Below are 56,784 nucleotides of genomic sequence, written 5' to 3'. Positions count from 1 at the left end.
GCCTCTTCATTGGATCCTCGCGGTGCCGGACGTGATGGAGAGGGGCGGCTTCGACGCGATCATCGGCAACCCGCCGTTCCTGGGCGGGCCGAAGCTTACAGGCGCTATGGGGACCAATGTGCGCGACTGGTTCGTCACCATCTTGGCGTCCGGACGGCGAGGCACTGCAGATGGCGTTGCATATTTCTTCCTCCGTGCCATGCAGTTGCTCACAAGAAAGGGAAATATCGGCCTAATCGCCACAAACAGCATCGCCCAGGGCGCCACCCGAGAGGTGGGGCTGGACCGAATGGTTGCCGATGGATTCTGCATTACCAGGTCCATTCAGAGCCGAACATGGCCGGCCGCTGGTGCAAATTTGCAGTATGCCGCAGTCTGGGGCACACGCGGCACCGTTGCACCTGGAGCGCCCAGGGTTTCCGACGGCGTCGGGACGGAGAGAATTTCAACGCTCTTGGAGCCCGCCGGTCGAATCGATGGAATTCCCATTCAGCTAGCCGAAAACAGTGGCATCGCTTTCATCGGCTGCTACGCGCTCGGCATGGGATTCGTTATCGACCCAGAAGAGGCTGCAGACTGGATTGACGTTGACTCAAAGAATGCCGAGGTACTCTTCCCGTATCTAAATGGAGAGGATCTCAACTCCCGACCTGACGCCTCGCCGTCTCGCTGGATCATCGACTTCAATGGTCACCTAGAGATGCAGGCCAAGAGGTATGAACTGCCATACGGCAGATTGGCTGAACGCGTAAAGCCCGAGCGGGCGAAGAAGGCGAAGGCAGTTCGGGAGGCTCCATGGTGGCTCTTTCTGCGGTCCCGCCCTGCGATGCGAAAGGCAATTGCGGACCTGAATGAATTTCTTGTCATGACGCGACACTCGGTGACAGTGATGCCTTACCGGATCAGCAAAGGGCTCATTCCAAGCGAGGCCACTGTAGTTTTTGCCACAGACTCATTTGTAGACCAGGCGGTACTGTCATCCAGTCTGCACCAGATGTGGGCAATCAAGTACGGGTCAGGATTGCGAAATGACCCACGCTACACGCCTTCCGGCGTGTTCGCTACATTCCCTCGCCCGAAAACAAACAACCGGCTGGCCGAGATTGGCAAGGAGTTGCACACGGAGCGGCACGAGATCATGCTCAGGCGTGATCTCGGCCTGACGAAGCTCTATCACCTCGTCAATGATCAAGAAATCGCCGATTCTTTCGATCGCGACGTTGCGCGCCTCCGGCAACTCCATGTCGCGCTCGACGAGGCTGTCATGGACGCCTACGGCTGGGGTGATGTCCCGCTGGAGCATGGGTTCCACACCTACCGGCAGATGCAGCGGTGGACGGTCAGTCCGGGGGCGCGCGTCGAGATCCTGGACCGGTTGCTGGAAGAGAATCACCGCCGTGCCGCTGTCCAGGGGGAGGCATCGGCCCCGATCGATGCCGATGAAGAGATCGAGGGTGAGGACGAGTGAGCAAGCCCAGCTCGAAGCCGGCCGCGGCGTCACCCGCCGCCAAGGCCGAGGACCAGGCGGACTACCGGCTCGTGCGTGAGCCTGACGGACGGTCGTGGACGGCGCGGGAGAACTTGGTCGACATCCTCGAACGGGAGCTACTCGGCCCGGCGGGCGGTCCGGAAGAGGTGCTGGACGCGGCTCCGGACGCCGCGTACCTGATCGGCCGGATCGCCCCGTTCAAGCTGACCGTCAGCCGCGACGACCCGCAGGAGGCCGACGCCGCCGATGCTGCCACTGATGTCGGTGACGCCGTGGATGCGGACGAGAGCCGGGGCGTGCCTGTCACCGCTGTCGATGAGAGCACCACAGGCGCGGACGAGGACGCCGGGGTGGAGGATCAGCCGCAGCAGCGCGGGCTGATGATCCCCGCGTCGATGGGTCTGCGCTGCCAGGTCCCGTCCGATCTCGACTCGTTCACGGTCACCGCCTCCTGGGGGCTGTACGAGCCGGTCAAGGTGGAGTCCGAGGCCACTGATGGTGGGCGCGTCCGCCGTTACAAGCGCACGCCCATCGAGATCGTCACGAAGGTCGCTGTCGCCGACCTCAAGGCAGGGGCCACGGCGGAGTTCCCGCTGAAGGACAAGGTCGTGCTGCGCGTCGACCGGCACGCTGACGAGGCGCGTGGCTGCTTGATCGTTGAGGTGGCGTTGTGCAACGACAGGGAGACGCCGCGCAAGATTCCGGTCGAGGCGTGGCTGTACCAGACAAGGCTGACCGTGGACGCCGGGGGCGCCGAGGTGTTCCTCCCCGTCGCGGATCCGGTGGAGGACACCCGCTATGAGCGGGACGACGAGCTGCGGCGGTTGAATCTGCAGTACCGGGACCGTCTGGAGTTCGCCGTCGGGCGCACGTGCTCGGTGGACTGGCAGGTGGCGGCAGGTGCGCGCCGGGCCAGCGAGGTGTGGACGACTTGGCTTCCGACCTGTCAGACGCCGCAGACCACGGCGGAGGAGATCGGTGAGGCGCTGCTGGACATGACCGTGCTCGCCTCGGCTAGCCGGGAGGAGCTGCGGGCCGGCCTGGAGCCGATCGTCCGCGAGTACGCGGCCTGGCTCAACGGCGAAGGGCGTCGTGCCGAGGCCCTGCCGGAGCACCTGCGAGGCGAGGGGCTGGACGCAGTCAGCGAGGCGCGCAAGGTCCAGCGTCAGCTCGCCAAGGGCTTGGAGCACCTGCTTGCCGACGACGAGGCGTTGCGCTGCTTCCAGTTCATGAACAGAGTGATGGCGGACCAGCGCATCCACACCCAGGTGGCCGAGCACCGGGCCAAGCACCCGCAGGTGAGCATCGAGCAGGCCCGCGCCGCCGTGCTCGCTGACAAGGGCGCGAAAGCGCACTCGTGGCGCACCTTCCAGTTGGCCTTCATTCTCATGCAGCTGCCGCTGCTCACCGATCCGGCGGCAGAGAAGCGCTCCGGCGATCTGGCGAAGGCGCAGCTGCTGTTCTTCCCGACCGGTGGTGGCAAGACGGAGGCGTATCTGGGTCTGGCCGCTTACACGTTCGCGATCCGGCGGCGCCAGGGCGTCGTCGTGACTCCGGATGGCGCGCTGGACGGTGGCGCGGGCGTGGCTGTGCTGATGCGTTACACGCTGCGGCTGCTTACGGCGCAGCAGTTCCAGCGGGCGACGGCGCTCGTCTGCGCGGCCGAGCTGGCGCGCAGGACGGACCCGAAGACGTGGGGCGAGGAGCCGTTCCGGATCGGGCTGTGGGTGGGCACGGATGTGAGCCCGAAGCGGTTCGAGGAAGCGGCAACGCAGCTGGAGAAGGCCAACAACCGCTCCGGTTACCGGCTGACGGTGCTGCAGATCCAGCGGTGTCCGTGGTGCGGCAGCAAGATCGGTGCCCGGGAGGTCAGGGCGGTCAAGGCGTCCCGTCGGGTGCACGTGTATTGCGGGGACGAACTTGCGGGCTGCCCGTTCGCGGAGGGCGGTGAGGTGGCCGAGGGGCTGCCGGTGCTGACGGTGGATGAGGAGATCTACCGGCTCACCCCGGCGTTCGTCATCGCCACCGTGGACAAGTTCGCCCGCCTAGCGCGGGAAGGGGAGGCCGCCTCCCTGTTCGGCTACGTGTCCCGGTTCTGCGGGCGGCATGGTTACGTGCACCCAGACTCCCGGTACTGCGAGCTGACCGACAACGGCAGGCATCCGGCCAAGGATGGTCTACCTGCCGCAGGACTCCGGCCGGCCGGGCGGCTGCGTCCGCCGGACCTGATCATCCAGGACGAGCTGCACCTGATCACCGGGGCGCTCGGTACGACGGTGGGCCTGTTCGAGGTGGCGATCGACGTGATGGCGGGCTGGCGCGACGCGCAGGGCCGGGCGGTCCGGCCGCTGTTGGTCGCCTCCACCGCCACTGCCCGCAACGCGGATGATCAGGTGCGCGCCCTCTACGGGCGGTATGTGACGATCTTCCCGCCGCAGGTGCTCGACGCCGGGAAGACGTTCTTCTCCAGGGAGGAGCCCGTATCGGAGCACTTCCCCGGTCGGCGCTACGTGGGGATCAGCACCACGGGGGTCCGGTTGACCACAGCGGAGATCCGGGTCGCCGAGGTCCTCATGGCCGGCGCGCAGTTGCTGCTCGACCGGTCCGGCACGGCCGCTGACCCCTACATGACCCTGGTCAGCTACTTCAGCGCCACACGCGAACTGGCCGGTATGGCCCGCTACATGGGCGACGACATCCAGACCGCTCTCTTCAAGCGGCGACCGTGGTCGAAGCTGCCCCGCCGCACCGGCACGGACTACGGGACGCTCAACACCGCGGAGCTCACCTCCCGTGTGGCCAGTGCCGACATCACCACCACGCTGGACCAGATGGCAGTGCCGTTCGACCCAGCCTTCGACTCCGTCTCTGGTAAGCGGGAGTTGCGCGCGCTGCGCGAGGCGGGCAAGCCGATACCCACCCGCGAGGTAAGCCCGTACGACGCGATCCTGGCCACCTCGATGCTGCAGGTGGGCGTGGACGTGACCCGGCTCGGGCTGATGCTCGTGGTCGGGCAGCCGAAGAACACGGCGGAGTACATCCAGGCGTCCTCGCGCGTGGGACGTTCCGGGGAGAAGCCCGGACTGGTGGTCACGCTGGGAAACTGGGCCCGGCCACGCGACCTCGCACACTTCGAGCAGTTCCGGCACTACCACGAGACCTTCTACGCCCGGGTGGAGGCGCTGTCGGTAACGCCGTTCTCGGTCACCTCCCTGGAGCGCGGGCTGGACGGCGTGCTGGTCAGCGCGGCCCGGGTGCTCGACGCCGTCCGTCCCGACGGCTTGTCGCCCGAACAGCACGCGGGCCGGATCGCGGCCGAGCGCGACTTCGCGGAGGCGCTGATCGACGGGCTCGTGGCGCGGGTGCAGCGGGCATCCGACGAGGATGCGGCTGACCGGGCACGTCAGCGTCTGCGCAACCGGCTCGACCAGTGGGAGAAGCGGCGCACGCATCTTGCGCGCCTGCGCAAGGGCCTGGTCTACGAGCGAACGTCGGACGAGGCGCACTTCGGCCCGCTCATGATCAGCGCCGAAAACGCCCGCTCCGCGGCGGACAGCAAGGACGCTCCACCGTTCGTCGTGGCCAACTCGATGCGCGAGGTGCAACCGGAGATCAACCTCCTGGTGAGCCCGATCAAGGAGAACCTGATCTTCGTGGAACCGCCCGGCACCCCGAGCTGGGACTTCGCTCCACCCAAGGAGGACTCGTGACAGCCGAACCCCTCGCTGAGACCCGGTTCCTCTACGACGCGTCCAACGCCGTCGATCCGCTGGGCGACGCCGAGCGGGAGTCGGACGAGGGCCGCAAGCACAACCGGGCCAAGGTCGGCTCGGGGCGCCCGTCCTCCCTGCTGTACACCTACGGTCCGGGCGCGATCATGGACCTTCCGCAGTTCACGGTCATGCCGTCCGGCCTCGACGACTGGGACCGGATCTGGCGTCGGCGCGACGGCATTCCGCAGATCCGGGCGCCACGGCTGCGTCAGGCCGTCGCCATGCTGCTGCGTTCGCGGGACATCCAGCTGCGGCCCTTCCCCTGGCAGGCGAAGAAGATGAGCCTGTCCACCGAGGGCAACGACCTTGGCGTGCCCGCCCGCGTGTTCCCGCAGTGGCTGCGGTGCACCGGCTGCGACATGCTCGGCGCCCTCGCGCAGTTCGACTATCGCAACACCCACCCCTACCGCACCGACCTAGCCTGCTTCGAGCACGCCCGGTGCACCGGCCGAGCCGGTGACCGCACGCGCAGGCCGACCCGCCGCCCGGCGGTGCCGGCCCGCTACCTGCTGGCCTGCGTCGACGGTCACCTCGACGAGTTCCCCTACGAGCGGTGGGTCCACCAGGGCCAGCAATGCGACAAGGCAGAGTTCCCGGCGCTGAAGATGGTCGACCGCACGGCTGGCAAGGGTGCATCGGCCGTGATCCGCTGCGAGTCCTGCGGCGCGCGGCGGCCGATGAACGAGGCACAGGGCGAAGCCGGACGGTCCAAGCTGCCGCGCTGCCGCGGGCGTCACCCGCACCTGGACGCGTTCGAGCCGGGCGGCTGCGGCAACGAGACCCGGCTGATGCTCGTCGGTGCCTCCAACCTGTGGTTCCCGGCGACGCACTCGATCATCGTGATGCCGGAGTCCTCGGAGGAGCGCAAGAGCGACCTCGCCGACCAGATCCGAACCGCCCTGGGCGAGAAGCTCGCGAAGTACCGGGATGACCTGGAGACCCTGCGGGACGTGCTGGACGGCAAGGTCGACGTCACCGACCTGTCGGACGCAGAACTGACGGAGGCGGTGGCAGCGGCCGGTGCGCCTCCGGCCTCCGAGGCGGAGCAGGAAGAGCGCATCCGCACCTGGGATCCCGTCGACCTTCTCGTTCCCGAATGGCTATACCTGCAAAAGGACGTGCTCGGCCCCAGGGTTGAGGACCCGTCCAGCGGGCTGACGCTCTCGAAACGAGAGCGCGATCCCGGCCTGCCGACGCAGATCACCCGGGTGCTCGCAGTCGAGAAGCTGCGCAAGGTCAACGCCCTGATCGGCTTCACCCGGATCGACGCTATGGACCGCGTAGGGGACTTGCCGCGCCGACTCGCCCCGCTGACCCGTAGTGCCCGCCCAGCCTGGACCGTCGCCACCGAGGACCGCGGGGAGGGCATCTTCCTACAGCTGGACGACCAGGCGGTCGCCGCGTGGGAGGAGCGGATCTCCACCAGCGACATCTGGCGGGCGCACCGCGACGCCCATCGGCGCAACTTCCACCGCCGCTTCTCCGAAACGGCCGTCCAGGTCGACCCCGACACTCGGCTGAGGCCGCCGCGCTACTGGCTCGTCCACACCCTCGCCCATGTGCTGATCCGCGAACTGGCCATGACCTGCGGCTACTCCGCGGCTAGCCTGAGCGAGCGCCTGTACGCCTGGCCAGAATCGGAGGGACGGTCTGCCGCCGCCGGCCTTCTGATCTGCACCACCGCCTCGGACAGCGATGGCACGCTCGGCGGCCTGGTGCAGCTGAGCGAGCCCACGCGCCTGCAGGGGGTTGTCTCCCGCGCCCTCTATCGAGCCACCCGGTGCTCCTCGGACCCGATCTGCGCCACGCGCACGCCGCAGGACCCCGAGGACTTCCTCCACGGCGCCGCCTGCCACTGCTGCGTCATGGCCTCCGAGACCTCCTGCGAACGGGCCAACCGCTTCCTCGACCGCCGCTTCCTCGTCGACCTACCCGGGAGCAACCTTGGCTTCTTCGACCACGCCGATTGACCCGGCGGCGGCGAGGCAGCTCGGGCAGCTCCTTACCGGCACCGAAGCCCGAGAGATCGCCGACCGGCTCACCGACGGCGACACCCTGACGGCTGCCCTCAAGGTGGTCGCTGCCGGATGCAGAGCCGAGGTGCGAGCGCTGCTGGAACGGGGTTCTGGACCAGGATCGCCCGGCACAGGCCAGGTCGTGGCCGTGCTCCGAGCCGTGGAAGGAGCGCGGTCGATCACTACTGCCCTCGACCCGCTCTGGACCATGCCCGGCCACCTGGCCCAGTCTGGCCCGCTGACCAGCTCTGTCGCCCACCTCGTCGACAGCGCCCGCCAGTCCGTCACCTGTTCGACCTTCAACTTCCAACGTTCGTCAGGGCTCTGGGGAGCGCTAAGCCGAGCGGCCAGCCGTCCAGAGATCGACGTGCGGATCTATCTCGATTCCCAAGCAGCCGACCGGCACTCCAAGCCCGGGTCGCCGACCACAGCAGAGGTGGCCGCGCACCTTCGCCCAGGGATCGTCCTACGCACGAGGGAGTTCGATGGAGGACCAGTGCGCAACCACGCTAAGTTCCTCGCCATCGATCACCGGTTCCTCCTGGTCACCAGCGCCAACTTCTCCTGGAGCGCGGAGTACGGCAACGTCGAGTTCGGAGTCCTCATCGACAACCCCAATCTGACCGAGTCCGTCGAGCGAGAGATCCATCAGGTCGAAGACCAGCTCTACGAGCGCGTTCCCGGTCTTGGGGTGACGTGAACCGCCGGAGTCACCGGCAGCGCCATCAGACGGCCCGCCACTCACTCTCGCTGACGAGACCACCGGCCGACGGTTCCACGCTCTCGTCTCCGTTGCTGAACGATCCGTCGGTCTCGCCGAGTCGTCCACGTCACAGGTCCTTGGCCCTGAGTTACACAGGGACCGGGGTACCCAAAACACCATGCAGGACAGCGCCTGCAGCAGACGATGCTTCCACCATCTGCCGGAGCGACTCACCGTGGAGGTAGCGGTAGCTCTGCGGTGGGTGGAACGGGCCGGCGGCCCGAAGCGCGCTGAGCGGAACCGGTTCCTCGAAGGTAACCGGTTCCGTAAGTGTGAGACCGCTTGCCTGCGAAGCGCCGCTCATGTATTCGTCGAACTCGCGCCTGCTGATGCCCGTTTGCGCCCGATGTGCTGACCAGACTTCCCGAGGAGAGCCGACGTGGACGGCAGCGACCAGAGCCGCTCCGACGAGGGCCATGGTGGGAGCAGTGGCGTAGAGCACGACGGGCGTGCCCGGCGGGACGGCGACGCGCTGTCGACGCACCTCCACGGTCTTACTGCCGGCGAGAATCGCGGTGGCGAAACGGGGGTGGACAGACAGCAGCATCGCGCGCTCCGGCTCGTTCACGTCCTTCGATGCCCTTCTTCGTAGATCGCTTGGAACAGCCTGTTGTCGATCTTCGTCAGCGATATCAGGGACAACGGTAGCCCCAGGTCACCGGCAAACGACTTCAGCTGTCGCAGCGTCACCGGTTTGGGGAAGATCTCGGTGTCCGAGAACCGCAAGGCCATCGCTCGACCTGAGCCCTCGTGGGCGATCTCGCGGACCTCGGCCCGACCATATACGCCCAGGTGTTCGAATCTGGCGAACAGGGTGTCAGCTGTGTCGATCACCACCTCGTCCAAGCGCGAACAACCGATCACCATCTGCCCGTCCTGGCCCGGCAAGCCCTCGCTGACGTACCAGAGCAGGCGGCCCGGGACGCTCTCGTTCCGGTGCCCGGGTGACCGGTAGTAGACGTGCTCGCGACTGATTCCCAGCTCGCTGCTCCGCGGCAGCAGCATCGCGGGGACGTTGAACAGCTCCGTGGACCACCGCGGCTTGATGGGCGCCATGAAGGAGGGCATCAGCGAGTCCATGACCTTGGCCGGCCACCAGGCCCGCTCCACGGCTCCCGTCACCTCGGCCGGCAGCCCTGTCTGGAGGACTGTCGCCGTACGCCCCAAGGCACGAGCGGCCTCCGCAGCGGACTGCGTGACTGCATCGGCCGTCCCGATCACGTTGACGAGCAAGGCCGCTTGACCGCCTTGGTGCTCGAAGAATCCATCACTGCCGGCAGCTGCCCTTGCGACGGGCGACATGAATGCGTCCGAGATATGCACTACTCGAGCGCCCCGCTCACGCCCCAGGCGCTTCAACCCGAAGAGCAACTGCCGGGCCAGGGTCTGCTCCAACCGGTGCGAAGCCGTCCGCAGGAGGGGCACGGTCAACGTCCGGCCATCCATTGCCCATACGTACAGAGCGACCGGTCGGCCGTCTCCGTCGCGGAGGAGCTCCCGACGCCACACGACGGCATCCTCCGCAAGCGCCCGGAGGCGCCGTGCGAACGCCGAGCCGTTGTCGCTGCTCGATTGGTCAAAGAAGGCGACGAGTTCGCCCTCGGTGCCCGGGGTGACCTCCCCGACCCGAAACTCGGTACCCATGAGATCGGCCGGCCTGTAGACCTGGGCTTGGTGCAGTTCGTCCACGTGAAGGGTGACGACCGACGGATGGACGACCCGTACTCCGGCGACGTCCCATGCCACGTCCGCCAACCCGGTGAGCAGCGGATCACGTGTGACGAGCACCTGGAGCCCAGCACACGAAGTCTCGGCCACGTACCTTACGCGCCGCTCCAGTTCAGACCCTTCGGACAGGTCGGCCCCGACGCCGCTGGCCGCCTCGAGCAACTCGCGGCTTCTGGCCGCCACCGGTGCCGAAGCAGGCGTGATCTGCCGCATCCCAGAGAGGGCAGCCCGCTGATGCTTGCGCTCCGCCGCGTCAGTGATCTCGCGGACGTCACGGAACAGTTGAGGAGTGAAGGCCAACTCCACGAGGTCGGCCAGCCAGCCGGCCTCCAGAGCCTCTGACTCCAGTGCTCCGGGCGAAGGAGTCAGCCCGCGCAGGTCCGTGAATACTCCGTGGTCGACGACGACGGTCAGCGCATCGCTCTCGACGTCGGTGAAGAGGTCCGGATGACTGTGATCAAGCCACCAGCCGTCAAGGTCATCGCCATTCTTGCTGCGGCCCCGCACCTCGCCACGCGGGACGAAGCCGAGACTCGTCCACATCCCCGTGAGCCCGTAGTCGCGCCGGCACTTGACCTTGATCCCGAGCCGCTGCGAGTACCTGGTCCGGATGGTCTCGACCAGTAGGCGGGCAACGCCTTCACCCCGGCGCTCCTCGGCGACACACAGGTGGGTCAACCGGACATGTGGGCTCCGCTTGGGAAGTCCGCAGAGCGCGTAGCCGATCACCTCGTCACCGTCGACAGCGATCAGCAGGCCGCCCTCGTCCGCGGCGTTCTGGTAGACGGGTGGAGTCAACAGGCCCAGTGTCTTGGTGTAACGATTCCCCAGCACGATCGCCGCTTCGATCAGTTCCTCCTGCGTACCGGACGCCGGCACGATCTTGATCCCCATCAGTCCCCTCCCGAGAGATGCACACCCAGTCTCGCCTCTTCAGCGGTACCGACACGGAGAATCGTGTGAATCAAGGAGCGGTCTGTTACCTGGTGGCGCTTCCAGCCCGCCCCGGTTGACGCCAACGGTGACGCCAACCGTCCCGAACGATGGCGTCCGACGGCGGCCTTCCACGGACGGCAGATTCGCCCAAACTGGGGCATCTCGCCACACTGGCTTGGCCTGAAAAGCGGAAGGTCGCCGGTTCGACCCCGGCCCTGGCCACCACAGGAAGGCCCCGCAGAGATCACTCTGCGGGGCCTTTCGCGTTCCCCCAAGACCCCCGAACCGCCCATATGATCTGGTGATCATCCATATGGGTGCTTAACGCCGCCGTCCCGGCCTGCCGTCCGACCGGGCCGCGCGCACGCACCAGCCGATTCGGGGGAATCACCATGGCCGACCAGGTCACCGTCGATCCACAGGCGCTCACCGCCTCCTCAGGGGTGGCGAAGACCCTCGCCGAGGAGGTCGTCCAACCGGTGAAGGACGCGCTGACCTCGGCCACCACCGCCGCCGGCCAACTCACCGGCTGGTCGATCGCCGCGGGCCTGGGCAAGCTCGGCACCGACTGGGCGGCGCCGCTCGACGCGCTCAAGAAGCGGCTCACCGACACCGGCACCAACCTGCAGGCCAGCGCCACCGCCCACGCGCACAACGAACAGGCGACCGCGGACGCCTGGAAGCAGCCGCAGAAGGCGGCGCAGTGAGCAGCGCCTACGAGCTACTGGTCGCCTTCGACCCGCACGGGCTGCGCGACGCCGCGAAGGCGTGGAAGGCGCTCGCCCACACCATGGAGAGCACGGCCACCCGGCACCGCAGCCAGGTGAACGGCCCGCTGCGCCGGGGCTGGAAGGGCGCGGACGCCGAGGCCGCCTTCCCGTTCATGGACCTGACCGAGCAGCGGCTCGGCATCGTCCGGGTGGAGGCGGAGGCCGCCGCGCTGGCCCTGAACACCGTCGCGGACCGGATCTACCAGGCGCAGACCAATCTGACGAACGCCGTGCACCGCGCCCAGGACGCCAAGCTGACGGTGTCCGCCGAGGGGATCGTCGACCTCCCGCCGGAGGGCCCGGGCGAGCACAACGACCCCGACGCGCAGGCCGCGCGCCGCAGCCTCGCCGAGCTGAAGACCGGCTTCCAGCAGCGGATCGACACTGCCATCAAGGACGCCCGAACGGCCAGCGACCAGGGCAACAAGGCGCTCGGCCACCTGGGCGCCGACATCCTCGGCGAGCAGCGGGGGAAGGGCGCCATGGCCGAGACCCGCACCGACGTCGCCGACGTCATGAAGGACCTCGGGCTGATCGACCCGTACGTCCCGGACGGCAAGGACCCGCAGAAGAACGCCGACTGGTGGAAGAGCCTGACCCCCGACCAGCAGGAGAGCTACCTCGCCCTGGACGCGGCGAAGATCGGGAACCTGGACGGCATCCCGGCGACCGTCCGCGACGAGGCCAACCGCCTCGTCCTCGACCAGAAGCTCGACGCCCTGGAAGCCGGGACGCCCGCCTCCTTCGGCCTCGACCAGGGCGCCTTCGACAAGCGCAAGGCCGCGCTGACCGAGATCCGGAAGAAGCTGGAGGAGAACGCCGACGCGAAGGACGAGCAGCACCAGCTGTTCCTGCTCGCGCTCGAACCGGAGGCGTTCGGGGGCGACGGGCGCGCGATCGTGGCGACCGGCAACCCCGACAAGGCGACCCACACCTCGGTGTTCGTGCCCGGGACGAACACCGACTTCAACGGCGTGCCGGGCCAGATCGACCGCATCCGGCAGCTGCAGGGCTACGGCAAGCAGTACGCCAAGGAGGGCGAGACCGTGTCGGTCGTCTCCTACCTCGGCTACGACGCCCCGGAGAGCCTGCCGGGGGCGTCCAACCCGATGCGCGGGCTCGACGGCGCCGAGGACATGCGCCGCTTCTCCAACGGCCTGCGGGTGGCGCACGGCGATCCGCGGACCCACCTCAGCTACATCGCGCACAGCTACGGCAGCTTCGCCGTGGGCGTCGCCGACAGCGGCGGGAGCCACGGCCTGGACGCCGACGACATCGTCACCCTCGGCAGCCCGGGCATGGGCGTGCTCTACGCCGGGCAGCTGAACGTCAACCCCGACCACCTGTGGATCGGCGAGGCCAGCGACGACCCCACCCGCCTGGTCGGCGGCTTCTCGCTCGGCCCCAGCCCGCACGTCGCGGGGTTCGGCGGGAACAACATCCACATCGACACGTCCGGGCACGGCGGCTACTGGGACGAGGGCTCGGACAGCCTGAAGAACCAGGGCAAGATCATCGCCGGGAAGCCTCCCCGCACCACCTGGAAGGAGGACCCGCTCTGGGGTTCGATCCCCCACTGACCCGCCGGCCGGAAAGAACCCCCATGCGCAACCCGACCACCCGTCCACCGCTCACCGGCACCCGGCTGAAGCAGCTCCTGGCAACGGCGCTGCTGGCCACGACCCTCGGAGCCTGCATGTCCAGCACCAGCCCCACCACCGGCCCCGGCACCGGGAAGGACGACCCGCTGCCCGTCAAGTCCCGCCAGGAGACGCTGGACTGGGCGAAGCAGCTCACCGAGCACCTGGCCCAGTCCGCCGGGATCCGGATCAACGCCGAGCCCGCCGACCCGGTCTTCACCTCCTGCGTCGGCCGCAACGGAGAGTCCGCGCCCGACGACCGCTACCAGCTGATCTACGGCGTCCACAGCACCGTCCCGGACGCCCAGCACGACGACGTCGTCCGCAAGGTCCGCGACCGGCTCACCGCCGAGGGCCTCACGATCACCGAGTACCAGGAGTCCCACGGCGCGGAGCCGGACGCCACCGTCAGCGCGCGCCACCCCAGCAGCCGGTACGTCGTCGACGTCGCCAGCACCGCGGGCCACGACCGCATGGTCCTGAGCGTCACCACGCCGTGCCTGATGCCGCCGTCCGCCCCGCCCGCCCCCACGCCCACGTCCACGCCCTGACCGCCGGGGGCGGGCGCGGCGGTCAGGCGGCGGTGAGCAGCTTGCGGACGTGGTCCGCGGCCTCGGCGAGCGGGACGGCCCGGGTCTCGCCGGTGGCGCGGGCGGTGATCTCGACGGTGCCCCCGGCGAGGCCGCGGGCCCCGACCGTGATCCGGTACGGAATGCCGATCAGCTCGGCGTCGCGGAACTTCACGCCGGGGCGCTCGTCCCGGTCGTCCAGCAGGGCGTCGACCCGCTCGGCCCGCAGCTGCCGGTAGAGGGCCTCGGCGGTCTCGGCCACGGTCGCGTCCGTGCTGCCGAGGACGGTGACGACGGCCTCGAAGGGGGCGACCGCGACCGGCCAGACGATGCCCTTGTCGTCGTGGTGGGTCTCCACGACGGCGGCCAGCGCCCGTTCGACGCCGATGCCGTAGCTGCCCATGACCGGGGCGACGCGCTCGCCGTCCGGGCCGAGCACCGAGACGCCCAGCGCCTCGGCAGGCAGCGGGACGACGCGGCCGCACCCGCCCCGGCCGCGCGTCGGGAGCCGCAGTCTAGTGACACGGCCCGGCCCGGCTCCTGCGCTTTTCCGCAGGCCCCCGCCGCGCTCCGGCGGGGGCCTGACCACCCCTCAGGGGGTCTGGACGTACCCGGTGCCGGTGCTCCCCGTCACCTCGCCGTTCGCGGAGTAGTAGGTGACGGTCGTGGCGTCGGTGCCGGGCTTCTTGGCGAGGACGCACCAGCGGGTCGGGGAGTTCGCGACCGCGACCGGGGTCGCCTCGGTGCTGCCGCCCGTCCCCCAGTCGACCGCGACCCTGGTGGCACCGAACGGGACCGAGACGATCACCGCGGGTGAGTCGCCCATCGCGCCGCCCTTGACGCCGAGGATCGCGAGGGTGCTGGCAACGGGGTCGCCGGTCGGGTGCGCGGGCGGCGGGGCGACCGGTGTGACCGAGTCGTCGGCCTGCCGCTTGCCGTCCAGGGTGAGGTAGACGTCGACCAGGTCCAGATCCTTCGTCCAGGGGCGCTCGGCCTCCGGGGCGGTCGGCTGCTGCGGCCGCGGGTCCGCGGCGCTCCGGTCCGCCCGGATCAGCCGGGCCTGCCGGCGGCCGTCCTCCTCGGTGGCGGTGCCGGGCCAGAGGGCGGCCCAGGCCTGCCAGGTGTGGCCGTCCGAGGTGCCCTCGCCGATCTTGACCCGGACCGGGGTGAACGGGTCCCGCCCGTCCGTGCCCGGGGCGGCCGCCGCGGTGATCGGCGCGCCCGACCCCCGTACGGGCGCGCCGATCACCGCGCCCGCCCCGCAGACCGCCACGACCAGCGCCGCGGCCGCCCCGGCGACCGCCGTCCGCCGGCGCCGCAGCCGGCGCCGCCCGCCGGCGATCAGCCGGTCGTACGGCACCGCCCCGGGGTCGACGCCACCGGCCAGTTCGCCCAGCTCGCGCACGGCGGCCGCCTCGTCCGGCCCGCTCTCCAATGCCTTGCTCATCTCTCGCCTCCGATACCGATCAGTCCGTTGTGCGAGGAGGCCTCGCGGAGTTTGGCCAGGCCGCGTGCCGCCTGGCTCTTGACCGTCCCGACCGAGCAGCCCATGGCCTCGGCGGCCTGGGTCTCGCTGAGGTCCTCCCAGTAGCGCAGGACGACGGCCTGGCGCTGGCGCGGCGGCAGGCCGGCGAGCGCGCCGAGCAGCACGGCCCGGGCGTCCGGGTCGCTGCCGGCCGGCGCGGGCCGGTCGGGGACGGCGGTGACCAGCTGTTCGCGCGGTCTGCGCCGGAACCGCCGGGCGTGCTCGTTGATCAGGACGCGGCGTACGTAGGCGTACGGATCCGCGGCCGAACGCACCCGTCCCCAGGCGGTGTACCCCCGTTCCATCGCCTGCTGGACCAGGTCCTCGGCGCCGTGCCGGTCCCCCGCGAGCAGGTAGGCCGTCCGGAACAGCCGCGACCACGTCGCGGCGGCGAACGCCCGGAACTCCTCGTCCCGGGCGGTCTTCTGGGCTCCCATGAGCACCTCCTCAACCCCCCAGAGCCCAGCGGGGCCGCGGACCGTTGCCTGCCGTTCGCGATTCGCCTCCCCCGGCTGTGACACTGGAGGGGCTCGAAAACCGAGGTGCGCGCCGCCGTGCCTCCTTGCGAACCTAGAGGGATGCCCGCAGTGAGTTCTCCCGCAGTCCAGTCCGCCGACGTCCCCGCCGCCGGGCCCGGCATCGGTGAGCTGGCCGCCCGCCTGCCCGACCTGACCCTGCGCGACCAGGTGCGGATCGGGCGCCGGCTGGAGGGTGCCCGCAAGGTCCGCAAGCCGGAGGCCCGGCAGAAGGTCGCCGCCGAGATCGCCGCCGACATCGAGCGCGCCGAGCTGCTGGTCGAGCGTCGCCGCGCCGCCGTCCCGAAGATCGGCTATCCCGCCGAGCTGCCGGTCAGCCAGAAGAAGGACGAGATCCTGGCGGCGATCCGGGACCACCAGGTGGTGATCGTCGCGGGCGAGACCGGTTCCGGCAAGACCACCCAGATCCCGAAGATCTGTCTGGAGCTGGGCCGCGGCGTGCGCGGCCTGGTCGGCCACACCCAGCCGCGCCGGATCGCCGCCCGCACGGTGGCGGACCGGGTCGCGGAGGAGCTGAACACCCCGCTCGGCGAGGCGGTCGGCTGGAAGGTCCGGTTCACCGACCAGGTCGGCCCGGACACCCTGGTCAAGCTGATGACGGACGGCATCCTGCTCGCGGAGATCCAGACGGACCGCGAGCTGCGCCAGTACGACACCCTGATCATCGACGAGGCGCACGAGCGCAGCCTCAACATCGACTTCCTGCTCGGCTACCTCAAGCAGCTGCTCCCCCGCCGCCCCGACCTCAAGGTCGTGATCACCTCCGCGACCATCGACCCGGAGCGCTTCGCCGAGCACTTCGGCGACGCCCCGATCGTCGAGGTCTCCGGCCGGACGTACCCGGTGGAGGTCCGGTACCGGCCCATCGTCGACGACACCGCCGACGAGGACGACGATCCCGCGGACCGCGACCGCGACCAGGTCCAGGCGATCTGCGACGCGGCCGAGGAGCTGCAGGCCGAGGGCCCGGGCGACATCCTGGTCTTCCTCTCCGGCGAGCGGGAGATCCGCGACACCGCCGACGCGCTCGGCCGGCTGAAGCTGAAGAACACCGAGGTCCTGCCGCTGTACGCCCGGCTCAGCTCGGCCGAGCAGCACAAGGTGTTCCAGCGCTCCCACTCGCGCCGGATCGTGCTGGCCACCAACGTGGCCGAGACTTCGCTCACCGTCCCCGGCATCAAGTACGTGATCGACCCGGGCACCGCCCGGATCTCCCGCTACAGCCACCGCACCAAGGTGCAGCGGCTGCCGATCGAGGCGATCAGCCAGGCCAGCGCCAACCAGCGCAAGGGCCGCTGCGGCCGCACCTCGGACGGCATCTGCATCCGGCTGTACTCGGAGGAGGACTTCCTCGCCCGCCCCGAGTTCACCGACGCCGAGATCCTGCGCACCAACCTGGCCTCGGTGATCCTGCAGATGACCGCGGCTGGCCTCGGCGACATCGCCGCCTTCCCGTTCCTGGACCCGCCGGACTCGCGCAACATCAAGGACGGCGTCCACCTGCTGCACGAGCTGGGCGCCCTCGACCCGGAGGAGAAGGACCCGCGCAAGCGGCTGACGCCGCTCGGCCGCAAACTGGCCCAGCTCCCGGTGGACCCGCGGATGGCCCGCATGGTGCTGGAGGCGGACCGGAACGGCTGCGTGCGCGACGTGATGGTGATCGCCGCCGCGCTCTCCATCCAGGACCCGCGCGAGCGCCCGGCCGAGAAGCGCCAGGCCGCCGACGAGCGGCACAAGCGCTTCAACTCGGAGACCTCGGACTTCCTCTCCTTCCTGGCGATGTGGCGCTACGTCCGGGAGCAGCAGAAGGAGCTCTCCTCCTCGGCGTTCCGCCGGATGTGCAAGACGGAGTTCCTGAACTACCTGCGGATACGGGAGTGGCAGGACATCTACACCCAACTCCGCACGGTGGCGAAGCAGTTGGGCGTCACCATCGAGGAGCCTCATCCTGACGCCGAGCCGGACGCGGACCGGATCCACCAGTCCCTGCTGGCCGGACTGCTGTCCCACATCGGCCTGTTCGACGCGGAGAAGCGCGAGTACGGCGGCGCGCGCGGCGCCCGCTTCGCGGTCTTCCCCGGCTCCGGCCTGTTCAAGAAGCCGCCGCGCTGGGTGATGTCGGCCGAGCTGGTGGAGACGTCCCGGCTCTGGGCCCGGATCAACGCGAAGATCGAGCCCGAGTGGGTGGAGCCGCTGGCCGGCCACCTGATCAAGCGCAGCTACAGCGAGCCGCACTGGGAGAAGAAGGCCGGCGCCGTGCTGGCCTACGAGAAGGTGACCCTGTACGGGATGCCGGTCGTCGCCCAGCGCAAGGTCAACTACGGGAGGATCGACGCGGAGCTCTGCCGCGAGCTGTTCATCCGCAACGCGCTGGTCGAGGGCGACTGGGAGACCCACCACCGGTTCTTCGCCGAGAACCGCCGGCTGCTCGGCGAGGTCGAGGAGTTGGAGAACAGGGCCCGCCGCCGGGACATCATGGTCGACGACCAGACCCTGTTCGACTTCTACGACGCCCGGCTGCCCGACGAGATCGTCTCCACCCGGCACTTCGACGCGTGGTGGAAGAAGGCCCGGCACGACCAGCCGGACCTGCTGAACTTCGAGAAGTCGATGCTGATGAACGACGCCGCGGACGGCGTCACCGAGGCCGACTACCCGGACCACTGGCAGCAGGGCAAGCTGCGCTTCAAGCTGACCTACCAGTTCGAGCCGGGCAGCGACGCGGACGGCGTGACCGTCCACATCCCGCTGCCGGTGCTCAACCAGGTGACCTCGGAGGGCTTCGACTGGCAGATCCCCGGCCTGCGGGAGGAGCTGGTCACGGCGTACCTCAAGTCGCTGCCGAAGGCGATCCGCCGCAACTTCGTGCCGGCGCCGGACTTCGCCAAGGCCGCGCTGCGCGCGGTGAAGGACCGCCAAGAGCCGCTGCTGCCGGCCCTGGAGCACGCGCTGAAGCGCCTGACGGCCGTCACCGTGCCGCCGGAGGCCTGGGACGACGAGCGGGTCCCCGAGCACCTGAAGGTGACCTTCCGGGTGGTGGACGGGCGCCGCAAGCTCGCCGAGTCCAAGGACCTGGAGGAGCTGCGGCTGAGGCTCAAGCCGAAGCTGAAGGAGACGCTCTCCTCGGCGGCCTCCGGCCGGGGCATCGAGCAGAGCGGGCTGACCGCCTGGCCGGCCTCGCTGCCGGTGCTGCAGCGCACCTTCGAGCAGCGGTCGCGCGGCCACTCGCTGCGCGCCTACCCGGCGCTGGTGGACGAGGGCGCCGCGGTCGGCGTCAAGCTGTTCGACACCGCGCAGGCCCAGGAGCGGGCGATGTGGGAGGGGACGCGCCGGCTGCTGATGCTGACCACCACCTCCCCCGCCAAGTCGATCCAGGGGCGGCTGGGCAACCAGGCGAAGCTGGCGCTCTCGCACAGCCCGCACGGCTCGATCGCGGCCCTGTTCGAGGACGTCGTCTCGGCCGCGACGGACCGGCTGATGGCGCTGAACGGCGGCCCGGCCTGGGACGCGGAGGCCTTCGGCAAGCTGCACGACAAGGTGCGCGCGGACCTGTACGACCTGTCCGCGGACACCACGCTGAAGACGGCCACCGCGCTGATCGCCTTCCACAAGGCGTCGACCCGGTTGAAGTCGGTGAGCAGCCCGGTGCTGCTGAACGCGGTGAACGACGTCCGGCTGCACCTGGCCTCGCTGGTGCACCCGGGCTTCGTGACGGCCACCGGCTGGCAGCGGCTGCCGGACCTCAAGCGCTACCTGCTGGCGGTGGACCGCCGGCTGGAGGCGCTGCCCAACCACCCGCAGCGGGACGCCCAGCAGCTGCTGAAGGTCCAGCAGGTTCAGCAGGCGTACGGGGAGCTGCTGGCGGCGGTGCCGGCCGGGCAGCAGCCGTCCGAGGAGGTGCTGGCGATCCGCTGGATGATCGAGGAGCTGCGGGTCAGCTTCTTCGCCCAGGGGCTGGGCACGCCGAGCCCGGTCTCGGAGAAGCGGATCACGAAGGCGATGGAGGCCGCCCGGGCCTCGCTGTGACCCGGGCGGCGCCCTGAGCTGCGGGGCGGCGTGGTGGGCCTTCAGGAGCCAGTTCGACCTGGAGGCCCACCATGGGCTACAGTCTGTCTTGTTCGCAGCGCGGCAAGCGAGTGAACGAGATCAGAACAATCTGGTCCCGTGGAGCAGTTGGTTAGCTCGCCACCCTGTCAAGGTGGAGGTCGCGGGTTCAAGTCCCGTCGGGATCGCCGCAAGGCGAGAGGCCCGGAACCGTCAAGGTTCCGGGCCTCTCGCGTTTCACCGGCCGACCCCTTTACCCCGAACCAGGTCCGGACCACAAGCGATCTTGCATGTGACGGTCGTCACCCGCACTCCCCTGAAAACCGGCCCTTCACACCCTCCTCATGAGCCGGTTAATTTAATATGTAAAATTGCACTGCTATTCACTGTAAATCCCCCCCGCATCATGGATGTCGAACCGTTATCCGGAGTTCAGCATTCCGACAACTTAGGCAAGCCTTAAAGGTATGACAAAAGGGGCCGCTTACCGGACCCGGCGGAGTCCGGTAAGCGGCCCCTTTTCAGAGCCTTTGGCCGATCAGGCCTCGGTGCGCTGGGCGGGAATCCCGGCCAGCAGAGCGCGCACCTCCGCCTCGCGGTAGCGGCGGTGGCCGCCGAGCGTGCGGATCGACGTCAGCTTGCCCGCCTTGGCCCAGCGGGTGACCGTCTTCGGGTCCACGCGGAACATGGTGGCAACCTCTGCCGGCGTCAGCAGGGGCTCGGCATCAGGGGTACGAGCGGTCATGAGCGGCCTCCTCGGGAGAACCGAACCAGGGCGGTTCTATCCTTCAAATTCTGCACCTTGGCCCGCGATGCCCGAAATGGCATAGACGGGCCGAGTCGGTTATAGGACGAACGGCTTGTCCTGGTGTCTACAACTACACCATCCGTCCAGCCCTATCGACCAAACCGCCAAAATTGACCCCTCACGGGTTCAAGGCAGACGGATGGCGATGGACCACCCCATAACGGACAGTCACACGGCAGTGACGTCCGGTTACAAGGGGACCAGACCCTCCGTTTCCCCGCAAAGCACGCATCGACTCCAGAACCACCCAAAAGTGGGCACGCTCACGTGAAGTTGGGCTGGTTGTCCCATTTTTGCACATAGGGGTAAGTTCGCGTCAACGGTGAGTAGTGTCACGTTCGACAGCTATTGACCCGAACCGGGACCTTGGTCAGCCGGGCCGGAGGACGTAGGGCCCTTACAGTCATACACGGCTGTTCGGACGTCAGTTCGCGTGCCGCAGCGCCAGCACCCGCCGCCAGCGCACCGTCAGTTCCCCGTACACGCGCAGCGCCTCCGCCGTGTCCCCCGCCCGCAGGGCGCGCAGCCCCTCCTCCAGCTCCCCCGCCGAGCGGTCCGCCGACAGCCGCTCCGGCCCCAGCAGGTGCACCAGCCCCCCGTAGTCCAGTTCCACCAGCGAGCGCGGATGGAACTCCTCCAGCCACCGCCCGACCTGCTCCGCCCCCTGCACCAGCTCCCCGTCCGGCACCTCCTCGCGCAGCGCCCGGTACGCCCGCGCCACCCGCCGACGGGCCTGCGCCATCGGCACCAGGTAGAACAGCGCCGCCGCCCCGGCCTGTTCCCCATCCTGCCCGCTCCCGCGGCCCGCCTCCCGGACGGGTTCCTGCCCGGCCTCCGGTCCGGCCGGGACGAAGCAGCGGTCCTCGTCGCCGAACGGCAGGAACCAGCGCACCGGCACCTCCCACCGGCTGGTCAGGATCCACGGCCGGGCGTCCGGGTGCTCGGCCCGCCAGCGCTCCCGGTCCGCCTCGGCGGCCGCCCGGGCCGCCGGCGGCAGCGCGGTGTCCAGCAGCGCCACCGGCGCCCCGGCCCGCAACTCGTCCAGCGCCTGCCAGCTGCGCAGCCTGGTGGCCCACGGGCAGACGTAGAGGACGCCGTCCACCACCCGCAGGTACGCGCGGCCGCTCTCCCGCTCCGGCAGCGCCCGCGGCGTGCGCGCGGCCAGCTCCGCCAGCGCCTCCCGCTGCTCCTCCAGCACCGCCGCCGCCACCGGCCGCTCCGCCGCCCCGGCGTCCGGCCCGTGCTCCGCGGCGTACGCCTGCCAGTGCCCGCGCTCGGGCTCCGGGTAGGCGGCCAACGGCTCGTAGACCCGCAGGTGGGCGGCGTAGGGCGGCTGTACGGAAGTGCGTACGACGGTCACGTCCTGCATGGTCGCACGGGTCGCGCGGGCCCGGGAGGGCGCGCCCCGGACCGTTGGCGCCCGCACCCTCCGCACCCCTCCCGTCTCAGCACTCGGACAACCGGCCCAAGCTCGGACAAGAGGGCCGATCCGAGGCCCGTGCGCGACTACTCTTCGCCTTAGGCGCCCGCACCACAGCAGCGGGCCTTCGATACTGGAGTCACCACAGTGACCGACGTACAGACCCCCGCCACGCACTCCGCATCCGGCGTGCTCAGCAGGATCTTCCGTACCGAGCAGGACGGCGCCCTCGGCGACGGCCACGAGCAGGTCGTCCTCTGCCACGACCGCACCTCGGGGCTCAAGGCGATCATCGCCATCCACTCCACCGCCCTGGGCCCGGCCCTCGGCGGCACCCGCTTCTTCCCGTACGCCTCCGAGGAGGCGGCGCTGGAGGACGCGCTGAACCTGTCCCGCGGGATGTCCTACAAGAACGCGCTGGCCGGGCTCGACCTCGGCGGCGGCAAGGCCGTCATCATCGGCGACCCGAACAAGGTCAAGAACGAGGCGATGCTCCGGGCCTACGGCCGCTTCGTCGAGTCCCTGCGCGGCCGCTACATCACCGCCTGCGACGTGGGCACCTACGTCCAGGACATGGACGTCATCGCGCGCGAGACCTCGTTCGTGACCGGCCGCTCGCCCGAGCACGGCGGCGCCGGCGACTCGTCCATCCTGACCGCCTTCGGCGTCTTCCAGGGCATGCGCGCCAGCGCCCAGGCCCGCTGGGGCCAGCCGACCCTGCGCGGCAAGCGGGTCGGCGTCGCGGGCGTCGGCAAGGTCGGCCACTACCTGGTCGGCCACCTGGTCGCGGACGGCGCCACCGTCGTCGTCACCGACCCCTTCGAGGCCGCCGTCAACCGGGTGCGCGCCGCCCACCCGGAGGTGGAGGTCGTCGCCGACACCGCCGCGCTGCTCCAGGCCAAGCTGGACGTCTACGCCCCCTGCGCCCTCGGCGGCGCGCTGACCGACGACACCGTCGCCGCGCTGGGCGAGTTCGGCACCTCCGTCGTCTGCGGCGCGGCCAACAACCAGCTGGCCCACCCGGGCGTCGAGAAGGACCTCGCCGACCGCGGCATCCTCTACGCGCCGGACTACCTGGTGAACTCCGGCGGCGTGATCCAGGTCGCCGACGAGATCGACGGCTTCAACTTCGAGCGGGCCAAGAACAAGGCCACCAAGATCTTCGACACCACCCTGGAGATCTTCACCCGGGCCGCCGCCGACGACGTCCCGCCGGCCGTCGCCGCCGACCGCCTGGCCGAGAAGCGGATGCGCGAGATCAGCGCGCTGCGCACCGTCCTGCTGCCGGGCGCCCGCCGGGGCTGACCGAGCGGCCGTGATGCGCGGGAGGCCCCCCAATGGCCTCCCGCGCATCACGATGTGGAACCGGATTCTCACTTCTCCGCCCGAACGGGTGATCCGAGGTCCCCCCAGGGGGGATAATCAGTCCTGGAACGACGGACCTCAGATACCTCTGGACAGCGCGCAAACTGCCGCAAAACCTCCCCTGACCTGGGAAGACCTGGTCGCGGGTGCGGTCGGTGCGCGCCACGTCACACCGACGACGTACCGTCCAGCGGCGGAAACAGGTACCGTTAATGCTCCAAGGGACGGCTTCTCCACTTCGGGCAGGCCGGTCCTGATCATGAACACGTGTCAGACTCGGGGCCGTGAGCCCCATCGTTGAGGGGGTCGACCCATGGGGCGCGGCCGGGCCAAGGCCAAGCAGACGAAGGTCGCCCGCGAGCTGAAGTACAACAGCGGCGGGTTTGACGCTAACCGTCTGTCCAACGAGCTGGGCGTATCGCCGTCCACCGCTTCGATCGAGCCTGAGCCGATCGAGGAGGAGGAGGACGACGACCCGTACGCGGAGTACGCCGCCCGCTACGGCGCCCTCGACGACGAGGACGACAACGAGCCGGGCGCCGGGTCCTCGCAGGCCTCCCGCCGCTCGTAACCCGCAGCTTCACCGGACCGGTCCGGGCGCCCTGGGCGCCGGGCCGGTCTTCGGCGTTCTCGTGATTCGCCCGCTCGCCTCCCCCGACGTGCACGAGGGCCCCTCCGGCAGGCCGGAGGGGCCCTCGCGTCGTCCTCGGCGGATCAGCCCGCCGTGAAGCCCTCGTAGGCGTTGTAGAGCGCCGCGCCGCCCTCGTGCTCGTCCGTGCGCTCGACGATGTCGCCGAGCAGCCAGGCCTCGACGCCGCGGTCCTCCAGGATCGCCAGCACGACGTCCACCGAGTGCGGCGGGACGACGGCGACCATGCCGACGCCCATGTTGAGCGTCTTCTCGATCTCCAGGGTGGCCACCTTGCCGACCTCGGCGACGGTCCGGAAGACCGGCAGCGGGGTCCAGGTGCCGCGGTCCAGGCGGGCGTGCAGGCCGTCCGGGATGACCCGGGCCAGGTTGGCCGCCAGGCCGCCACCGGTGACGTGCGAGAAGGCGTGCACCTCGGTGGCGCGGGTGAGCGCCAGGCAGTCCAGCGAGTAGATCCGGGTCGGCTCCAGCAGCTCCTCGCCGAGGGTGCGGCCGAACTCCTCGACCTTGCGGTCCAGCGACCAGCCGGCCTGGTTCAGCAGCACGTGGCGGACCAGCGAGTAGCCGTTGGAGTGCAGGCCGGAGGCGGCCATCGCGATGACCACGTCGCCCGCCCGCACGCGGTCGGCGCCGAGCAGCGCGTCGGCCTCCACCACGCCGGTGCCGGCGCCCGCGACATCGTACTCGTCCGGGCCCAGCAGGCCGGGGTGCTCGGCGGTCTCGCCGCCGACCAGGGCGCAGCCGGCCAGCGCGCAGCCCTCGGCGATGCCCTTGACGATCGCGGCGACGCGCTCCGGGACGACCTTGCCGACGCAGATGTAGTCGGTCATGAACAGCGGCTCGGCGCCGCACACCACGAGGTCGTCGACGACCATGCCGACCAGGTCGTGGCCGATGGTGTCGTGCTTGTCCATGGCGGCCGCGATGGCCACCTTGGTCCCCACGCCGTCGGTGGCCGAGGCCAGCAGCGGCCGCTCGTAGTTCTTGAACGCGGACGCGTCGAAGAGGCCGGCGAAGCCGCCGAGACCGCCGACCACCTCGGGGCGGTTGGCCTTCTTCACCCACTGCTTCATGAGCTCGACGGCGCGGTCGCCCGCCTCGATGTCGACACCGGCGGCGGCGTAGGTGGCGCCGTTCTGGTTGCTGGTCACTGCGTGCGGCCCTTTCGGGTCAGGTGGGGGTGGTTCTTGAACAACCGGGGGGTGGAACGGCGGTGGGGCCCCGGTTCGCGGGACCCCACCTGCGTTCGTTACGGGCGGCGCAGCGCGTCGGCCGCGCCCGCCCCGCCGAGCAGCGACTGGACGCCGTCCAGGTCGCTGCCGCTGGTCGGCTTGCCGCGGACGGCCGGGGCCTGCTGGCCGCCCTTGATCTCCGCCTCCAGCAGGAGCTTGCCGAGCAGCGCCGGATCCGGCAGCTCCATCGGGTACTCGCCGTCGAAGCAGGCCCGGCAGAGCTTGTCCTTGGGCTGCTTGGTGGCCTCGATCATGCCGTCGATCGAGATGTAGGAGAGCGAGTCCGCGCCGAGGGTGCGGCCGATCTCCTCGATGGTCATGCCGTTGGCGATCAGCTCCGCGCGGGTGGCGAAGTCGATCCCGAAGAAGCAGGGCCACTTCACCGGCGGCGAGGAGATCCGGATGTGCACCTCGGCGGCGCCCGCCTCGCGCAGCATCTTCACCAGCGCGCGCTGGGTGTTGCCGCGCACGATCGAGTCGTCCACGACCACCAGGCGCTTGCCGGCGATGACCTCGCGCAGCGGGTTGAGCTTGAGCCGGATGCCGAGCTGGCGGATGGTCTGGCTGGGCTGGATGAAGGTGCGGCCCACGTAGGCGTTCTTCACCAGGCCGGAGCCGTACGGGATGCCGCTGGCCTCGGCGTAGCCGATCGCGGCGGGGGTGCCGGACTCGGGCGTGGCTATCACCAGGTCGGCCTCGACCGGGGCCTCCTCGGCCAGCCGGCGGCCCATCTCCACGCGGGAGAGGTGCACGTTGCGGCCGGCGATGGAGGTGTCGGGGCGGGCCAGGTAGACGTACTCGAAGACGCAGCCCTTGGGCTTGGCCTCGGCGAAGCGCGAGGTGCGCAGGCCGTTCTCGTCGATGGCGATGAGCTCGCCGGGCTCGACCTCGCGGATGAAGGAGGCGCCGACGATGTCCAGCGCCGCCGTCTCGGAGGCGACCACCCAGCCGCGCTCCAGCCGGCCGAGCACCAGCGGGCGGATGCCCTGCGGGTCGCGGGCGGCGTAGAGGGTGTGCTCGTCCATGAAGACGAGCGAGAAGGCGCCCTTGACCTTGGGCAGCACGACCTTGGCCGTCTCCTCGATGGAGAGGTCCGGGTGGCCGGCCAGCAGGGCGGTCACCAGGTCGGTGTCGTTGGTCGCGGCCGTCCGGCCGGAGCGGGAGACGTGCTCCTCGCCCGGGAGTTCGGCGACCATGGCCGCCAGTTCGGCGGTGTTCACCAGGTTTCCGTTGTGCCCGAGGGCCAGCGAACCGTGCACGGTCGCGCGGAAGGTCGGCTGGGCGTTCTCCCAGACCGAGGACCCGGTGGTCGAGTAGCGGGCGTGTCCGACGGCGATATGCCCGTGCAACGACCCCAGCGAGGCCTCGTCGAAGACCTGGGAGACGAGCCCCATGTCCTTGAAGACGAGAATCTGGGAGCCGTTGCTCACTGCGATGCCCGCGGATTCCTGACCGCGGTGCTGCAGGGCGTAAAGGCCGAAGAACGTGAGCTTGGCGACCTCCTCGCCGGGAGCCCAGACACCGAAGACGCCGCAAGCGTCCTGGGGGCCCTTCTCGCCGGGAAGAAGATCGTGGTTGAGTCTTCCGTCACCACGTGGCACGTCTTCGAGTCTAGGGCAGTCGAAACGGGCTTTCGGAACGCGGGAGGGCCGGTCAGGGGCGTGATCGTCGGGTAACGCGCGTAGACAAAACCCCTTACCGGGCCGGGAATTCGGGTGGGGGGAATTCCCGCGGGCGGCGGTTGGCCTTGCGGTTCGCGCCTGTTGGGGATTCGGGGGCGATCGGGCCCGCCCGGCGCCGCGATCGCGAAAGTGAGCCTGCTCACCCGGGGTTCACCCGGCGGTCATCCGGCGGCGGCCGAGCCGCCCGGGGCCGTCCGGCGCGCTACCCGACCGGCCGTGCGGGCAGCAGCAGGCCCCAGGCGCCCGGGTGGGCCGTCCAGGTGCGGGCGCGGACCGGGCCCACCGGGTGGCCGTCCGCTTCGTAGTCGAAGCCCCGGCCGACCACCGAGACGCTCGCCGCCCGGGCCCGGACCAGCCCGCCGGGCGCGCGGACCACGACCTCCAGCAGGCCGTCCGCCGTCCCGTTCACCGCCCCGTCCGCCGTCCCGTCCGCCGTCCCGTTCACCGCCGCGGCCTCCGGTTCGGCGCCCGGCAGGGTCACCTGGACCAGCCGGACCGGCCGGTGGACGTCCGCGAGCAGCCGGCCGTCCGCCTCGACCCGGACCCGGGAGCCGGACTCGACGGCCTCGGCGGTGAGTGTCGTCCCCTGCTCGGCCGCAGCCAGTTTCGCCCATAGCGAACGCCAGCCACCCGGACGGCCCACCATCCTGCGGGCTCCGCCGCAGGTGATCCGCACCCCGCCCAGGGCCACCCCGCCGCCGTCGTCCACCAGCAGGTCCAGCCGGCGCGGCACGCCCGACAGCACCGCCCGCGCGGCCCGCACCGGCTCCCCCGGCACGCCGAGCGCGCGGGCCGCCGCCGACTCCTCGGCACGGCCGACCGGAATCATCCCCACCGGATCGACGCCCAGCTCACACTGGCGGTGCAGGGCCTGCAGCACCCTCCGCAGCGCCAGGTCGGAACCGATCACCACCGGTCGCCGCCGGCCCCGGTGCGAAAGCATCCGGTCGAGTTCGGACGGGCCCTCCGGGCAGGCCAGCTTGACGTCCGTACCTCCGCACAGCACGTCCTTCGCGATCCGCACGGACTCGCCGTCCGCCCGCCGGGCCGCCGGGTCGAGGAGCAGCAGGATCGGTTCGGGGCCGCCGTTCGCGGGCGTGGACAGGGACGACACGACCGGTCCTTCCTCAGGTAATCTCTCGGTGCAAGAGCCCCTTGCGCTACTGCGCCAGGGGCTTCGTCTATCTCGGGGCAGACTGCGGCCTACGCAGGATGCCCCAACCGGAAGGGGTGTACGCCTGTGCCGGCACTCGTGCTCGTTGGCGCTCAGTGGGGGGACGAGGGCAAGGGGAAGGCCACCGACCTCCTCGGCGGCTCCGTCGACTACGTCGTCCGCTACCAGGGCGGCAACAACGCCGGTCACACGGTGGTCATCGGCGACCAGAAGTACGCCCTGCACCTGCTCCCCTCCGGCATCCTCAGCCCGAACGTGACGCCGGTGATCGGCAACGGCGTCGTGATCGACCCGGGCGTGCTGCTCTCCGAGCTCAACGGCCTGAACGAGCGCGGCATCGACACCTCCAAGCTGCTGATCTCGGGCAACGCCCACCTGATCACGCCGTACCACCGCACCCTGGACAAGGTCACCGAGCGCTTCCTCGGCAAGCGCAAGATCGGCACCACCGGCCGCGGCATCGGCCCCGCCTACGCGGACAAGATCAACCGCATCGGCATCCGGGTCCAGGACCTGTTCGACGAGTCGATCCTGCGCCAGAAGATCGAGGCGGCGCTGCACGACAAGAACCAGATCCTGGTCAAGCTGTTCAATCGCCGCGCGATGCCGGCCGAGCTGGTGGTCGAGGAGTACCTGGGCTACGCGGAGAAGATCAGGCCCTTCCTCGCCGACACCACCCTCGTCCTGGACGAGGCGCTGAAGGCCGACAAGGTCGTCCTGCTGGAGGGCGGCCAGGGCACCCTGCTCGACGTCGACCACGGCACGTACCCCTTCGTGACCTCGTCGAACCCGACCTCGGGCGGCGCCTGCACCGGCGCCGGCATCGGCCCCACCAAGATCGACCGGGTCATCGGCATCCTGAAGGCCTACACCACCCGCGTCGGCTCCGGCCCGTTCCCGACCGAGCTGCTCGACGAGGACGGTGAGGCGCTGCGCCGGATCGGCGGCGAGCGCGGTGTCACCACCGGCCGCGACCGCCGCTGCGGCTGGTTCGACGCCGTGATCGCGCGCTACGCGACCCGGGTCAACGGCCTCACCGACTTCTTCCTGACCAAGCTCGACGTGCTGACCGGCTGGGAGCAGATCCCGGTCTGCGTCGCGTACGAGATCGACGGCCGCCGGGTCGACGAGCTCCCCTACAACCAGTCGGACTTCCACCACGCCAAGCCGATCTACGAGACGCTGCCGGGCTGGAGCGAGGACATCAGCAAGGCGAAGACCTTCGCCGAGCTGCCGAAGAACGCCCAGGCGTACGTGAAGGCCCTGGAGGAGATGTCCGGCGCGCCGATCTCGGCGATCGGCGTCGGCCCCGGCCGGGACGAGACGATCCAGATCAACTCGTTCATCTGATCCGGTAGTTGAAGCGAAGGCCCGGCGGGACGCTCCCGCCGGGCCTTCGCTTTGCCCAGCCTTCGGCCGTTTGCACTAGTGCATAAATCCCTTGCCTCTAGTTCAAAACCGGGCTACGTTTCGGATCATGACCGCGAAGCTGCCCTCCCCCACCACCCTCACCGGCCGCCACATCCGCCTGGAGCCGCTGGACCGCCGCCACGTCGCCGACCTCTGGGCCACCGTGGGCTCCGAACCCGAGGTCTGGCGCTGGACCATGAACCTCCCGCCCGCGTCGGAGCAGGAGCTCGGCCGGATCGTCGACGAGCGGATCGCGGAGGCGGCCGAGGGGGGCTGCGTCTACTTCGCCGCCGTCGACCTCGCGAGCGGCCGGGCCGTGGGCATGACCGGCTACCACGACTACAGCGCCCAGGACGAGTCCGTCGAGATCGGCGGCACCCTGTACGCCCGCTCGGTCTGGCGCACCGCGGTCAACACCGAGGCCAAGCTCCTGCTCCTGATCCACGCCTTCGAGGACCTCGGTATGGGCCGCGTCTTCTGGAAGACCGACGCCCTCAACGAGCGCTCCCGCAACGCCATCCAGCGCCTCGGCGCCCAGTTCGAGGGCATCCTGCGCCGCCACCGCCTGCGCCCCACCGGCACCTGGCGCGACAGCGCCTACTTCTCGATGCTGGCGGATGAGTGGCCCGCCGCCAAGTCCCGCCTCCAGGAACGGCTTTCCCGCGGCTGAGCACTCACCGCAGCGACGGCCCACACCGCTTTGCCGTAGCTGCCGATCAGCTCGACGCTGCGACGACGCCCGGGCCCCGGCCACTCGCCCGCGAGCCGTCCGAGGCCTGCCGCTGGAGGGGGTTCGCCGAGACCCCGGGGGCCGGCTCGGTGCGAGGTGCAGTGAACAGAGGAAGACACACAACTGCCTCCAGCCCTGAAGGGGATGAGGTTCCTCGCGCTTGAAGAAGTCACCCGTGGCCTGCCCCCGCCGACGATGAGGAGCGCAGGCCCAGCATCTGCGGCGCGGGCAACAACTGCCCCGAGGTCGCGATCACGGCCGATTCGATCCTCGCCCGCAGCACCCTCGCCCGCGACACGGTGCCGGTCCGCTTCACTCACCGAGACCTCCTCGATGGCATATCCAAGGGGGAGTTCACCATCTGACTTCGCCGCCAACGTCTGACAGTCTGTTCCGGCGGCCTCTTGCGCCTCGCAAGAGGCCGCCGGCCAGAACACGGGATCCATCGCGCGAAGCTCAGGGGCCAATGGGCTTTCCCGTTCTCGAAAGATCAGGTTCTTGACCCGAAGCCTTGGAGGTCAGGATCATCAGAGAGACAGGGACCAAGCGACAACTGGAGGCACTTGATGCTGCGTTGGTTGGCTGGGAACGGGTCCTGCAAGAACGGAGCCTGCCCCACCCTGTGGGGCACCGAGAACGGGGACTACGTGGTCCAGGGATACGTGATCACCGATCGCCACCGCCTGGCGGAGTTGAACCTGCCCGATGGTGAGTCGGCGGTCGTGATTCCCGCTGCGGTTCTGGAGGGATACTTCCGTGCTCAGGGGTGAAGACTTCGGCCGCCTCTTCGAGACATTCGAACGAACGGCCTTCCGGCTCGAAACGCTGGCCGTCTACGACGTGGACGAGGAGCGTGAGGAATTCGCAGACTTCCTCGCGGGAAAGGGATTGCCGCCGGAGTCCTCCGACAACCCCTGGGTTCGCTCCATGACAAACCTGGGCAAGCACGTGGCCCGGGTGCACGTCCTCCGGTCCCCTCTGTCGGACTACCTCCGGTACGAGCTGGCGTCGTACCCCGGCAACATCACGGCCGGCGAGGCGATCGGCATCATCGACAAAGCGCGCCAGGAGGTCGCGGGGCTGCCTGACCACGACTTCTGGCTGTTCGACGATGCCCTGGTCTACCGGATGCACTACAGCGACACAGGAGAGTTCCTCGGTGCCGAACTGCTGCCCGACGACCGGTTGAACGAGTACCGCCAGTATCGGGATATCGCCCTGGCGAACGCCGTGCCCTTCGGGGAGTACTCGGCGGCTTGAGCGGGGAACAGTACAACGACTTGGGCAAAGCCCTGCGGGCGCTTCGGATCGCCTCGGACAAGACAGCCGAGACCGTCGCCCGCAGGGCTTCCATGTCTCCGGCCAAGCTTTCGAAGATCGAGAACGGCAGAACACTGCCGAGTGTGCAGGACGTGGACCTCATTCTGTCCGCGCTCGGCATATCCGACGAAGCCAAGCCGAGTTCCTGGACGCAGCTCGCAGCGCGGCCACCGAACAGACTGCCTGGCGGGAACTCCGCCGCATGGGCCACGGGAAGCATCAACAGGCGATCAAGGCCATCGAAGCCCGGACGACTGTTCTCAAACTGTTCCAGGGGCAGCTGATCCCTGGACTGCTCCAGAGCGCCGAATACGTCGCCGCCGTATTCTCACTACCCCCGGAGCTATCGGAAGAGTCCAAGGCAAAGACAATCGCGGCTCGACTTGAGCGCCAGGCTGTCTTGTACGACCGCCATCGAGAATTTCATTTCGTCATTTGTGAGCATGTATTGCGGTGGCGGGTTTGCCCTCCTGGCGTCATGGCTACTCAGCTTGATCGCTTGGTTTCGCTCTCTCGGCTTCCCAATGTGACCATCGGAGTCCTTCCTCTCGCCAGGCTGATGCCGGACTTTCCGATGACGTGCTTCAGCATGCATGACGATCGCCTGGTCATGCTGGAGACCTTCCATTCGGAGATCACTACTCGCGACCCCAGGGATGTCAGTCTCTATCTGTCGACATTCTCCAGATTCGATGCCGCGGCCCTTCACGGAGAAGATATGCGCGCACTGATCGAAGGAATCCGAGACGAGTTCTTTCGCGAGCAGGAAAGTGCTTAGCGATCGACCCCGATCCGTCGTAACTTGGTGACTCGCTGAAGCCATCTGGGAGTTACGGAGCATTCCATGTCCGCTGCGGATCTCACGCAACCGGCCGACACGAATCAGCAGCCGAAACATCGCCGTACGCACGCGGAGCTCATGGAGCGGGTCGACAACAACCCGGTGCGGAAGGACCTGGTGACCGGGCGGCTGGTCGAGGTGGTGGGGGCGCGGGACGGGCGGGCGCTGGTTCGGCTGCTGTTCGAGCCGAACTCGCCGGTGCGGCAGGTGCCGGCCGACCAGCTGACCACTCGTATCAGTCTGTGGCGGTGACCGTGACGGCCGAGCAGTGGGTGCCGGAGGCCGGGCAGCGCGTCTACGAGCGCCGTAGTGGGGCTGCTGTTGAGGTCATGGAGATCAGTAAGACCGGCATCTACGTCCGGCCGTTGCGCGGTGGGGTGGAGCGGGTGGTCCGGCTCGCAGACTTGGTCCCGCCGGATGATGCGCCCGGCGGCTTCTTCGAGTGGCAGGCCTCGCGCGGGTGACGGTCTTCCCTGCCCCCGATACCGCGAGCCGCTGCTGTTCACCGTCGAAGAGCTGACCAACGCCGGGATCGACCCGGCGCGGTTCGGCCTGTCCGTCTGACGTCCCCCGACCGCCCCGGCCGCCCGCAGTCCCGTGCGGGCGGCCGGGGCACCAACGTCTCTGAGGAGAAGTGCAGTTGCACTTCCACGGCTACGAGTGGGCCGGTGACGGACGGCTGCTGGCGAAGGAGTCGGAGCGCCGGCCGGTCGAGGGTGGAGGGTTCAGGCTCTCGGAGCTTCCACCCTTGATGACGGGGTGGTGGCTCCTGAGGCCGCCCGCTCAGGTGCGGGGTACCTGGGCGGCGCCGGCCGATGCGGTCGAATGGCTTGCGGGGCGGTATGAGGAACACACGCCCGGGGGTGATCCCTGGCTGCCGATCGAGGCACGACGGCAGTGCGCGGTTGAGCAGTTGGCCGGGGCTTCGGATGTCGTGCGGTCCCGATGGGTGTCCGACAACCGGTGGTCGGGCCACTACGTGATCGTGTGCCCCAACAAGGTGTGGCCGCAGTTCAGTTGTCCGATGAGATAGGAGCGCCGTTGCCGATCCGGCACAGCCGAAGCGGCAACGGGCGCGCGCAGGGCTATTCGCGGTTCGCGGAGGCAGATGGGCGGGCGGCAAGCTCCCTCTTCGCCGGGCGGGGGAGTCGGGGCTGGGCGTTCACCAGCCAGACCAGCCAGCCGACGAAAAGGAGGGCGAGCAGGAGGGCGGACAATCCGGCGACGAGCACGGCATTCACCTGGTCGGGGAAATGCGGGGTCGATGGAGAAAGCAGAGGGGCGAGGTAAGGAGCACGGCTGTCTCCGGTCGGCGAATGTCGGCGACTGTTCATCCGGCAACAAGTCAGTGAGTGACACGGACGACCCTAGGGTCCTAGTGCCAGAGTTGCTACCGAGGGAGTGGACGTTCACTCCATCGTGGGGTATCCCCCAATTTGGTAGCTAAGGCCGGATATGCACGTCACACTTCACCGGAAGCATCGACCGCCAGCCGCGATCCGGAGAAGAGAGTCATGCCACCCCGCTTGTCGCCGACCGTGCGCCAGAAGCGCCTTGGGATCGAGCTGCGCAGGATGCGCGAACACGTGGGCGTGACGCCCAAGATCCTGGCCGCCACGATCGGCACCGACCTCCCCAAGATCTCCCAGATGGAGAACGGGAAGTCGGGGATCAGCGCCGAGCGGCTGCGGATCTGGGCGCGCATCTGCGAGTGCCCCGAGGGCCCGTACCTCGACGCGCTGCTCGCGATGACGCAGGACCGGCGCAAGTACTGGTGGGACAGCTACCGCGGCCGCCTGCCCGGCGGGCTCGTCGACATCGCGGAGATGGAGCACCACGCGCAGTCGCTGTCCATCTTCAACACCACGTTCATCCCCGGCCTGTTGCAGACCGAGGCGTACGCCGGCGCGGTGTTCGAGCGGCTCCCCCCGCAGGCCAGGCAGGACGCGGAGATCCGGAAGGCGTTCCGGATCCGGCGCCAGCAGCTGTTCACCGACCAGCCGAAGCCGTACAGCGCGATCCTCCACGAGTCCGCGCTGCGCATGCAGTTCGGCGGCCCGGACGTGCTGCGCGACCAGTTGGAGAGCGTGCTGGCGAATTCCGAACGGCCCGGGCTGGAGATCCGGGTGATCCCGTTCAGCGTGCCCACCTATCCGGGTTCCGGGGAGAGCAGCCTGTATCTGGCCCGGGGGCCGGTACCGGAGCTCGACACCGTGCAGATCGACCTTTCCAACGGTCCGAAGTTCGTACACGGCCACGCCGAATTGCGCACCTACCGGCGGATCAAGGAGGGAACGGCGGCGACCGCCCTCGGGCCGGAGGAGTCGCGGGACTTCATCCGGACCATACTGAAAGACTTCTCATGACGAGGTCGCGCAAGCCGAGGTCGGGCAAGACGAGGTGGCGCAAGTCGTCGTCGAGCGGCGAGAGCAGCGAATGCGTCGAGGTCAGAGCCGTCGCCGGGTGGGTCGAGATCCGCGAGTCGGACCTGCCCGAGGTGGTGGTGCGGACGACCCCGCGCAAGTGGGCGGCGTTCGTGCTCGGAGTGAAGGCCGGCGAGTTCGACCGCTACGGCGACCCCAGCCGGCCGTGAAATCCCGCTGGTCCCCCGGCCCGCCGCAGTAGGCTGGGCAGCCCACAGCGGACCTACGCCTGGCAGCGCACTCCGGCTGGGTTGCGCGTGCCGGAGAAACCGGAGCATCCGAGGATGGCTCGGCACCTGATCACCAGCGCCCTTCCGTACATCAACGGGATCAAGCACCTGGGCAACATGGTCGGGTCGATGCTCCCGGCGGACGTGTACTCCCGCTACCTGCGCCGACGCGGCCACGAGGTGCTGTTCATCTGCGCCACCGACGAGCACGGCACCCCCGCCGAGCTGGCCGCGCAGGAGGCCGGACTGCCCGTCGCCGAGTTCTGCGCCCGGGCGCACGACGCGCAGAAGGCGGTCTACGACGGCTTCGGCCTCTCCTTCGACCACTTCGGCCGCAGCTCCTCGCCGCAGAACCGCGAGATCACCCAGGAGATCGCCCGCGAGCTGCAGCGCAACGGCTTCATCGAGGAGCGCTCGATCCGCCAGGTGTACTCGAACGCGGACGGGCGCTTCCTGCCGGACCGCTACATCGTCGGCACCTGCCCGCACTGCGGCTACGACAGGGCGCGCGGCGACCAGTGCGAGAACTGCACCCGGGTGCTGGACCCGACCGACCTGCTGGAGCCGCGCTCGGCCATCAGCGGCAGCGCCGACCTGGAGGTCCGGGAGACCACGCACCTGTTCCTGCTCCAGTCGGAGCTCACCGGCGAGGTCGAGGCCTGGGTCGACGCGTACGGCGACGACTGGCCGGTGCTGGCCTCCTCGATCGCCCGCAAGTGGCTCACCGAGGGCCTGCAGGACCGCTCGATCACCCGCGACCTGGAGTGGGGCGTCCCGGTGCCGGCCGACGTCTGGCCCGAACTGGCCGCCGAGGGCAAGGTGTTCTACGTCTGGTTCGACGCCCCGATCGAGTACATCGGCGCCACCAAGGAGTGGGCGGACGCCGCCCCGGACGGGCAGACCCGGGACTGGAAGTCCTGGTGGTACGAGGCCGACGAGACCGTCCGGTACACCGAGTTCATGGGCAAGGACAACGTCCCGTTCCACACCGTGATGTTCCCCGCCACCATCCTCGGCTCGCGCCGGCCGTGGAAGAAGGTCGACTACGTCAAGGCCTTCAACTGGCTGACGTACTACGGCGGGAAGTTCTCCACCAGCCAGAAGCGCGGCATCTTCAGCGACGTCGCGCTGGAACTGCTGCCCGCCGACTACTGGCGCTACTTCATGATGGCGCACGCGCCCGAGTCGGACGACTCCAGCTTCACCTGGGACCTCTTCGCCTCGGTCGTCAACAAGGACCTCGCCGACACCCTCGGCAACTTCGTCAACCGCGTGCTCTCCTTCAGCCGCAAGCGCTTCGGCGACGCCGTCCCGGCCGGACACCCGGCGGGCGAGGCCGAGCAGCGGCTCGGCGAGCAGGTCGCCGCGCTGCTCGCTGAGTACGAGGCCCAGCTGGACGGGCTCAACTTCCGCAAGGCCGCGCAGGCGCTGCGCGCGCTGTGGAGCGCGGGCAACGGGTACCTGGAGGAGAAGGCGCCCTGGATGCAGGTGAAGACCGACCCGGAGGGGGCGGCGCTGACCCTGCGCACGGCGATGAACCTGATCCACCTGTACGCGGTGGTGTCCGAGCCGTTCATCCCGACCGCCGCGGCGGCGATGCGCGCGGCCTTCGCGCTGCCCGGGGACACCGGCACCTGGGTCGACGCGGAGCGGGCGCGGGCGCTGGACGCGGTGCCGGCCGGGACGGCGTTCACCGTGCCGCCGGTGCTGTTCGCCAAGATCACCGACGAGGACCTGGCGGCCTGGACGGCCCGCTTCGGCGGCGCCGAGGGCTGAACGCGCACGGGGACGGCCGCGGGGCCCTCGCGGCCGTCCCTTCCGGCCGCTACGCCGGGCCCCGCGCCGTCTCCTCGGCCACCCAGGCCAGGTAGCCGGGGCCGCCGGCCACCACCGGCACCGCGACCAGCTCCGGCGTGTCGTAGGAGTGCCGCTCGGCGAGGAAGGCGCCCAGCCGGTCGACCAGGGCGGCCCGGGTCTTGAGGTCGATCCGCCACTCCTCGGCGTCCTGCACCTCGCCCTCCCACCAGTACACCGACCGGACCGGGTACACCTGGGCGCAGGCCGCCAACCGCTCCCGGACCACGGCGGCGGCCAGCTCCCGGGCCCGCTCCTCGCTCTCGTGGGTGGTGGTCACCACGACGAAGCCCTGCTCTGCCGATGCTGCTGCGCTCATGGGCCGACGCTATCCCGCATCCCTGGGCCTCTAGGCCTTGCGCGCGGTGTGCACCGTCATCGCCGACAGGTAGAAGGCGTCCGGGCGGTGCAGGATGCCGGTGGGCGCGTCCTCGTCGAGCAGGGCCGCCAGGGTGGCGCGGTCCTCCGGGTCGAGGTGGTCGGCCAACTGCTCCTGGCGGCGGGCGAGCTGGGTGTGCAGGTACGCGCGGAACGGCTCGGCCAGCGGCGCCCGGTGCTCGACCAGGAACGTCCGGGTGCCGCTCGGGGTCAGCCCGGCCCGCTCCAGCATCGCCGGCCAGTCCTCCACCTCCGCGACGGCGCCGGGCAGTTCGGCGCGCATGGCGCTGAAGCCGTCCTCGTGCGCCGCGTCCATCCGGGCCTGGAAGCCGGGTCGGCCGAGGCCGAAGTCACGGGGCAGGTAGCGCGGCGGCAGCCCGCTCTCGGCGACGGCGAGCAGGCCGCCGGGCCGGAGTACCCCGGCGAGCGAGGCGAGCGCGGCCTGCTGGTCGCCGAGGTGGTGGATCGCGTTGCCGGACCACACCAGGTCGGCCTCGCCCAGCTTGCCGAACTCGGCGGGCAGGTCGGCCTGTTGGACGCCAAGCCGACCGCCCGAGCGGGCCCGGGCACGCTCCAGCAGGGCCGCCGACCGGTCGACGGCGACCACCTCGGCCGCCGGGAACGCCTCGGCGAGCATCCCGGCGATCACCCCGGGGCCGCTGCCGACGTCCAGCACCCGGCGCACGCCGCTGCCCCGGCCGGTTTCCGAGCCGCCGTCCGGGGCGCTGTCCGTGGCGCCGTTCGTGGCGCCTTCCGCGTGCAGGCCGGCGAGCCAGCGGGCGGCCTCGGTGACGGCGGCGGCGCGCAGCTCCGCCTCCCGCTCCAGGTGCGCGGCGAGCGCGTCCCAGTCGAGGTCGGCGGCGGGGACGCCGTGGCCGTGGTGGTGGTTTCCGTGCTGGTGCTGGTGCTGGTGCGTGGACATGCGGATTCCCTTCGTGCGGTGGTGGTTCGGCAGTTCGGTGATGAGCGTCCCGCTCAGGCGGGAACGGCGGCGCCGGACGCGCGGTGGCGGGCGAGGTCCCGTTCGACGTCCTCCGCCGCCAGCTCGTGGTCGAGCGCGAAGGCGGCCGCCGCACCCGTCCCGGCGGCGATGACGACCTGGGCGCGCGGGTCGGCGACGTTGCCGACCGCCCGGACGCCGGGCTGGCTGGTACGGCCCGTTCGGTCGGTGGCGACCCAGCCGTCCTCGCCGCGCGCGCAGTCCAGCCCGAGCAGCAGCCCGTCCCGGGGCACCAGCTGCGGGAGGACGAACACCGCCTCGCGCGGCACCACCTGCCCGGTCACCAGCTCGACCCCGCGCAGCCGCCCGTCGTCGGCCACCAGCCGGCGGATCCGGCCCTCGACCACCCGCACGCCCCGGGCGGCCAGCCGCTCCCGGTCGGCCGCGGTGAGCACGAGGGTGTGCGCGAGCAGCACCACGTCCGCCGACCACTGCCGCAGCAGCAGCGCCTGGTTCACCGCGCCCGGGCCGGTGCCGAGCACGCCGAGCGGGCGGTCCCGGACCTCCCACCCGTGGCAGTACGGGCAGTGCAGCACGTCGAGCCCCCAGCGCTCGGCCAGGCCGGGCAGCTCCGGCAGGCCGTCCCGCAGCCCGGTGGCGACGACCACCCGGCGCGCGCGCAGCACCGGGCCGCCGGCCAGGTGGACCACGAAGCCGGGCCCGTCCACGGGCTCGATGTGCTCGACCCGGCCGTCGAGCAGGTCCACCCCGTACCGGGCGACCTCCTCCCGCCCGACCGCGAGCAGCGCGGCCGGCGGCATGCCGTCCCGGCTCAGGTAGCCGTGCATGTGGGCCGCCGGGGCGTTGCGCGGCTCGCCCGCGTCCACCACCGCCACCCGGCGCCGGGCCCGGCCCAGCACCAGCGCGGCGTTCAGCCCGGCCGCGCCCGCGCCGACCACCACCGCGTCGTAGCGCTCGCCGTGGCCCGTCCTCGGCCCGCCGCGGCCGCCCGTCCTCGCCGTTTCGCTCATGGCGCTCACCTCCACCGCCAGGCTGCGACCGGCCGCCCGAGGTCGGCAAGCTTTGTTGCTGCCTCGGCAAAACCCGGCTCACCGGGCCGTCCGCCGCCAGTACGAGCGGGTGGCCACCGCCAGCGCCAGCCCGAACCCCGCGAAGGCCACCGCCCCGACCCAGCCGATCTGCAGCATCGCCGAGGTGCTGGCGAGCTCGCCGGTCCCGAAGTCGGCCCGCCGGACCTCGACCACCCCGGCCGTGCACAGCGCCAGGTAGCCGGTCATGCCCAGCCCGTACGGCACCAGCGTGGCCGCGCCCACCAGCGCCGGGGCGAGCGGGAGCCACCGCGGGACGCGGCGGCCGCTCAGCACCACCGTCCAGCGCGGGAAGACCTGCCCCCACGGGCGGACCAGGCCCCACAGCAGGAACACCCCGACCGCCGCCAGCAGCGCCGTGCCGTCCAGCCCCCAGCGCTCCAGGGCGAGCCAGATCCCGGAGGAGCCGTTGCGCACGTAGCCGTCGTACATCCGGTCGCCGCTGAGCCCGGCGAAGCTGCCGCCGAAGGCCCAGGTCAGCTTCATCACGACGTACGGCAGGAACGCCGTGGTGCCGATCCAGCAGGCGACCTGGACGTTCGCCGGGGCCGCCTCGACGGCCGCCTCCCGCCGCACCCCGGCCGCGCCGCCGGGGCGACGGGCGGCGGCCGCCAGCAGCAGCGCCCCCGTCGCGCCGAGCACGTGCTGGACCGCGCCCGGCACGCTGTCCACCGCCTGCCCGAACAGCAGCGCCAGCACGTCCATCAGCAGGCCCCAGGCCGCGACCGCGGCAGGCCCGCACAGCGCCCGCAGCAGCCGTCGCGGCGGGCGCCCCCGCACCACCCCGATGCCGGCACCGACCGCCGTCACGCCCACCGCGGCGAGCAGCCACCCCACCCAGGACGCGCCGAACAGCGCCGTCCCGCTCAGCGCGCACCCCGCTCCGAAACCGGCGAAGCCGACACCCCAGCCGGCCACCGCCCACCCGTTCTTCACCATGGCCCCAGGCTCGCCCGCCCCGCCGCCGCCGACCTCCCCCACCACGGGGATCCCCGTCCCCCGGCGGGGGGATCACAGCGTCTCCGGCACGGCACGGGCCAGCCCGGCCGGGCTGGCCCTACCCCCGCGGAGCCGCGAAGCAGTGCACCTGGACGGTGCGCCCGGAGGGCCAGTGCTGGTCGACGGTGCCGAGGCGGGTCCAGCCGAGCCGGTGGTACAGGGCGACGGCGGCGGTGTCGGTGGCGAGGACGTCGAGGACGGGGTGCAGGCCGAGCGCCCGCGCGTGCGCGACGGCGCTCGCCAGCAGCTGCGCGCCGATCCGGTGGCCGCGCGCCGCGGGGGCCACGTAGAGGCGGCCGATCACGGCGGTCAACTCCGGGCGCCCGCCGGTGCGGTGGCTCCACAGCCCGGGCGCGGCGTCGCCGGGGGCGCTGCGGCCCAGGCCGACGTGGCCGGCGAGCCGGCCGTCCGCCTCGGCGACCCAGGCGGCGAGCAGGCCGTCCGGGGTGAGCCAGTCGGCGGGGCGGTCGGGCCAGTCGGCGGGGTAGCGGTCGGCGGTGTGGACGTCGCCCAACACCCGGACGCAGTCGGCGAGATCGGCGGGACGGCGCCGTCTGACGGTCGCCACCTCCCCGGCCCGCCGAGAGCCGGACGCGACGACGTTGGCGCGTTCTTCAAGGTCAGCCATGCCGGTACGTTACCGGCCGGGCCCCGCCGTCACAGCGGGTTCGCCGAGGTCAGGCGATCGCGGCCGAGACCACCGCCGCCACCGCGAGGTTGGTGCTGGCCGACACCCAGACCGCCGGGTGCGGCTCCGGCTCGACCAGGATCGCGCCGAGCTTCCCGGGCGTCAGCAGGTCCACCGCCCAGAACGCGACGGCCATCAGCAGCAGCCCCAGCAGGCCGTAACAGGCCGTCGAGAGCAGGCCCTTGGCGAAGTCCGCGTAGGTGTACATGATCGCGGTGAAGACGATGCCGCCGATGCCGAGCAGCGCGGAGCTGAGCAGGACGGCGGCGTTGCGGTTGCGCTCGACCCAGATCTGGTGGCCGAGCCTCCCGGGCGTCAGCAGGTCCACCAGCGCGACGCCGAGGAGCAGCAGCACCACCCCGAGGGCGCCGTAGGCCGCCGCCGCGCCGAGCCCGTGCAGGATGTCGTTCATGGCCGCTCCAGCCCCCCGGTCCGTTCACCGTGTCCCGTGTCCGTGTCCCCGGACCGCAACGGTCAAGGGTTGGCAAAACATACCCCACCCGGTCGGGCGGCGGGCCGGGAAGCGGAACACCTCCTCCGGGTCGGCGCCCGCCGTTCACCGGCCGGTCGACGCGGGCCCGGCGGCCGCGTTGAATACCGCCATGCGACCCGACCTGACCGCCCCGCTGCGCAGCCCGCGCCTCGACCTGCCGCCGATCGGCCCCGAGCACGCCGAGGCGATGGCCGCCGCCCTCGCCGACCCGGCCCTGCACGCCTTCACCGGCGGCCGCCCGGCCACCGCCGACGAGCTGCGCGCCCGCTACACCCGGCTCGCGGCCGGCTCCCCCGACCCGGCCGAGGCCTGGGGCAACTGGGCGCTGCGGCTGCGCGCGGACGGCGCGCTGGCGGGCTACGTCCAGGCCACCGTCCGCGCCGGGACGGCCGAACTCGCCTGGGTGATCGGCACCCCCTGGCAGGGCCGCGGCCTGGCCACCGAGGCCGCCCGGGCCCTGCTGGCCCACCTCACCGCCGGCGGCGTCACCACGGCCGTCGCCCACATCCACCCCGAGCACCACGCCTCCGCAGCCGTCGCCCGCGCGCTCGGCCTGCGCCCGACGCCGAACACCCAGGACGGCGAGGTCCGCTGGGAAGCCGCCGCGGCCCCCGGCACGACGGGCTGAGCGGCCGGCCCGGTCAGGGCCCGACCCGGCGCTCGGCGAACTCGGTGTCCTGGAGCGCCCTCCTGGAATGCATCCACGGCACGATGGGGTTGGATGTCGACATGGCTTCTCGTGCACGTGTACGCGCCCCCGAGCTGGTCGGCGCCGGCGGATGGCTCAACACCGGCGGCAAGGACCTGTCCCTCGCCGACTTCCGGGGCAAGATCACCATCCTGGACTTCTGGACCTTCTGCTGCATCAACTGCCTGCACGTCCTGGACGAGCTGCGGGAGTTGGAGGAGAAGCACCGCGACACCGTGGTGATCGTCGGGGTGCACTCCCCGAAGTTCGTCCACGAGGCCGACCACCAGGCCGTGGTGGACGCGGTGGCCCGGTACGAGGTGCACCACCCGGTGCTGGACGACCCCGCGCTGGCGACCTGGAAGCAGTACGCGGTGCGTGCCTGGCCGACGCTGGTGGTGATCGACCCGGAGGGCTACGTGGTGGCCCAGCACGCCGGCGAGGGGCACGCGCACGCGATCGCCCGGCTGGTGGAGGAGCTGGAGGCGGAGCACGCCGCCAAGGGCACGCTGCGGCGCGGCGACGGCCCGTACGTGCCGCCGGAGCCGGCCGCCGGGGACCTGAAGTTCCCGGGCAAGGCCGTGCGGCTGCCGGGCGGCGGCTTCCTGGTCGCCGACTCCGGCCACCACAGCCTGGTGGAGCTGGCCGAGGACGGCGAGACGGTGCTGCGCCGGATCGGGGACGGGCAGCGCGGCCTGGTGGACGGCGCCGCCCCCCGGTTCAGCGAGCCGCAGGGCCTGGCGCTGCTGCCGGAGGGTCACCCGTACGACGTCGACGTGATCGTGGCCGACACCGTGAACCACGCCCTGCGCGGCGTCCGGCTGGCGGACGGCCACGTGACGACGCTGGCCGGCACCGGCCGCCAGTGGTGGCAGGGCTCGGCCACCGAGGGCCCGGCCCGCGAGGTGGACCTGTCCTCGCCGTGGGACGTCGCCTGGTTCGACGGCCGGGTGTGGATCGCGATGGCCGGTGTGCACCAGCTGTGGGCGTACGACCCGGCGGCCGGCACGGTCGGCGTCGCGGCCGGCACCACCAACGAGGGCCTGGTCGACGGGCCCGCCGCCGAGGCCTGGTTCGCCCAGCCGTCCGGCCTGGCGGTCTCCCCGGACGGCGGGACGCTGTGGGTGGCCGACTCCGAGACCTCGGCGCTGCGCCGGGTTTCACGTGGAACCAAGGAGGTCTCGACGGCGGTCGGCACCGGCCTGTTCGACTTCGGCCACCGGGACGGCGCCGCCGAGCAGGCGCTGTTCCAGCACCCGCTGGGCGTCACCGTCCTGCCGGACGGCTCGGTCGCGGTCAGCGACACCTACAACCACGCGCTGCGCCGCTACGACCCGGCGACCGGCGAGGTCAGCACCCTGGCCACCGACCTGCGCGAGCCCTCCGGGGCGGTGCTGGCGGACGGCGACCTCGTGGTCGTCGAGTCGGCCCGGCACCGGCTGACCAGGCTGCGGCTGCCGGAGGAGGCGGTGCGGGTGGAGTCGGTGGCGCACCGCACCCAGCGCGCGGCCACCGAGGTCGCGCCGGGCGCCTTCCAGCTGGACGTCGTCTTCGAGGCGCCGAACGGCCAGAAGCTGGACGAGCGCTACGGCCCGTCCACCCGGCTGCTGGTCAGCTCGACGCCGCCGGAGCTGCTGGTCTCCGGCGCGGGCGCGGACAGCGCCCTCTCCCGCGAGCTGGTGCTCTCCGGGGAGGTCGCCGAGGGCGTTCTGCACGTCTCGGCGATGGCGGCCTCCTGCGACGACGACCCGGCGGTCGAGTACCCGGCCTGCCACGTGCACCAGCAGGACTGGGGCGTGCCGGTGAAGCTGGTCGCCGACGGCGCCCGCCGCCTGCCGCTGGTCCTCGCCGGCATGGAGTAGCAGCGCGCGGAAGGGGCCCGGCGGAGAACCGCCGGGCCCCTTCTCGCTCGGGGGGCGTCAGCCCTCCAGGAACGCCTTGAGCGCGCTGGCCAGCAGGTGCGGGTCCTCGGCGCCGCACAGCTCGCGCGCCGAGTGCATGGACAGCGCCGCGATGCCGCAGTCCACCGTCTTGATGCCCAGGCGTGCCGCCGTGATCGGGCCGATCGTCGTGCCGCAGGCGACGGCGTTGTTGGAGACGAAGGTCTGCCACGGCACGCCGGCCTTCTCGCAGGCGGCCGCGAAGACCGCCCGGCCGACGCCGTCGGTCGCGTAGCGGTTGTTGACGTTGACCTTGAGGATCGGCCCGCCGTTGGGCACCGGGTGGTGGCCCGGCTCGTGCCGCTCGGGGTAGTTCGGGTGGACGGCGTGGCCCATGTCCGAGGACAGGCAGACGGTGCCGGCCAGCGCCCGGGCGCGGTCCTCCGGGGTGCCGCCGCGGGCGTGGATCGTCCGGTCGAGGACGTTGCCGAGCAGCGGGCTCTGCGCCCCGGTGTCGGACTCGCTGCCGGTCTCCTCGTGGTCGAAGGCGGCGAGCACCGGGATGTACGGCAGCGCGGCGGCGCCCTCGGAGGAGGCGACGGCGGCGAGCGCGGCGGTGCCGGCGTGGACGGAGAGCAGGTTGTCCAGGCGGGGGGCGGCCAGCAGTTCGCGGTCGCGGCCCAGGTAGGAGGCCGGCTGGATGTCGTGCGTCATGAGGTCCCAGCCGACGACGTCCTCGGCGGCCAGCCCGGCCCGCTCGGCGACGTAGGCGATCAGCGAGCCCTCGTCGACCGGGCCGAGGCCCCAGATCGGGGTGAGGTGGCGCTGGCGGTCGAGCTTCATGCCGTCGTTGACGGAGCGGTCCAGGTGGATCGCGAGCTGCGGCACTCGCAGCAGCGGCTCGTCCAGCTGGACGAGCCGCGCGCTGCCGTCCTTGAGCGCGAGTCTGCCGGAGAGGCCGAGGTCCCGGTCGAGCCAGGTGTTCAGCGGGACGCCGCCGTAGATCTCCACCGCGACCTGCCGCCAGCCGGCCGAGCCGGTGTCCGGGACGGGCTTGACCCGCAGGTTCGGCGAGTCGGTGTGGGTGCCGACGACCCGGAACGGGGTCTCCGGGCCCGCGCCCTCCGGCAGGTACCAGGCGATCAGCGCGCCGCCCCGGACCAGGTAGCGCCCGCCGGGGGCGGCGTCCCAGGCCTCGGTCTCGGAGACCTTCCGGAAGCCCGCCTTCTCCAGCCGCTCCGCGGCGCTCGCGACCGCGTGGTACGGGGATGGCGAGGTCCCGAGGAACGCGATCAGATCGTCACTGTGCGTACGGTCGAAGTAGGCCTGCTGGGCGGCGGTCGACATGCTGCTCCTGGGTCGAGGGAGGGCCGGAGCCGGATCGGGGAATCGGCTTCGTGTGTCGAGCATATGCCCGTACACGGACAGGACTTCGGGCACCGGCGCAAAGGGTGCAGAACACGGACACAACGCCGACTGCTCTGGTACACCGCGGAAGCCGTCACCCTGAGTCATCGCGGGGTGGGCGCCGGCGCGGAAGGGGGCGAGAAAGGGGGCGAGGAAGGGACGAGCGAGGCGCGCGGAAAAAACACCGAAGGACCCGGTGGCAGCCGGGCCCTTCGGTGTGAGGGTTTTCGTCAGGCGGTCCGCATCACGGAGGCCGGAGGAGGGGTGCAGGCCTTAGAAGGCCTCCTCCGCCAGGTCCATGATCTCGTTGTCGATACCCTCGGCGATCGCCCGCTGCGGGGCGACGGTCGGGAGGATGTTCTTGGCGAAGAAGCGGGCGGCCGCGACCTTGCCCTGGTAGAACGGCACGTCCTTCTCGGAGGCGCCGGCCTCCAGCTTGGCCAGGGCCACCGCGGCCTGGCGCAGCAGCAGCCAGCCGATGACGACGTCACCGGAGACCATCAGCAGGCGGGTGGTGTTGAGGCCCACCTTGTACATGTTCTTGACGTCCTGCTCGACCGAGGTGAGGTCGGCCAGCAGCTTGCCGACGATCGCCTCCAGGTCGCCGGCGGCCTTGGCGAGCAGCTCGCGCTCGGCGGCCAGGGCCTCGCCGCCCTCGGCCGAGCCGAGGAACTTCTGGATCTGCTCGGACAGCGCGGTCAGCGCCTGGCCGCCGTCCTTGACGATCTTGCGGAAGAAGAAGTCCTGGCCCTGGATCGCCGTGGTGCCCTCGTAGAGGGTGTCGATCTTGGCGTCGCGGATGTACTGCTCGAGCGGGTACTCCTGCAGGTAGCCGGAGCCGCCGAAGGTCTGCAGGGACTGCGCGAGCTGCTCGTAGGAGCGCTCCGAGCCGTAGCCCTTGACGATCGGCAGGAGCAGGTCGTTCAGGCGCTCGGCGGCCTCGTCGCGCTCGCCGCGCAGCTTGGCGATCGCCATGTCGTCCTGGACGGACGCGGTGAACAGGACCAGCGCGCGCATGCCCTCGGCGTAGGCCTTCTGGGTCATCAGCGAGCGGCGCACGTCGGGGTGGTGGGTGATGGTGACGCGCGGGGCGGTCTTGTCCAGGAACTGCGAGATGTCGGCGCCCTGCACGCGCTCCTTGGCGTACTCCAGCGCGTTCAGGTAGCCGGTGGAGAGGGTGGCGATGGCCTTCGTGCCGACCATCATGCGGGCGAACTCGATGATCTTGAACATCTGGCGGATGCCGTCGATCTTCTCGCCCAGCAGCCAGCCCTTGGCCGGGTGCTTGGCACCGAAGGTCATCTCGCAGGTGTTGGAGGCCTTGAGGCCCATCTTGTGCTCGACGTTGGTGGCGTAGACGCCGTTGCGCTCGCCCAGCTCGCCGGTCTCCCAGTCGAAGTCGAACTTCGGGACGACGAACAGGCCCAGGCCCTTGGTGCCCGGCTTGCCGCCCTCGGGGCGGGCCAGCACCATGTGGATGATGTTCTCGGACATGTCGTGCTCGCCCGAGGTGATGAAGCGCTTCACACCCTCGATGTGCCAGGAGCCGTCCTCCTGCTGGATCGCCTTGGTGCGGCCGGCGCCCACGTCGGAGCCCGCGTCGGGCTCGGTGAGGACCATCGTCGAGCCCCAGAGGCCGTCGGTCATCCGCTGGGCGATCTTCAGCTGCTCCTCGGTGCCCTCCTCGGCGATGACGCCGGCGAAGGCCGGGCCGGAGGAGTACATCCAGATGGCCGGGTTGGAGCCCAGGATCTGCTCGGCGAAGGCCCAGATCAGGGAGTTCGGGGTGACCTGGCCACCGATCGACTCCGGGATGCCCAGGCGCCACCACTCGGCGTCCATGAAGGTCTGGTAGCTCTTCTTGAACGCGGCCGGGATCGGCGCGGTGTTGGTCTCCGGGTCGAAGACCGGGGGGTTGCGGTCGGTGTCGGCGTAGGACGCGGCGAGGTCGTTCTCGGCGAGGCGCGAGATCTCGCTCAGGATGTTCTTCGCGGTCTCGACGTCCATGTCCGCGAACGGTCCGGTGCCGTACACCTGGTCGCGGCCGAACACCTCGAAGAGGTTGAACTCCACGTCCCGCAGGTTGGACTTGTAGTGACCCATGGCCGTTTTCTCCGGTTCGTCGCTTGCGGGAGACCGCCGTATCTCGGGCGCCCCGTACCCACCAGTAGGCATCATGATGCTACCCAGCGGTAACTTCAGCAAGCCCCCGGCAGTGAATCCGCCGTGAACGTGGTCACGTCCCACAAGGCGGGACGACCACCTCTTGTCAGGATCGACGCCAGCGCGGGCGGGTGCGCTCCCGCTAGCCTGTCCGTGTGTACGGATATGACCAGAACGCATACCCGGGCGACCCCTACCAGCAGCAGGCGGGTCCGCAGCCGGGCATGAACGGCATGCCCGGACCCGACGCCTACGGCGCCCAGGCGCAGGCCTCGCAGCAGTCCCTGTACCCGGAGCCCTCCCCGCCCTCGCTCGCGGACGCGGTCCGGGCCTTCACCACCGGCTCGATGGCGGTCGAGGACTTCCAGGCGATCTTCATCACCTCCAAGGTGCACTGCCCGCGCGGCGAGCGCCCCGGCTTCCTGGCGCTGCACAACACGCCGACGCCGGTGATCCCGATGTTCAGCTCGCTCAAGGAGCTGCGCCGCTACGCCGGCAAGGACTCCAAGCACTTCACCGTCACCGGCGCCGAGGTCCTGGACCTGCTGCCGACCGGCTACGGCTTCGCGCTGGACATGGAGGGCGAGCACCGGATGGTGTTCGACGCGAAGGCCGTCGAGCAGATGGTCGACTTCACCATGCGCCGGATGTACGGCTGAGCCACCCTTGATACGGCCGATCCGCCCCTAGGACGACCGAGCCACCCCCGCCCGGAGCCGGGAGAGGAGCCCCGCGCTTCCTCGCACCCACATAGTTCAACTTTCAACTTGCTTGTTGTTGAGGATTGAACTATCCTCGTCCACGTAGGCCAGAGGAAACCCCCCGAAGGAGGCCGACATGCCCGCCGTGACCGTCGAGAACCCGCTGACCCTGCCGCGCGTCACCACCCCGGACGCCGCCGCCGCGGTCGCCCGCCCGGTGCTCACCGTGGCCACCGCCCCCGAGGGCTTCGAGGGCGAGGGCTTCCCCGTCCGCCGCGCCTTCGCCAAGATCAACACCAAGTACCTCGACCCGTTCATCATGATGGACCAGATGGGCGAGGTGGACTACGCGGCCGGCGAGCCCAAGGGGACCCCCTGGCACCCGCACCGCGGCTTCGAGACGGTCACCTACATCATCGACGGAACGTTCATCCACCAGGACTCGCACGGCGGCGGCGGCACCATCACCGACGGCGACACCCAGTGGATGACGGCCGGCTCCGGTCTGCTGCACATCGAGACCCCGCCGGAGTCGCTGGTGATGTCCGGCGGCCTGTTCCACGGCCTCCAGCTGTGGGTCAACCTGCCCGCCTCGGACAAGATGATCGCCCCCAAGTACCAGGACATCCGCGGCGGCAGCGTCAAGCTGCTCACCTCCGAGGACGGCGGCGCGCTGCTCCGGGTGATCGCGGGCGAGCTGGACGGCCACCAGGGCCCCGGCGTCACCCACACCCCGATCACCATGATCCACGCGACCCTCAGCCCCGGCGCCTCGGTCACCCTGCCCTGGCGCGCCGACTTCAACGCCCTCGCCTACGGCCTGGCCGGCAGCGGCTCGGCCGGCGCCGAGCGCCGTCCGTTCCACATGGGCCAGGCCGTCGTCTTCGGCGACGGAGACTCCCTCACCATCCGCGCCGACGAGAAGCAGCCGGACTCGCGCAGCTCCACCTTCGAGGTCGTGCTGCTCGGCGGCCTGCCGATCCGCGAACCCGTCGCCTGGTACGGCCCGTTCGTGATGAACAGCCACCGCGAGCTCCAGCAGGCCATGGAGGACTTCCAGGCCGGCCGGCTCGGCACCGTCCCGACCGACGCCCACTAGTCCGAGCCCTCCGGCAAGGACGCCACCCCCGCCACCCCCGGCACCCCCGGCACCCCCGACGCCTCCGCCGTCGTACGCCGCCGCTACAGCAGCGCGTACACGGCGGAGGCGTCGTCGTGCGCCTTGCCGCGCGGCCAGCGCTCGCAGCCCGCGTCCTCCCGCTCCACCGCGCGCACCTGGGCGATCAGCTCGCCCGGCCCGGACTCGTCCAGCAGCCGCAGCACGTCCGCCCAACTGCCCAGCCCGAAGCGCTCGGTGTAGCGCGACGCGCCGTCGGTGAGGGCGGCGAGGGCGCGCAGCCGGTCGATCCGCACGAAGCCGGTCTCGGCGTGGCCGGCGGCGCGCGGGCTGGCCGCGGCGATCCACGGGCCCTCGCCCCGGTTGCGGGCGGCGCGCACGGCCAACGCGTACTCCAGGTGCAGCGCGGCCCGCTCGGCCGTGCCCGGGACGGTCGACCAGACCTGCCGGCGCAGCCCCTCGCCGTCCGGGAAGCGCTGGTTGTCCCCGATCACCTTCGGCGGGCCGTCCTTGAACTCCAGCACCAGCAGGGAGTCGCCGAGCACCAGGTACTCCAGCGACTCCCCGTGCCGTCTGGCGGCGACCACCATGGCGGCGGGCGTGTTCGGGTGGCCGAGGTCGCAGCGGCCGCCGTGCAGCGCGGCCGTCTCGACGATCGCGTCGGCCAGGCACTCGGCGATCGAGCGGTCCACCCGGTCGGTCAGCCGGGCGAGCAGGTGCACGCCCAACCGCCGGACGTACCAGGCCGTTCCGTGCCGGCACCCGGAGTCCAGACCGGCCGGCGAACTCGCGCCGTCCAACAGGACCAGCGCCTCCGGTGAGGCCGCCGCGAAGTCCTCGCTCTCGCGGTCGGGCCGCCGTGCTTCCCCTGCGAGCTGTAGCTGCATCCCGACAGTGTGGCCGCCGCCCGGGCCCCGCGCCCAGACCCGTGCGCCGGTGTGGCGCGGGACGGCCCCCGGGGTCCGGTGGCAGGCGGGGCGATTCGGCCATACCGTCTGATAACGACCGGACGATTCGGCCAATTCGGGCCGTACGGGTTTGGGATCACCTTTCGAGTGCCCGTACGGCCCGGTACTGACGAGGAGCGGATCATGTTCTGGCAGTTCATCGTGGTGCTGGCCGCCGGGCTCGGCTTCCCGGCCGCCGCGCTGCTCTTCCTGATCGGCGGGCCGCGCTTCCCCGACGAGCCGCGCGGGCCGGAGCGGAGCCGGGCCCAGGGCTGAGGCGGCGGGCCTCAGGCCCGCCAGGCCGGGTCGCGGCCGAGCAGGGCCAGGGCCCGGTCGAACCGGCAGACGCCGTCGCCGGGTTCGAGGCCCGGACGGAAGGCGCGGCCGGGCGCCCGGTCCTCCGGCGTGTCCGGGACGGCCCCGGTCACCGCCAGCAGCGCGTCGGCCAGTTCCTCGTCGCGCTCCACCGCCGCGACCAGCCCGGCCGGGCTGCCGAGCGCGGCGGCGACGTCCCAGCCGTGCACCAGGGTGTCGAGCAGGTGGAAGCCCACCGCCTGGCGCAGCGGGAAGGGGCCGCCGTCGCGGATCTCGGGCAGCCAGAGCGGCCGGTCGGCGGCGGCCGCCGCCCGGAAGGCGTCGGTGAGTTCGGCCCCGGTGCGGCGGAAGTCGCCCGCCGGGTCGGCACCGACCGGGGCGTCCGCGAACAGCGCGAGGTCCGGCCCGGCGCCGCGGGCGGCCGCGGCGAAGCCCCGGTGCTGGCCGAGGACGTGCTCCAGCAGCCTGCGCAGCGTCCAGCCGGCGCAGGGGGTGGCCAGGTCCAGCTGGCCGGGCCGTACGGAGTCCACCACCTCGGCGGCCAACTCCAGCGACCTCGCGTGCAGTTCGACGATCCTCATGAGGAAGTCGCCTCCATTCCGGCGGAGATGAAACCGATCACCTGGTCGATGACGGTCGGTTCGGTGACGATGCGTCGGTGGCCCAGCCCCCGGGTGGTCACCAGGTCGAGCCGTTCCCCGTAAGCCCGTTGGAGCCGGTGCGCCTGGCCCGGCGGGACGACGGCGTCCCCCTCGTCGTGCACCGCCAGGATCGGCAGGCCGACCACCGCCGCCTGCCGGGCGGCGTCGTAGCGCTCCCAGACGCCGGCGTCCCCGGCGAACAGCCCGCGCTCGATCTCGCGCCGCAGCGCCTGCTCGACGGTGCCGACCAGCCCGAGCTCGGCGCAGAACGCGGCCGGGAAGAAGCCGACGTCGGACACCCCGGCGACCGCCGCCAGCCGGCCCGCCCGCAGGCCGTCCGCGAGCGCTCCGAACGCCGCGCAGACGCCCAGCGAATGCGCCACGACGGCCTCGAACGGGCCGTACCGCTCCTGGAGTTGCCCTGCCAGCTCGCGGAACTCCAGCACGCTGGTGCTCCGGCCGCCGGAGTCGCCGTGGCCCGGCGCGTCGAAGGCGACGACGCTGAGGCCGAGCGCGCGCAGCCGGGGCACCAGCGGCGCGAAGCGGGAGGCCCGGGAGCGCCAGCCGTGCAGCAGCAGGACGGGCCGCTCGCCGCTGCCCCAGCGGTAGCCGGCCACGGCCGTGCCGTTCACCCGCAGCGGCTCGGCGGCGGCCCGCCCGTGGACGTCCCGTTCCGCCGGGCGCACCCGGCCGCGGCGCAGCGGACGCCGGAACAGTTCGAAGGCGGCCCGCCCGGCGAGGGCGGGGGCGAGCCCGGCGGTGGGGTTGAGGGCGGTGCGGATCAGTGCGCGGGCCGGGTCCATCGGGTCTCCCATCCCTGTCGGCGTCCCTGGCGGCTTCGGCGTGCTCGGTGTCCCTGGCGCGAGATGTTAGCACGATCGTTCGTTCAGTTTTCTGGGCGGCTCCCAGGGGGCCCGACCCCGCCCACGCACTACCCTGGGCGGGCACCCACAGTGAGAAGGGACGGGGCGGACCATGGCCGGACCGACCACCGACAGACGGCTCCTGCGCGGCGAGGAGACCCGCCGGGCAGTGCTGCGCCGCGCGGTCGAGATCGCCTCCGTCGAAGGCCTGGAGGCGCTCTCCATCGGCCGCCTCGCCACCGACCTCGGACTCAGCAAGAGCGGCGTCTTCGCCGGCTTCGGCTCCAAGGAGGAGCTGCAGCTCGCCACCGTCCGGGCCGCCCGCCGGATCTTCGCCGACGCCGTCCTCGCCCCGGTCGCCGACATCCCGCCCGGCCTCGCCAGGGCCCGTGCCCTGTGCGAGGGCTGGCTCGCCTACTCACGGACCCGGGTGTTCCCCGGCGGCTGCTTCTTCTTCGAGGTCACCGCCGAGTTCGACGCCCGCCCCGGCCCCCTCCGGGACGCCCTCGCCGACAGCGCCCGCACCTGGCACCGGATCGTCGAGGACACCCTCGCCGAGGCCCGCACGGCCGGCGCCCTGCGCCCCGACACCGACCTCGGCGACCTCGCCTTCGGCCTGATCGCGCTCCTCGAAGCGGCCAACTCCCAGGCCGTGCTGCACGAGGAGGACACTCCGTACCAGCGGGCCGGCCGCCTCCTGCTGCGCCTGCTGCGCGCCGAGGCCACCGACCCGGCCGACCCCGCCCTCGCCTAACCCCTCATCAGAAGGCCTGCCGGCACCGCGGCCGCGGCCAGCAGCCGCTCGTCGCCGCCCGCCGCGCCGACCAGCTGCAGGCCCAGCGGCAGCCCGTCCGCCGTCCACCCGGCCGGCAGGCTCAGCGCGGGCAGGCCGAGGTAGCTCCACGGCAGCGACATCACCGTGTCCCCGGTGCTGTGCAGGCCCTCCGGCGCTCCGCCGGTCGCGGACGGCGCCAGCCACACGTCCACCCCGGCCGCGGCCGTCGCCTCCGCCACCCGCTCGCGCAGCCGCTCCCGGGCCGTCAGCGCGGCCGCCCGGTCCTCCGCCGCGACGCCCTGGCCGACCCGGATGCTCGCCGCCGTCTCCGGCCGGTACAGGCCGCCGAACCGGGCGAACCAGTCGGCGTGGCCGCGGGCCAGCTCGAAGCGGTTGACCGTCCGCAACTGCCGGGTGATCTCCGCGAAGTCGGGGAACAGCGGCACCCGCCGCACCGCGAGCCCGGCCGCCGCCAGCCGTGCCACCTGCTCCTCGAAGGCGCGCAGCGCCGCCGGCTCGGCCCGTTCCAGGTACGGCCCGTCCGGCACGCCCAGCACGGGTTCGGGCACCGGCCCGGGATCCGTCCGCCAGCCGTCGCAGAGCAGCCCGGCGGCCAGCGCCGCGCCGGCCACGTCGGCGGTGAACACGCCCAGGGTGTCGAGGCTCGGCGCGTTCGGGACCACCCCCGCGACCGGGATCCGCCCGTACGTCGGCCGGAAGCCCACCACCCCGCAGTACGCGGCCGGCCGGATCACCGAACCGACCGTCTGGGTCCCCACCGCCAGCGGCACCAGCCCCGCCGCGACCGCCGCCGCCGACCCGCTGCTGGACCCGCCCGGGGTGTGCCCGGGGTGGTGCGGATTGCGGGTCGGCCCGGGGGCGCTCGCGGCGAACTCCGCCGTCACCGTCTTGCCGCCGACCAGCGCCCCCGCCGCCCGCAGCCGGTCCACCACCACGGCCTGCGGCCCGGCCAGCACGCCCGGCGGCAGCGCGGAGCCGGCGTGCGTGGGCAGCCCGTCCACGTGCACGACGTCCTTGACCCCCACCACCACCCCGTACAGCGGCGGCCGCCCGGCCGGCTCCGGGTACCGCGCCGCCAACTCCCCGGCCTGCGCGCGCAGCCGCCCGTGCCGCCCCGACTCCGGCACGAACGCGTGGATCAGCGGGTCGACCCGCTCGACCCGCGCGCAGAACCGGTCCACGTACGCGGTCAAGTCGGGCCGCCCGGCCCGGAGTTCGGCCGCCTCACGGGTCAACGGGCGCGGCCGGACGAGGGGTTCCGCCATGCCGACCACGGTAGCCCCGGCCCCGCCTACGGGTGCTCGGCCGCCAGGTACGGCTGCTCGCGCAGGAAGTACGCCCCGCAGGTGTGGCAGCACAGCTCCGGGGTCCGCCCCCAGTCCACCGCCTCCCGGACCGGGCCGTCCGCGGCCAACTCCCGCCCGCACATCGCCACGCTGTCCTCGCCCCGGACCATGTGCCACAGCCGCACACCGCCCGACGCCCCCTCGGCCCCGAACTCCGCTCGCATCTGGTGCCTCATGCCCCCCATCGTCCGACCACCCGCCACCCCCGGCAACCGGGGCAGGCCGGGCTCGCCCCCACCGGAATCCGGCCACGGCCGCCCGGTAGGGTGCCCGGGCGCGACCGCCTTCGACCGTCCCCGTCGAGCCGCCAAGTCGCGCCGAAACCGGCATTATTCACCCAAACCTGGAGCCTTCTCCCGTGCGCTCTTCTCGCATACTGGCCGCATCCGCCCTGGTTGCCCTGTCCCTCGGCGCCACGATCGGCACCACCACGGCGAGCGCGGTCGGCGTCCCCGCCACCCCGACCCCCACCGGCACCGCGACCGTCCCGGCACCGGCCCCGGCCACCCCGACCGCCACCGCGACCACCCCGGGCACCCCGGCCCCGACCGGCACCGCCACGAACAAGCCGATCCCGGCCCCCACCACCGGCCCGGACAACCGCTGCCACGGCGGCGTCTACCAGAGCAACCTGCTCAAGGTCACCGGCACCGGCCTGTACGGCACCACCCTGGTCAAGGGCGGCCCCGCCGCCGAGATCACCCTGACCTGGGAGAACAAGAGCGGCGTCGACCTGCCCGCCGTCCACAACGGCCTGTACGTCACCGACGAGTTCGACGCCCCGCGCCCGGTCGACTGGAGCACCGACTTCTTCGACGTCCAGCTGGACACCGGCGCCGGCTGGAAGCCCATGAAGCTCAACGACCGGGCCTTCCAGGTGCCCGACTTCAAGCTGGCCAAGGGCGAGAAGCTCACCTACAAGGTCCGGATCGCCGCCACCGCCAAGGCCCCGGTCGGCCGCTACGGCGCGAACTACGAGGCGGGCTCGGACTCCTTCGACAACGACAAGGTCCCCACCCCGGCCAACAACAAGGCGCAGGCCTGCACGCAGTTCCTCGACGACTACCAGGGCCAGTTCCAGGTCGCCGAGGCCGGTGCCGCGACGACCCCGGCCGCTGCTCCCGCCACGGTCTCCGCCTCGCCGTCCGCGGGCCCGCACCTGGCCGAGACCGGCAGCAGCTCCACCACCCTGCCGATCGCCCTCGGCGGCGCGGCCGTCCTGGCCGCGGGCGCCGGGACGCTGTTCGTGCTCCGCCGCCGCAAGGCCGGCGCGCACGGCTGACCGCTCGTGCGATGAACCCGAGGGGTGCGGACAACCGTTCGCACCCCTCGGTGGTCTGGCAACCGGAGACGTGTAGTACCCCGACCCACCGCTGGAGCCCGCCGATGCGTTCCCCCCGCCTGCCCGCCGCCTGCGCCGTCCTCGTGCTCACGGCCGGCACGGCTGCCCTCGGCGCGGCCCCCGCCCTCGCCGACGACGCCTCGCCCACCGCGACGCCGTCCGCCACCGGCTCGCCCTGGCCCGCGGACTGCCCCGAGGGGCCGATGGCCTCCCCCCTGCCCGTCACCGGGAGCGGCGGGGCCACGGGGGAGCTCGCGATCACCTTCGACAACACCAGCACGGCGACGATCCGCGAGCTGGCCACCACCCTGGCCCTCGCGGACGGCGGCAGCGACCTCGCCGTCGAACTCCGCGCGCCCGGCGGCGACTGGAAGCCGCTCACCCTCTCCGGCACCCCCGTCGACGCCGGCCACCACCAGCTCGCGCCGGGCCACAAGCTCACCCTCCAGCTGCGGACCACCGCGCCCGGCGGCCACCGCCTCACCGTCACCGCGAAGTCCGAGCTCCTCCCGAGCGGCTCCGCCCCGGCGAAGAAGTACACCTGCCCCCAGCTCACCGGCAGCTACACCGGCACCCTCACCGGCCCCGCCCGCCCGAACCCCACCCGCCTCGCCGACACCGGCGCCGGCACCGCCTCCCGCCCCCTCGCCATCACCGGCACCGCCACCCTCCTCCTCGGCCCCGCCCTCCTCCTCCCCGCCCGCCGCCGCCCGGCCGACGACTGACCGACGACTGACCACCGCGCCGGAAGTCGACCCCGCCGACTTCCTGCTCCCCTGCCGCCGAATACCGCGGCGCAGCGCTACGAGGCCGCCCGCAGCAGCGCGCCGTCCTGCCACTTGAGGATCTTGTCGAAGCTGACGATGGCGCCGCGGAGGGGGTGGTTGCGGAGTTGGACGTGGTCGGTGAGCGCGTGGATGAGGAAGAGGCCGCGGCCGGATTCGGCGGTGAGGTCGGGGAGGGTGTCGAGGTCGACCGGGCGCAGGGTGGGGGCGGTGGGCCGGTGGGGGAGGACGTGGGTGTCGTACGGGTGGCCGTCGCGGCG

The 56,784-nt window shown here is 71.3% G+C and carries 51 protein-coding genes, 1 tRNA gene and 1 pseudogene (1 of these 53 only partly in view); 29 read left to right on the top strand and 24 right to left on the bottom strand.

Annotated elements, in window-relative coordinates:
* The 4 genes in view from VM95_RS18545 to drmC are tightly spaced (each overlapping or abutting the next) and all read left to right on the top strand, a layout consistent with a single transcriptional unit that may run on beyond the window.
* Positions 1 to 1,468, top strand: the 3' end of a protein-coding gene (locus tag VM95_RS18545) for an Eco57I restriction-modification methylase domain-containing protein (protein WP_045698152.1). Its footprint begins 2,612 nt before the window's first position; 1,468 of the gene's 4,080 nt are visible here — the last part of the coding sequence; its start codon lies off the left edge, out of view; its stop codon occupies positions 1,466 to 1,468.
* Entirely contained in the window at positions 1,465 to 5,199 is a 3,735-nt protein-coding gene (drmA, locus tag VM95_RS18540; RefSeq protein WP_045698150.1) for a DISARM system helicase DrmA, read from the top strand. Before VM95_RS18545 ends, drmA begins: the two co-directional genes overlap by 4 nt.
* On the top strand, positions 5,196 to 7,232 hold the full coding sequence (gene drmB / locus VM95_RS18535; RefSeq protein ID WP_045698148.1) for a DUF1998 domain-containing protein: 2,037 nt from the start codon (positions 5,196 to 5,198) through the stop codon (positions 7,230 to 7,232). The genes drmA and drmB overlap by 4 nt, the downstream gene beginning before the upstream one ends.
* A complete protein-coding gene (gene drmC, locus VM95_RS18530) occupies positions 7,207 to 7,977 on the top strand; it encodes a DISARM system phospholipase D-like protein DrmC (RefSeq protein WP_045698146.1) in 771 nt (256 codons plus the stop codon). Before drmB ends, drmC begins: the two co-directional genes overlap by 26 nt.
* A 151-nt stretch (positions 7,978 to 8,128) precedes the next feature.
* On the opposite strand, the gene VM95_RS18525 is transcribed toward drmC, so the two are convergent.
* Positions 8,129 to 8,608 carry an ASCH domain-containing protein gene (locus tag VM95_RS18525; RefSeq protein ID WP_244178835.1) on the bottom strand — a complete coding sequence of 160 codons (480 nt, stop codon included), beginning with the start codon at positions 8,606 to 8,608 and terminating at the stop codon, positions 8,129 to 8,131.
* On the bottom strand, positions 8,605 to 10,662 hold the full coding sequence (locus tag VM95_RS18520) for a GNAT family N-acetyltransferase (protein ID WP_052707433.1): 2,058 nt from the start codon (positions 10,660 to 10,662) through the stop codon (positions 8,605 to 8,607). The genes VM95_RS18525 and VM95_RS18520 overlap by 4 nt, the downstream gene beginning before the upstream one ends.
* Before the next feature lie 434 nt (positions 10,663 to 11,096).
* Between VM95_RS18520 and VM95_RS18515 the strand changes: the two genes are divergently transcribed.
* The 3 genes from VM95_RS18515 to VM95_RS18505 are packed head-to-tail and all read left to right on the top strand — an operon-like array spanning position 11,097 to position 13,665.
* Positions 11,097 to 11,411: a hypothetical protein gene (locus tag VM95_RS18515; protein ID WP_045698143.1), complete on the top strand. Its 315-nt coding sequence runs from the start codon at positions 11,097 to 11,099 to the stop codon at positions 11,409 to 11,411.
* Positions 11,408 to 13,054, top strand: coding sequence for an alpha/beta hydrolase (locus VM95_RS18510; protein WP_045698141.1), 1,647 nt, complete (start codon positions 11,408 to 11,410; stop codon positions 13,052 to 13,054). The genes VM95_RS18515 and VM95_RS18510 overlap by 4 nt, the downstream gene beginning before the upstream one ends.
* 23 nt (positions 13,055 to 13,077) lie before the next feature.
* On the top strand, positions 13,078 to 13,665 hold the full coding sequence (locus VM95_RS18505; RefSeq protein ID WP_045698139.1) for a hypothetical protein: 588 nt from the start codon (positions 13,078 to 13,080) through the stop codon (positions 13,663 to 13,665).
* A 22-nt stretch (positions 13,666 to 13,687) separates the two neighbouring features.
* Here VM95_RS18505 and VM95_RS18500 read toward each other — a convergent pair whose 3' ends face one another.
* The 3 genes from VM95_RS18500 to VM95_RS18490 form a co-directional block, all read right to left on the bottom strand.
* Positions 13,688 to 14,122 carry a His/Gly/Thr/Pro-type tRNA ligase C-terminal domain-containing protein gene (locus VM95_RS18500; protein ID WP_045698137.1) on the bottom strand — a complete coding sequence of 145 codons (435 nt, stop codon included), beginning with the start codon at positions 14,120 to 14,122 and terminating at the stop codon, positions 13,688 to 13,690.
* Positions 14,123 to 14,275: 153 nt separating this feature from the next.
* The gene (locus VM95_RS18495) at positions 14,276 to 15,130 is read right to left on the bottom strand and encodes a hypothetical protein (RefSeq protein ID WP_157882140.1); all 855 of its coding nucleotides are present in this window, start codon (positions 15,128 to 15,130) and stop codon (positions 14,276 to 14,278) included.
* Entirely contained in the window at positions 15,127 to 15,645 is a 519-nt protein-coding gene (locus tag VM95_RS18490; RefSeq protein ID WP_045698134.1) for a SigE family RNA polymerase sigma factor, read from the bottom strand. Before VM95_RS18490 ends, VM95_RS18495 begins: the two co-directional genes overlap by 4 nt.
* 141 nt (positions 15,646 to 15,786) lie before the next feature.
* Between VM95_RS18490 and hrpA the strand changes: the two genes are divergently transcribed.
* Entirely contained in the window at positions 15,787 to 19,770 is a 3,984-nt protein-coding gene (gene hrpA, locus VM95_RS18485; protein WP_045698133.1) for an ATP-dependent RNA helicase HrpA, read from the top strand.
* A 132-nt stretch (positions 19,771 to 19,902) separates the two neighbouring features.
* Positions 19,903 to 19,976, top strand: a tRNA-Asp gene (locus VM95_RS18480).
* 350 nt (positions 19,977 to 20,326) lie between these two features.
* Here the strand turns inward: VM95_RS18480 and bldC are convergent.
* Both bldC and VM95_RS18470 read right to left on the bottom strand, forming a co-directional pair.
* Positions 20,327 to 20,533 (bottom strand): developmental transcriptional regulator BldC, encoded by a 207-nt coding sequence (gene bldC, locus VM95_RS18475; protein ID WP_014137253.1) that lies wholly within the window; start codon positions 20,531 to 20,533, stop codon positions 20,327 to 20,329.
* A 487-nt stretch (positions 20,534 to 21,020) separates the two neighbouring features.
* On the bottom strand, positions 21,021 to 21,956 hold the full coding sequence (locus tag VM95_RS18470) for a DUF8083 family protein (RefSeq protein ID WP_425265322.1): 936 nt from the start codon (positions 21,954 to 21,956) through the stop codon (positions 21,021 to 21,023).
* A gap of 207 nt (positions 21,957 to 22,163) precedes the next feature.
* Between VM95_RS18470 and VM95_RS18465 the strand changes: the two genes are divergently transcribed.
* A complete protein-coding gene (locus VM95_RS18465; RefSeq protein ID WP_045698125.1) occupies positions 22,164 to 23,321 on the top strand; it encodes a Glu/Leu/Phe/Val dehydrogenase dimerization domain-containing protein in 1,158 nt (385 codons plus the stop codon).
* 373 nt (positions 23,322 to 23,694) lie between these two features.
* Positions 23,695 to 23,952 carry a DUF3073 family protein gene (locus tag VM95_RS18460; protein ID WP_045698123.1) on the top strand — a complete coding sequence of 86 codons (258 nt, stop codon included), beginning with the start codon at positions 23,695 to 23,697 and terminating at the stop codon, positions 23,950 to 23,952.
* A 143-nt stretch (positions 23,953 to 24,095) separates the two neighbouring features.
* On the opposite strand, the gene purM is transcribed toward VM95_RS18460, so the two are convergent.
* The 3 genes from purM to VM95_RS18445 form a co-directional block, all read right to left on the bottom strand.
* On the bottom strand, positions 24,096 to 25,181 hold the full coding sequence (purM, locus tag VM95_RS18455; RefSeq protein ID WP_045698122.1) for a phosphoribosylformylglycinamidine cyclo-ligase: 1,086 nt from the start codon (positions 25,179 to 25,181) through the stop codon (positions 24,096 to 24,098).
* Between the two features lie 98 nt (positions 25,182 to 25,279).
* Positions 25,280 to 26,863 carry an amidophosphoribosyltransferase gene (gene purF / locus VM95_RS18450; RefSeq protein ID WP_045698121.1) on the bottom strand — a complete coding sequence of 528 codons (1,584 nt, stop codon included), beginning with the start codon at positions 26,861 to 26,863 and terminating at the stop codon, positions 25,280 to 25,282.
* A gap of 283 nt (positions 26,864 to 27,146) precedes the next feature.
* Positions 27,147 to 28,058, bottom strand: coding sequence for a hypothetical protein (locus tag VM95_RS18445; RefSeq protein ID WP_045698120.1), 912 nt, complete (start codon positions 28,056 to 28,058; stop codon positions 27,147 to 27,149).
* A gap of 126 nt (positions 28,059 to 28,184) precedes the next feature.
* Here VM95_RS18445 and VM95_RS18440 point away from each other — a divergent pair, with 126 nt between their 5' ends.
* The 10 genes from VM95_RS18440 (at position 28,185) to metG (ending at position 36,848) form a co-directional block, all read left to right on the top strand.
* Positions 28,185 to 29,468 (top strand): adenylosuccinate synthase, encoded by a 1,284-nt coding sequence (locus VM95_RS18440; RefSeq protein WP_045698119.1) that lies wholly within the window; start codon positions 28,185 to 28,187, stop codon positions 29,466 to 29,468.
* 127 nt (positions 29,469 to 29,595) lie between these two features.
* Positions 29,596 to 30,198, top strand: a complete 603-nt coding sequence (locus VM95_RS18435) for a GNAT family N-acetyltransferase (protein ID WP_045698117.1) — start codon at positions 29,596 to 29,598, stop codon at positions 30,196 to 30,198.
* A gap of 816 nt (positions 30,199 to 31,014) precedes the next feature.
* The gene (locus VM95_RS18425; protein WP_045698113.1) at positions 31,015 to 31,518 is read left to right on the top strand and encodes a DUF6879 family protein; all 504 of its coding nucleotides are present in this window, start codon (positions 31,015 to 31,017) and stop codon (positions 31,516 to 31,518) included.
* On the top strand, positions 31,515 to 31,862 hold the full coding sequence (locus VM95_RS45510) for a helix-turn-helix domain-containing protein (protein WP_341846019.1): 348 nt from the start codon (positions 31,515 to 31,517) through the stop codon (positions 31,860 to 31,862). Before VM95_RS18425 ends, VM95_RS45510 begins: the two co-directional genes overlap by 4 nt.
* Positions 31,781 to 32,356 (top strand): DUF5753 domain-containing protein, encoded by a 576-nt coding sequence (locus VM95_RS18420; RefSeq protein ID WP_341846018.1) that lies wholly within the window; start codon positions 31,781 to 31,783, stop codon positions 32,354 to 32,356. Before VM95_RS45510 ends, VM95_RS18420 begins: the two co-directional genes overlap by 82 nt.
* Before the next feature lie 66 nt (positions 32,357 to 32,422).
* Positions 32,423 to 32,671: a hypothetical protein gene (locus VM95_RS42630; protein ID WP_157882139.1), complete on the top strand. Its 249-nt coding sequence runs from the start codon at positions 32,423 to 32,425 to the stop codon at positions 32,669 to 32,671.
* Positions 32,668 to 32,883: a hypothetical protein gene (locus VM95_RS18415; RefSeq protein ID WP_157882138.1), complete on the top strand. Its 216-nt coding sequence runs from the start codon at positions 32,668 to 32,670 to the stop codon at positions 32,881 to 32,883. Before VM95_RS42630 ends, VM95_RS18415 begins: the two co-directional genes overlap by 4 nt.
* A 1,050-nt stretch (positions 32,884 to 33,933) precedes the next feature.
* Positions 33,934 to 34,785 carry a helix-turn-helix domain-containing protein gene (locus VM95_RS18405; RefSeq protein WP_045698107.1) on the top strand — a complete coding sequence of 284 codons (852 nt, stop codon included), beginning with the start codon at positions 33,934 to 33,936 and terminating at the stop codon, positions 34,783 to 34,785.
* Positions 34,782 to 35,012: a DUF397 domain-containing protein gene (locus VM95_RS18400; RefSeq protein WP_045698105.1), complete on the top strand. Its 231-nt coding sequence runs from the start codon at positions 34,782 to 34,784 to the stop codon at positions 35,010 to 35,012. The genes VM95_RS18405 and VM95_RS18400 overlap by 4 nt, the downstream gene beginning before the upstream one ends.
* A gap of 114 nt (positions 35,013 to 35,126) precedes the next feature.
* On the top strand, positions 35,127 to 36,848 hold the full coding sequence (metG, locus tag VM95_RS18395; RefSeq protein ID WP_045698102.1) for a methionine--tRNA ligase: 1,722 nt from the start codon (positions 35,127 to 35,129) through the stop codon (positions 36,846 to 36,848).
* Positions 36,849 to 36,897: 49 nt separating this feature from the next.
* On the opposite strand, the gene cutA is transcribed toward metG, so the two are convergent.
* The 6 genes from cutA to VM95_RS18365 form a co-directional block, all read right to left on the bottom strand.
* Positions 36,898 to 37,245 carry a divalent-cation tolerance protein CutA gene (gene cutA, locus VM95_RS18390; RefSeq protein WP_045698101.1) on the bottom strand — a complete coding sequence of 116 codons (348 nt, stop codon included), beginning with the start codon at positions 37,243 to 37,245 and terminating at the stop codon, positions 36,898 to 36,900.
* A gap of 30 nt (positions 37,246 to 37,275) precedes the next feature.
* Positions 37,276 to 38,226, bottom strand: coding sequence for a class I SAM-dependent methyltransferase (locus tag VM95_RS18385; protein ID WP_045698099.1), 951 nt, complete (start codon positions 38,224 to 38,226; stop codon positions 37,276 to 37,278).
* Positions 38,227 to 38,279: 53 nt separating this feature from the next.
* Entirely contained in the window at positions 38,280 to 39,275 is a 996-nt protein-coding gene (locus VM95_RS18380) for an NAD(P)/FAD-dependent oxidoreductase (protein WP_045698097.1), read from the bottom strand.
* 78 nt (positions 39,276 to 39,353) lie between these two features.
* Positions 39,354 to 40,292, bottom strand: coding sequence for a hypothetical protein (locus tag VM95_RS43305; protein WP_045698095.1), 939 nt, complete (start codon positions 40,290 to 40,292; stop codon positions 39,354 to 39,356).
* A gap of 118 nt (positions 40,293 to 40,410) precedes the next feature.
* Positions 40,411 to 40,980 carry a GNAT family N-acetyltransferase gene (locus tag VM95_RS18370; protein ID WP_078860095.1) on the bottom strand — a complete coding sequence of 190 codons (570 nt, stop codon included), beginning with the start codon at positions 40,978 to 40,980 and terminating at the stop codon, positions 40,411 to 40,413.
* 49 nt (positions 40,981 to 41,029) lie between these two features.
* Positions 41,030 to 41,452: a DUF350 domain-containing protein gene (locus VM95_RS18365; RefSeq protein WP_045698093.1), complete on the bottom strand. Its 423-nt coding sequence runs from the start codon at positions 41,450 to 41,452 to the stop codon at positions 41,030 to 41,032.
* A gap of 190 nt (positions 41,453 to 41,642) precedes the next feature.
* Here VM95_RS18365 and VM95_RS18360 point away from each other — a divergent pair, with 190 nt between their 5' ends.
* Positions 41,643 to 42,161 (top strand): GNAT family N-acetyltransferase, encoded by a 519-nt coding sequence (locus VM95_RS18360; RefSeq protein WP_045698091.1) that lies wholly within the window; start codon positions 41,643 to 41,645, stop codon positions 42,159 to 42,161.
* A gap of 101 nt (positions 42,162 to 42,262) precedes the next feature.
* Positions 42,263 to 44,083, top strand: coding sequence for an NHL domain-containing thioredoxin family protein (locus VM95_RS18355; RefSeq protein ID WP_045698089.1), 1,821 nt, complete (start codon positions 42,263 to 42,265; stop codon positions 44,081 to 44,083).
* 57 nt (positions 44,084 to 44,140) lie between these two features.
* Here the strand turns inward: VM95_RS18355 and VM95_RS18350 are convergent, their stop codons facing one another.
* Both VM95_RS18350 and VM95_RS18345 read right to left on the bottom strand, forming a co-directional pair.
* The gene (locus tag VM95_RS18350; protein WP_045698086.1) at positions 44,141 to 45,448 is read right to left on the bottom strand and encodes a M18 family aminopeptidase; all 1,308 of its coding nucleotides are present in this window, start codon (positions 45,446 to 45,448) and stop codon (positions 44,141 to 44,143) included.
* Positions 45,449 to 45,781: 333 nt separating this feature from the next.
* Positions 45,782 to 47,611 (bottom strand): acyl-CoA dehydrogenase, encoded by a 1,830-nt coding sequence (locus tag VM95_RS18345; RefSeq protein ID WP_045698084.1) that lies wholly within the window; start codon positions 47,609 to 47,611, stop codon positions 45,782 to 45,784.
* 215 nt (positions 47,612 to 47,826) lie between these two features.
* Between VM95_RS18345 and VM95_RS18340 the strand changes: the two genes are divergently transcribed.
* Together VM95_RS18340 and VM95_RS18335 are read left to right on the top strand one after the other, a co-directional pair.
* On the top strand, positions 47,827 to 48,330 hold the full coding sequence (locus VM95_RS18340; RefSeq protein ID WP_045698081.1) for an SseB family protein: 504 nt from the start codon (positions 47,827 to 47,829) through the stop codon (positions 48,328 to 48,330).
* Between the two features lie 178 nt (positions 48,331 to 48,508).
* On the top strand, positions 48,509 to 49,471 hold the full coding sequence (locus VM95_RS18335) for a pirin family protein (protein WP_045698080.1): 963 nt from the start codon (positions 48,509 to 48,511) through the stop codon (positions 49,469 to 49,471).
* 83 nt (positions 49,472 to 49,554) lie between these two features.
* On the opposite strand, the gene VM95_RS18330 is transcribed toward VM95_RS18335, so the two are convergent.
* Positions 49,555 to 50,376: a protein phosphatase 2C domain-containing protein gene (locus VM95_RS18330; RefSeq protein ID WP_045698078.1), complete on the bottom strand. Its 822-nt coding sequence runs from the start codon at positions 50,374 to 50,376 to the stop codon at positions 49,555 to 49,557.
* Between the two features lie 204 nt (positions 50,377 to 50,580).
* Between VM95_RS18330 and VM95_RS45230 the strand changes: the two genes are divergently transcribed.
* Entirely contained in the window at positions 50,581 to 50,712 is a 132-nt protein-coding gene (locus VM95_RS45230; protein WP_279616833.1) for a hypothetical protein, read from the top strand.
* Positions 50,713 to 50,723: 11 nt separating this feature from the next.
* Here VM95_RS45230 and VM95_RS18325 read toward each other — a convergent pair whose 3' ends face one another.
* Together VM95_RS18325 and VM95_RS18320 are read right to left on the bottom strand one after the other, a co-directional pair.
* Entirely contained in the window at positions 50,724 to 51,332 is a 609-nt protein-coding gene (locus VM95_RS18325; protein ID WP_045698075.1) for a TIGR03086 family metal-binding protein, read from the bottom strand.
* Complete coding sequence (locus tag VM95_RS18320) at positions 51,329 to 52,207, bottom strand: alpha/beta hydrolase (RefSeq protein ID WP_244178834.1); 879 nt, start codon at positions 52,205 to 52,207, stop codon at positions 51,329 to 51,331. The genes VM95_RS18325 and VM95_RS18320 overlap by 4 nt, the downstream gene beginning before the upstream one ends.
* A 160-nt stretch (positions 52,208 to 52,367) precedes the next feature.
* Here VM95_RS18320 and VM95_RS18315 point away from each other — a divergent pair, with 160 nt between their 5' ends.
* The gene (locus VM95_RS18315) at positions 52,368 to 53,009 is read left to right on the top strand and encodes a TetR/AcrR family transcriptional regulator (RefSeq protein WP_045698071.1); all 642 of its coding nucleotides are present in this window, start codon (positions 52,368 to 52,370) and stop codon (positions 53,007 to 53,009) included.
* Here the strand turns inward: VM95_RS18315 and VM95_RS18310 are convergent.
* Positions 53,006 to 54,316, bottom strand: a complete 1,311-nt coding sequence (locus VM95_RS18310) for an amidase (RefSeq protein ID WP_045698070.1) — start codon at positions 54,314 to 54,316, stop codon at positions 53,006 to 53,008. The two genes, VM95_RS18315 and VM95_RS18310, sit on opposite strands and share 4 nt — an antisense overlap.
* A gap of 26 nt (positions 54,317 to 54,342) precedes the next feature.
* The gene (locus VM95_RS18305; RefSeq protein WP_045698069.1) at positions 54,343 to 54,573 is read right to left on the bottom strand and encodes a hypothetical protein; all 231 of its coding nucleotides are present in this window, start codon (positions 54,571 to 54,573) and stop codon (positions 54,343 to 54,345) included.
* A gap of 182 nt (positions 54,574 to 54,755) precedes the next feature.
* On the opposite strand from VM95_RS18305, the gene VM95_RS45225 reads away from it, so the two are divergent.
* The gene (locus VM95_RS45225; RefSeq protein ID WP_045698068.1) at positions 54,756 to 55,679 is read left to right on the top strand and encodes an LAETG motif-containing sortase-dependent surface protein; all 924 of its coding nucleotides are present in this window, start codon (positions 54,756 to 54,758) and stop codon (positions 55,677 to 55,679) included.
* A gap of 104 nt (positions 55,680 to 55,783) precedes the next feature.
* Entirely contained in the window at positions 55,784 to 56,464 is a 681-nt protein-coding gene (locus tag VM95_RS18295; protein ID WP_045698067.1) for a hypothetical protein, read from the top strand.
* A gap of 77 nt (positions 56,465 to 56,541) precedes the next feature.
* Here the strand turns inward: VM95_RS18295 and VM95_RS44455 are convergent.
* A pseudogene (locus VM95_RS44455) lies at positions 56,542 to 56,784 on the bottom strand (ATP-binding protein); the annotation flags it as partial.

Origin of the sequence: Streptomyces rubellomurinus, assembly GCF_000961885.1 — a bacterium.
Taxonomy (GTDB): Bacteria; Actinomycetota; Actinomycetes; order Streptomycetales; family Streptomycetaceae; genus Kitasatospora; species Kitasatospora rubellomurina.
This window is presented reverse-complemented; position numbering and strand designations above follow the sequence as displayed.

Bases quoted from the DNA above. Each gene is read 5' to 3' on its own strand.
- VM95_RS18520 (WP_052707433.1), bottom strand. From the start codon at position 10,662: ATGGGGATCAAGATCGTGCCGGCGTCCGGTACGCAGGAGGAACTGATC.
- VM95_RS18515 (WP_045698143.1), top strand. From the start codon at position 11,097: ATGGCCGACCAGGTCACCGTCGATCCACAGGCGCTCACCGCCTCCTCA.
- VM95_RS18505 (WP_045698139.1), top strand. From the start codon at position 13,078: ATGCGCAACCCGACCACCCGTCCACCGCTCACCGGCACCCGGCTGAAG.
- VM95_RS18495 (WP_157882140.1), bottom strand. From the start codon at position 15,130: ATGAGCAAGGCATTGGAGAGCGGGCCGGACGAGGCGGCCGCCGTGCGC.
- VM95_RS18490 (WP_045698134.1), bottom strand. From the start codon at position 15,645: ATGGGAGCCCAGAAGACCGCCCGGGACGAGGAGTTCCGGGCGTTCGCC.
- hrpA (WP_045698133.1), top strand. From the start codon at position 15,787: ATGCCCGCAGTGAGTTCTCCCGCAGTCCAGTCCGCCGACGTCCCCGCC.
- bldC (WP_014137253.1), bottom strand. From the start codon at position 20,533: ATGACCGCTCGTACCCCTGATGCCGAGCCCCTGCTGACGCCGGCAGAG.
- VM95_RS18460 (WP_045698123.1), top strand. From the start codon at position 23,695: ATGGGGCGCGGCCGGGCCAAGGCCAAGCAGACGAAGGTCGCCCGCGAG.
- VM95_RS18435 (WP_045698117.1), top strand. From the start codon at position 29,596: ATGACCGCGAAGCTGCCCTCCCCCACCACCCTCACCGGCCGCCACATC.
- VM95_RS18420 (WP_341846018.1), top strand. From the start codon at position 31,781: ATGGGCCACGGGAAGCATCAACAGGCGATCAAGGCCATCGAAGCCCGG.
- VM95_RS42630 (WP_157882139.1), top strand. From the start codon at position 32,423: ATGTCCGCTGCGGATCTCACGCAACCGGCCGACACGAATCAGCAGCCG.
- VM95_RS18405 (WP_045698107.1), top strand. From the start codon at position 33,934: ATGCCACCCCGCTTGTCGCCGACCGTGCGCCAGAAGCGCCTTGGGATC.
- VM95_RS18400 (WP_045698105.1), top strand. From the start codon at position 34,782: ATGACGAGGTCGCGCAAGCCGAGGTCGGGCAAGACGAGGTGGCGCAAG.
- metG (WP_045698102.1), top strand. From the start codon at position 35,127: ATGGCTCGGCACCTGATCACCAGCGCCCTTCCGTACATCAACGGGATC.
- cutA (WP_045698101.1), bottom strand. From the start codon at position 37,245: ATGAGCGCAGCAGCATCGGCAGAGCAGGGCTTCGTCGTGGTGACCACC.
- VM95_RS18385 (WP_045698099.1), bottom strand. From the start codon at position 38,226: ATGTCCACGCACCAGCACCAGCACCAGCACGGAAACCACCACCACGGC.
- VM95_RS18380 (WP_045698097.1), bottom strand. From the start codon at position 39,275: ATGAGCGAAACGGCGAGGACGGGCGGCCGCGGCGGGCCGAGGACGGGC.
- VM95_RS43305 (WP_045698095.1), bottom strand. From the start codon at position 40,292: ATGGTGAAGAACGGGTGGGCGGTGGCCGGCTGGGGTGTCGGCTTCGCC.
- VM95_RS18370 (WP_078860095.1), bottom strand. From the start codon at position 40,980: ATGGCTGACCTTGAAGAACGCGCCAACGTCGTCGCGTCCGGCTCTCGG.
- VM95_RS18365 (WP_045698093.1), bottom strand. From the start codon at position 41,452: ATGAACGACATCCTGCACGGGCTCGGCGCGGCGGCGGCCTACGGCGCC.
- VM95_RS18360 (WP_045698091.1), top strand. From the start codon at position 41,643: ATGCGACCCGACCTGACCGCCCCGCTGCGCAGCCCGCGCCTCGACCTG.
- VM95_RS18355 (WP_045698089.1), top strand. From the start codon at position 42,263: ATGGCTTCTCGTGCACGTGTACGCGCCCCCGAGCTGGTCGGCGCCGGC.
- VM95_RS18350 (WP_045698086.1), bottom strand. From the start codon at position 45,448: ATGTCGACCGCCGCCCAGCAGGCCTACTTCGACCGTACGCACAGTGAC.
- VM95_RS18345 (WP_045698084.1), bottom strand. From the start codon at position 47,611: ATGGGTCACTACAAGTCCAACCTGCGGGACGTGGAGTTCAACCTCTTC.
- VM95_RS18335 (WP_045698080.1), top strand. From the start codon at position 48,509: ATGCCCGCCGTGACCGTCGAGAACCCGCTGACCCTGCCGCGCGTCACC.
- VM95_RS18330 (WP_045698078.1), bottom strand. From the start codon at position 50,376: ATGCAGCTACAGCTCGCAGGGGAAGCACGGCGGCCCGACCGCGAGAGC.
- VM95_RS45230 (WP_279616833.1), top strand. From the start codon at position 50,581: ATGTTCTGGCAGTTCATCGTGGTGCTGGCCGCCGGGCTCGGCTTCCCG.
- VM95_RS18325 (WP_045698075.1), bottom strand. From the start codon at position 51,332: ATGAGGATCGTCGAACTGCACGCGAGGTCGCTGGAGTTGGCCGCCGAG.
- VM95_RS18320 (WP_244178834.1), bottom strand. From the start codon at position 52,207: ATGGGAGACCCGATGGACCCGGCCCGCGCACTGATCCGCACCGCCCTC.
- VM95_RS18315 (WP_045698071.1), top strand. From the start codon at position 52,368: ATGGCCGGACCGACCACCGACAGACGGCTCCTGCGCGGCGAGGAGACC.
- VM95_RS18310 (WP_045698070.1), bottom strand. From the start codon at position 54,316: ATGGCGGAACCCCTCGTCCGGCCGCGCCCGTTGACCCGTGAGGCGGCC.
- VM95_RS18305 (WP_045698069.1), bottom strand. From the start codon at position 54,573: ATGAGGCACCAGATGCGAGCGGAGTTCGGGGCCGAGGGGGCGTCGGGC.
- VM95_RS18295 (WP_045698067.1), top strand. From the start codon at position 55,784: ATGCGTTCCCCCCGCCTGCCCGCCGCCTGCGCCGTCCTCGTGCTCACG.